The 56,778-nt window shown below is 69.9% G+C and carries 49 protein-coding genes and 3 pseudogenes (1 of these 52 only partly in view); 23 read left to right on the plus strand and 29 right to left on the minus strand.

What is annotated here, in order from left to right:
- The first annotated feature begins 586 nt into the window (after positions 1-586).
- Positions 587-2,974, plus strand: coding sequence for a Helicase associated domain protein (locus tag ACFY10_RS49365; protein WP_390671961.1), 2,388 nt, complete (start codon positions 587-589; stop codon positions 2,972-2,974).
- Between the two features lie 55 nt (positions 2,975-3,029).
- On the opposite strand, the gene ACFY10_RS49370 is transcribed toward ACFY10_RS49365, so the two are convergent.
- Entirely contained in the window at positions 3,030-3,548 is a 519-nt protein-coding gene (locus ACFY10_RS49370) for a hypothetical protein (RefSeq protein ID WP_390671962.1), read from the minus strand.
- Positions 3,549-3,700: 152 nt separating this feature from the next.
- Between ACFY10_RS49370 and ACFY10_RS49375 the strand changes: the two genes are divergently transcribed.
- Together ACFY10_RS49375 and ACFY10_RS49380 are read left to right on the plus strand one after the other, a co-directional pair.
- A complete protein-coding gene (locus tag ACFY10_RS49375) occupies positions 3,701-3,847 on the plus strand; it encodes a GntR family transcriptional regulator (protein ID WP_390671963.1) in 147 nt (48 codons plus the stop codon).
- A 30-nt stretch (positions 3,848-3,877) separates the two neighbouring features.
- Complete coding sequence (locus ACFY10_RS49380) at positions 3,878-4,498, plus strand: hypothetical protein (protein WP_390671964.1); 621 nt, start codon at positions 3,878-3,880, stop codon at positions 4,496-4,498.
- Between the two features lie 489 nt (positions 4,499-4,987).
- Here ACFY10_RS49380 and ACFY10_RS49385 read toward each other — a convergent pair whose 3' ends face one another.
- From ACFY10_RS49385 to ACFY10_RS49395, 3 genes and pseudogenes are all read right to left on the minus strand, one after another.
- Positions 4,988-5,242, minus strand: coding sequence for a hypothetical protein (locus ACFY10_RS49385; RefSeq protein ID WP_390671965.1), 255 nt, complete (start codon positions 5,240-5,242; stop codon positions 4,988-4,990).
- A gap of 29 nt (positions 5,243-5,271) precedes the next feature.
- Positions 5,272-5,592, minus strand: a pseudogene (locus ACFY10_RS49390) (kinase); the annotation flags it as partial.
- Between the two features lie 257 nt (positions 5,593-5,849).
- Positions 5,850-6,968: a hypothetical protein gene (locus ACFY10_RS49395; protein WP_390671966.1), complete on the minus strand. Its 1,119-nt coding sequence runs from the start codon at positions 6,966-6,968 to the stop codon at positions 5,850-5,852.
- A 1,253-nt stretch (positions 6,969-8,221) separates the two neighbouring features.
- Here ACFY10_RS49395 and ACFY10_RS49400 point away from each other — a divergent pair.
- The 4 genes and pseudogenes from ACFY10_RS49400 to ACFY10_RS49415 all read left to right on the plus strand — a co-directional run bounded on the left by ACFY10_RS49400 (position 8,222) and on the right by ACFY10_RS49415 (position 10,849).
- Positions 8,222-8,449 (plus strand): DUF6207 family protein, encoded by a 228-nt coding sequence (locus ACFY10_RS49400; RefSeq protein WP_390671967.1) that lies wholly within the window; start codon positions 8,222-8,224, stop codon positions 8,447-8,449.
- A 218-nt stretch (positions 8,450-8,667) separates the two neighbouring features.
- Positions 8,668-8,859 (plus strand): annotated as a pseudogene (locus ACFY10_RS49405) (pectate lyase); the annotation flags it as partial.
- Between the two features lie 117 nt (positions 8,860-8,976).
- A complete protein-coding gene (locus ACFY10_RS49410; RefSeq protein WP_390671968.1) occupies positions 8,977-9,315 on the plus strand; it encodes a DUF6422 family protein in 339 nt (112 codons plus the stop codon).
- A gap of 490 nt (positions 9,316-9,805) precedes the next feature.
- Positions 9,806-10,849 carry a hypothetical protein gene (locus ACFY10_RS49415; protein ID WP_390671969.1) on the plus strand — a complete coding sequence of 348 codons (1,044 nt, stop codon included), beginning with the start codon at positions 9,806-9,808 and terminating at the stop codon, positions 10,847-10,849.
- Here the strand turns inward: ACFY10_RS49415 and ACFY10_RS49420 are convergent.
- Positions 10,794-11,420: a sce7726 family protein gene (locus ACFY10_RS49420; RefSeq protein WP_390671970.1), complete on the minus strand. Its 627-nt coding sequence runs from the start codon at positions 11,418-11,420 to the stop codon at positions 10,794-10,796. The two genes, ACFY10_RS49415 and ACFY10_RS49420, sit on opposite strands and share 56 nt — an antisense overlap.
- 227 nt (positions 11,421-11,647) lie before the next feature.
- Here ACFY10_RS49420 and ACFY10_RS49425 point away from each other — a divergent pair, with 227 nt between their 5' ends.
- Together ACFY10_RS49425 and ACFY10_RS49430 are read left to right on the plus strand one after the other, a co-directional pair.
- On the plus strand, positions 11,648-12,700 hold the full coding sequence (locus ACFY10_RS49425; RefSeq protein WP_390671971.1) for a hypothetical protein: 1,053 nt from the start codon (positions 11,648-11,650) through the stop codon (positions 12,698-12,700).
- Between the two features lie 223 nt (positions 12,701-12,923).
- Positions 12,924-13,097 carry a hypothetical protein gene (locus tag ACFY10_RS49430; RefSeq protein ID WP_390671972.1) on the plus strand — a complete coding sequence of 58 codons (174 nt, stop codon included), beginning with the start codon at positions 12,924-12,926 and terminating at the stop codon, positions 13,095-13,097.
- A gap of 222 nt (positions 13,098-13,319) precedes the next feature.
- Here the strand turns inward: ACFY10_RS49430 and tpg are convergent, their stop codons facing one another.
- The 8 genes from tpg to ACFY10_RS49470 all read right to left on the minus strand — a co-directional run bounded on the left by tpg (position 13,320) and on the right by ACFY10_RS49470 (position 22,372).
- Positions 13,320-13,874: a telomere-protecting terminal protein Tpg gene (gene tpg, locus ACFY10_RS49435; protein ID WP_390671973.1), complete on the minus strand. Its 555-nt coding sequence runs from the start codon at positions 13,872-13,874 to the stop codon at positions 13,320-13,322.
- A gap of 3 nt (positions 13,875-13,877) precedes the next feature.
- The gene (tap, locus tag ACFY10_RS49440; RefSeq protein ID WP_390671974.1) at positions 13,878-16,025 is read right to left on the minus strand and encodes a telomere-associated protein Tap; all 2,148 of its coding nucleotides are present in this window, start codon (positions 16,023-16,025) and stop codon (positions 13,878-13,880) included.
- A 17-nt stretch (positions 16,026-16,042) separates the two neighbouring features.
- Positions 16,043-16,426, minus strand: coding sequence for a hypothetical protein (locus ACFY10_RS49445; protein WP_390671975.1), 384 nt, complete (start codon positions 16,424-16,426; stop codon positions 16,043-16,045).
- Between the two features lie 150 nt (positions 16,427-16,576).
- Positions 16,577-16,813 carry a hypothetical protein gene (locus ACFY10_RS49450; RefSeq protein WP_390671976.1) on the minus strand — a complete coding sequence of 79 codons (237 nt, stop codon included), beginning with the start codon at positions 16,811-16,813 and terminating at the stop codon, positions 16,577-16,579.
- A 451-nt stretch (positions 16,814-17,264) separates the two neighbouring features.
- Positions 17,265-18,017: an AAA family ATPase gene (locus ACFY10_RS49455; RefSeq protein WP_390671977.1), complete on the minus strand. Its 753-nt coding sequence runs from the start codon at positions 18,015-18,017 to the stop codon at positions 17,265-17,267.
- Complete coding sequence (locus ACFY10_RS49460; RefSeq protein WP_390671978.1) at positions 18,014-18,766, minus strand: Mu transposase C-terminal domain-containing protein; 753 nt, start codon at positions 18,764-18,766, stop codon at positions 18,014-18,016. Before ACFY10_RS49460 ends, ACFY10_RS49455 begins: the two co-directional genes overlap by 4 nt.
- A 610-nt stretch (positions 18,767-19,376) precedes the next feature.
- Positions 19,377-19,760, minus strand: a complete 384-nt coding sequence (locus ACFY10_RS49465; protein WP_390671979.1) for a hypothetical protein — start codon at positions 19,758-19,760, stop codon at positions 19,377-19,379.
- 1,097 nt (positions 19,761-20,857) lie between these two features.
- A complete protein-coding gene (locus ACFY10_RS49470; protein WP_390671980.1) occupies positions 20,858-22,372 on the minus strand; it encodes an FG-GAP and VCBS repeat-containing protein in 1,515 nt (504 codons plus the stop codon).
- 551 nt (positions 22,373-22,923) lie between these two features.
- Between ACFY10_RS49470 and ACFY10_RS49475 the strand changes: the two are divergent.
- From ACFY10_RS49475 to ACFY10_RS49485, 3 genes and pseudogenes are all read left to right on the plus strand, one after another.
- Positions 22,924-23,991: pseudogene (locus ACFY10_RS49475) on the plus strand (NAD-dependent DNA ligase LigA); the annotation flags it as partial.
- Positions 23,992-24,237: 246 nt separating this feature from the next.
- A complete protein-coding gene (locus tag ACFY10_RS49480) occupies positions 24,238-24,876 on the plus strand; it encodes a nucleotidyltransferase domain-containing protein (protein ID WP_390671981.1) in 639 nt (212 codons plus the stop codon).
- A gap of 281 nt (positions 24,877-25,157) precedes the next feature.
- The gene (locus ACFY10_RS49485) at positions 25,158-26,369 is read left to right on the plus strand and encodes a hypothetical protein (protein WP_390671982.1); all 1,212 of its coding nucleotides are present in this window, start codon (positions 25,158-25,160) and stop codon (positions 26,367-26,369) included.
- Here ACFY10_RS49485 and ACFY10_RS49490 read toward each other — a convergent pair.
- Complete coding sequence (locus tag ACFY10_RS49490; RefSeq protein ID WP_390671983.1) at positions 26,366-26,920, minus strand: hypothetical protein; 555 nt, start codon at positions 26,918-26,920, stop codon at positions 26,366-26,368. The two genes, ACFY10_RS49485 and ACFY10_RS49490, sit on opposite strands and share 4 nt — an antisense overlap.
- A 340-nt stretch (positions 26,921-27,260) precedes the next feature.
- Between ACFY10_RS49490 and ACFY10_RS49495 the strand changes: the two genes are divergently transcribed.
- From ACFY10_RS49495 to cydC, 4 genes are all read left to right on the plus strand, one after another.
- Positions 27,261-28,553: a cytochrome ubiquinol oxidase subunit I gene (locus ACFY10_RS49495; RefSeq protein WP_390671984.1), complete on the plus strand. Its 1,293-nt coding sequence runs from the start codon at positions 27,261-27,263 to the stop codon at positions 28,551-28,553.
- A gap of 153 nt (positions 28,554-28,706) precedes the next feature.
- Positions 28,707-29,729, plus strand: coding sequence for a cytochrome d ubiquinol oxidase subunit II (locus tag ACFY10_RS49500; RefSeq protein WP_390671985.1), 1,023 nt, complete (start codon positions 28,707-28,709; stop codon positions 29,727-29,729).
- 16 nt (positions 29,730-29,745) lie between these two features.
- On the plus strand, positions 29,746-31,461 hold the full coding sequence (gene cydD / locus ACFY10_RS49505) for a thiol reductant ABC exporter subunit CydD (RefSeq protein ID WP_390671986.1): 1,716 nt from the start codon (positions 29,746-29,748) through the stop codon (positions 31,459-31,461).
- The gene (gene cydC / locus ACFY10_RS49510; RefSeq protein WP_390671987.1) at positions 31,455-33,206 is read left to right on the plus strand and encodes a thiol reductant ABC exporter subunit CydC; all 1,752 of its coding nucleotides are present in this window, start codon (positions 31,455-31,457) and stop codon (positions 33,204-33,206) included. Before cydD ends, cydC begins: the two co-directional genes overlap by 7 nt.
- A gap of 264 nt (positions 33,207-33,470) precedes the next feature.
- Here cydC and ACFY10_RS49515 read toward each other — a convergent pair whose 3' ends face one another.
- Both ACFY10_RS49515 and ACFY10_RS49520 read right to left on the minus strand, forming a co-directional pair.
- Positions 33,471-33,776 (minus strand): hypothetical protein, encoded by a 306-nt coding sequence (locus ACFY10_RS49515; protein ID WP_390671988.1) that lies wholly within the window; start codon positions 33,774-33,776, stop codon positions 33,471-33,473.
- Positions 33,770-33,931: a hypothetical protein gene (locus tag ACFY10_RS49520; protein WP_390671989.1), complete on the minus strand. Its 162-nt coding sequence runs from the start codon at positions 33,929-33,931 to the stop codon at positions 33,770-33,772. Before ACFY10_RS49520 ends, ACFY10_RS49515 begins: the two co-directional genes overlap by 7 nt.
- Before the next feature lie 600 nt (positions 33,932-34,531).
- Here ACFY10_RS49520 and ACFY10_RS49525 point away from each other — a divergent pair.
- From ACFY10_RS49525 to ACFY10_RS49540, 4 genes are all read left to right on the plus strand, one after another.
- Complete coding sequence (locus ACFY10_RS49525; protein ID WP_390671990.1) at positions 34,532-34,882, plus strand: antibiotic biosynthesis monooxygenase family protein; 351 nt, start codon at positions 34,532-34,534, stop codon at positions 34,880-34,882.
- A gap of 465 nt (positions 34,883-35,347) precedes the next feature.
- Entirely contained in the window at positions 35,348-36,550 is a 1,203-nt protein-coding gene (locus ACFY10_RS49530; protein ID WP_390671991.1) for an FAD-dependent oxidoreductase, read from the plus strand.
- A gap of 39 nt (positions 36,551-36,589) precedes the next feature.
- Positions 36,590-37,303, plus strand: a complete 714-nt coding sequence (epsC, locus tag ACFY10_RS49535) for a serine O-acetyltransferase EpsC (RefSeq protein ID WP_390671992.1) — start codon at positions 36,590-36,592, stop codon at positions 37,301-37,303.
- Positions 37,269-38,663 (plus strand): ATP-grasp domain-containing protein, encoded by a 1,395-nt coding sequence (locus ACFY10_RS49540; protein ID WP_390671993.1) that lies wholly within the window; start codon positions 37,269-37,271, stop codon positions 38,661-38,663. Before epsC ends, ACFY10_RS49540 begins: the two co-directional genes overlap by 35 nt.
- A 105-nt stretch (positions 38,664-38,768) precedes the next feature.
- Here ACFY10_RS49540 and ACFY10_RS49545 read toward each other — a convergent pair whose 3' ends face one another.
- Genes ACFY10_RS49545 through ACFY10_RS49570 form a run of 6 tightly spaced genes read right to left on the minus strand, consistent with a single transcriptional unit; the run spans position 38,769 to position 45,047 of the window.
- Positions 38,769-39,695 (minus strand): PLP-dependent cysteine synthase family protein, encoded by a 927-nt coding sequence (locus ACFY10_RS49545; RefSeq protein ID WP_390671994.1) that lies wholly within the window; start codon positions 39,693-39,695, stop codon positions 38,769-38,771.
- The gene (locus tag ACFY10_RS49550) at positions 39,692-40,471 is read right to left on the minus strand and encodes an HpcH/HpaI aldolase/citrate lyase family protein (protein WP_390671995.1); all 780 of its coding nucleotides are present in this window, start codon (positions 40,469-40,471) and stop codon (positions 39,692-39,694) included. The genes ACFY10_RS49545 and ACFY10_RS49550 overlap by 4 nt, the downstream gene beginning before the upstream one ends.
- On the minus strand, positions 40,468-41,352 hold the full coding sequence (locus ACFY10_RS49555) for a TauD/TfdA dioxygenase family protein (protein WP_390671996.1): 885 nt from the start codon (positions 41,350-41,352) through the stop codon (positions 40,468-40,470). Before ACFY10_RS49555 ends, ACFY10_RS49550 begins: the two co-directional genes overlap by 4 nt.
- Entirely contained in the window at positions 41,349-42,761 is a 1,413-nt protein-coding gene (locus ACFY10_RS49560) for an acetyl-CoA carboxylase biotin carboxylase subunit family protein (protein ID WP_390671997.1), read from the minus strand. The genes ACFY10_RS49555 and ACFY10_RS49560 overlap by 4 nt, the downstream gene beginning before the upstream one ends.
- Positions 42,762-42,765: 4 nt before the next feature.
- The gene (locus ACFY10_RS49565) at positions 42,766-43,860 is read right to left on the minus strand and encodes a methyltransferase (protein WP_390671998.1); all 1,095 of its coding nucleotides are present in this window, start codon (positions 43,858-43,860) and stop codon (positions 42,766-42,768) included.
- Positions 43,857-45,047 (minus strand): pyridoxal-phosphate dependent enzyme, encoded by a 1,191-nt coding sequence (locus ACFY10_RS49570; protein WP_390671999.1) that lies wholly within the window; start codon positions 45,045-45,047, stop codon positions 43,857-43,859. The genes ACFY10_RS49565 and ACFY10_RS49570 overlap by 4 nt, the downstream gene beginning before the upstream one ends.
- Positions 45,048-45,119: 72 nt before the next feature.
- On the opposite strand from ACFY10_RS49570, the gene ACFY10_RS49575 reads away from it, so the two are divergent.
- The 3 genes from ACFY10_RS49575 (at position 45,120) to ACFY10_RS49585 (ending at position 48,578) form a co-directional block, all read left to right on the plus strand.
- Positions 45,120-45,938 (plus strand): helix-turn-helix transcriptional regulator, encoded by an 819-nt coding sequence (locus tag ACFY10_RS49575; RefSeq protein ID WP_390672000.1) that lies wholly within the window; start codon positions 45,120-45,122, stop codon positions 45,936-45,938.
- A 69-nt stretch (positions 45,939-46,007) separates the two neighbouring features.
- Positions 46,008-47,294 (plus strand): MFS transporter, encoded by a 1,287-nt coding sequence (locus ACFY10_RS49580; protein WP_390672001.1) that lies wholly within the window; start codon positions 46,008-46,010, stop codon positions 47,292-47,294.
- Positions 47,295-47,351: 57 nt separating this feature from the next.
- On the plus strand, positions 47,352-48,578 hold the full coding sequence (locus ACFY10_RS49585) for an ATP-grasp domain-containing protein (RefSeq protein ID WP_390672002.1): 1,227 nt from the start codon (positions 47,352-47,354) through the stop codon (positions 48,576-48,578).
- Between the two features lie 75 nt (positions 48,579-48,653).
- Here ACFY10_RS49585 and ACFY10_RS49590 read toward each other — a convergent pair whose 3' ends face one another.
- The 7 genes from ACFY10_RS49590 to ACFY10_RS49620 form a co-directional block, all read right to left on the minus strand.
- Positions 48,654-50,045 carry a dihydroorotase family protein gene (locus ACFY10_RS49590; protein ID WP_390672003.1) on the minus strand — a complete coding sequence of 464 codons (1,392 nt, stop codon included), beginning with the start codon at positions 50,043-50,045 and terminating at the stop codon, positions 48,654-48,656.
- On the minus strand, positions 50,033-51,184 hold the full coding sequence (locus ACFY10_RS49595) for an acyl-CoA dehydrogenase family protein (RefSeq protein WP_390672004.1): 1,152 nt from the start codon (positions 51,182-51,184) through the stop codon (positions 50,033-50,035). Before ACFY10_RS49595 ends, ACFY10_RS49590 begins: the two co-directional genes overlap by 13 nt.
- Complete coding sequence (locus tag ACFY10_RS49600) at positions 51,163-52,209, minus strand: PrpF domain-containing protein (RefSeq protein WP_390672005.1); 1,047 nt, start codon at positions 52,207-52,209, stop codon at positions 51,163-51,165. The genes ACFY10_RS49595 and ACFY10_RS49600 overlap by 22 nt, the downstream gene beginning before the upstream one ends.
- Positions 52,206-54,011, minus strand: a complete 1,806-nt coding sequence (gene asnB / locus ACFY10_RS49605; protein WP_390672006.1) for an asparagine synthase (glutamine-hydrolyzing) — start codon at positions 54,009-54,011, stop codon at positions 52,206-52,208. The genes ACFY10_RS49600 and asnB overlap by 4 nt, the downstream gene beginning before the upstream one ends.
- A gap of 725 nt (positions 54,012-54,736) precedes the next feature.
- A complete protein-coding gene (locus ACFY10_RS49610; RefSeq protein ID WP_390672007.1) occupies positions 54,737-55,705 on the minus strand; it encodes an LLM class flavin-dependent oxidoreductase in 969 nt (322 codons plus the stop codon).
- Between the two features lie 38 nt (positions 55,706-55,743).
- Entirely contained in the window at positions 55,744-56,112 is a 369-nt protein-coding gene (locus tag ACFY10_RS49615; protein WP_390672008.1) for an antibiotic biosynthesis monooxygenase family protein, read from the minus strand.
- A 40-nt stretch (positions 56,113-56,152) separates the two neighbouring features.
- A protein-coding gene (locus ACFY10_RS49620) for an FAD-binding oxidoreductase (protein WP_390672009.1) crosses the window boundary here: on the minus strand, positions 56,153-56,778 show its 3' end. It continues 892 nt past the right edge of the window; only the last 626 of its 1,518 coding nucleotides appear in the window; its start codon lies beyond the right edge, outside the window — the gene reads right to left on this strand; the stop codon is at positions 56,153-56,155.

Here is a 56,778-nt window from a genome sequence, read left to right on the forward strand (position 1 = left end):
CCCGCGGAGCGGGATACCGCGCGGCAAGCCGCGCGGTAGTAAACGGCTCCGCTGACGCTCCGCCAAATTCCCTCGCAAGCGAGGGAAGCGAGGGAATTGAATTCCGCAAGCGGAATTCTGACAGAATGTCAATTCTCGCAAGCGCGAATTGTAGGAGTCCCGCAAGCGGGACTCCTGAAGCTGACTAGGAGGGTCGGTGCATTACGCGCGGGCCTGTGTAGCGTCTGGAAACCCAAGCCACACCCCTGTAGTGGAGTTGACGGACCATCCGGTGAACGGGTGCCGGCCCTGCCGAAGAGACGGGCTCCGCTGCGCTCCACCCGAACACCTCCCCCACTCCCGCAACCTGTGCGCCCCACCCTCGAACCATACTCCAATAGCATGTACTCCAACCGGTCTGTCATGGGGCGTGAACTGCCGGTGCGTCATCTGGCGAACCAACCTGATCTAAGAGTGTGCATCACTGTGATGCACTGTGTAGAATCTGGGATCTGACAGCACCACCGCCCGGCCCCCCGCGCCACTCAGTGATTCCATATTCTGACCGCGCGCCGCATTCCGCGAAAAGGAGACACGGGAATGGCCCGTGAAACTGCGTGACCACCAGATCGAGGCCGTGAGCGCCATTGTGCGCGGTCTCGATGTCCCGGCGGGCGGTATTCCTGCGGATGGCCTGCGCGGGCAGGTGCACGCTGCGTGCGGGACGGGGAAGACCGTCATGGCCGCCGCGGCGGCGAAGCGGATCGTGCCCCGGGGGCGCGTTCTGGTGGTGGTGCCGACGCTGGAGCTGCTGTCCCAGACGGTGCGGGCGTGGCACGAGGCCGGGCATACGGGGCTGGCGGTCGCGGTGTGTTCACTGCAGGACGATCCGGAGCTGTGGAACCTTCGGGTGCGGTGCACCACCAACCCGATCCAGCTGGCGCTGTGGCACGGTGCGGGGCCGGTCACCATCTACGCCACCTACGCCTCACTGGGTGTCCTCGCGGAGGCGTTCGAGGGCGTCTACGGGCAGCAGTTGGCCCCGGTGGACCTCGCGGTGGTCGATGAGGCGCACCGCACGTCCGGCTCGATGGGCAAGGCATGGGCGGACATCCACGACCAGAGGGTCATCCCGGCGCACCGCCGGCTGTACCTGACGGCGACGCCCCGGATCTGGGAAGAGCGACTCAGCCGGGAGGTCGCCGAAGGGGTACGCGACCCGCTGCCGCGTGAGATGGCGGCCTCCATGGACGACGAGGCCGTGTTCGGGCCCGTCCTCTACAAGCTGTCCCTGGCGTCGGCCGTGTCCCGTGGCTTGCTCGCGCGGTACCAGATCATCGTCCTGGAGCTGAAGGACCCAGTCGTCACCCCCCAACGGCTGATGGGCGAGGAGCGACGCAGCGAGGAAGTGCGCGGGCAGCGGCTCGGGGCCCTGCAGGCCGCGCTCCTGCACACGATGACGCAGCACGGCCTGCAGACCTGCATCACCTTCCACCACCGGACGATCGAGGCACAGGCGTACGCGGAGGGCCTCGAGCGCGTTGCGGCCAAGCTGCACGCGGACCAGCCCGAAACGTACCCGAAGCGGATCTGGGCCAACTGGCTCTGCGGCGAGCACGACCCGCAGCACCGGCGGAGCGTGCTGGGCTCGTTCGGGACCACGGCGCAGCGGGCCGTCCTCTCCAACTGCCGCGTCCTCGGCGAAGGCGTCGACATCCGCGCCGTCGACTCCGTCGCCCTCCTGGACCCCAAGGGCGCACCCCACGACATCGTGCAGGCCATCGGGCGCGCGCTCCGGCAGAAGCCCGGACAGGGGAAATTGGCCTCTCTGATCGTGCCGGTTTTCCTGCAACCCGGGGAGCAGCCGGAAGACATGTTCACCTCCGGCTCATACCGGCCTTTGGTGAAGGTACTTGAGGGGCTGCGGGCCCACGACGAAGAAGCCGTCGAACTCCTCGCCATCCCCCAGGAGCCCCAGAAGAACGTTGCGCAGCCCTCCACGGACATCGGCACCGAGCCGGAAGAAGGCGAGGAAGAATCCCGCCTGCTACTCCGTTTCGCCGCCCCACGCGACCCGATCATGGTCGCCGACTGGGTGTCCTTCAACGTGATCGACACCGAACGCCAGGACTGGGCCCGCGGCTGGGCGGCGCTGAAGAAGTTCACCGAGCGTGAGCGTCATGCCCGAGTGCCGTATGGGCACAAAGAGGGCGCGACACCCCTCGGACAGTGGGTCGCAGAACAGCGGCGTGCGTATGGGGCGGGGCAGATGACCGGCCAACGCGCCCGGCGGCTCGAGCAGTTGGGCATGGTGTGGAGCGTCGCCGACGAACGCTTCCAGGAGAACCTCGAAGCCGCGAAGGCCTACTACGAGGACCACTGGACACTGTGCGCGCCGCGGACGGCGACCGCGCTAGACCGGCTCATCGGACAGTGGCTGTCCAACCTCCGCCGACCCGACGCACTCGCCGAACACCCCGAATGGAAGACGGCGCTGGAGGCCCTGGACGAGGACTGGAACCCCGAGTGGCCGGCGGAGTGGCAGCGGCACTACGCCGCGCTACGCGAGCTGCTGCGCGACGAGGACCAGACCGACGTCCTGCCCGGCGTCACAGTGCATGGGATGGACGTCGGGAAATGGCTGACCAAGCAGCGCCAACACGCCACCTGGACGACGCTGAAGACCGGGCAGCGCGAACGCCTCGAGGCCATCGGCATCGCCCCCCTGCCCCTCGATCAGGAGACGTCGGTGAAGCCGTCTAAGACGGCCTCCGGCGCCTTCGAGCGGGGCATTGCGGCCCTGGCGCAGTACAAGGAGCGAGAAGGGCACCTGACCGTGCCCAGGGGCCACGTAGAGACCATCGTGATCGACGGCCAGGAACACGCAATCAAGCTCGGCGTCTTCCTCTCCAACACGAAGTCGAGGCGGGCGAAGCTCACTGCTGAGAAGCTCCAGGCGCTGGCCGACCTTGGACTCAACTGGGCAGCAGCGTGACCGCCGTGAGCGAGGGGCGTCACTTGCTGCCCACTTCGACGGAGGTTGCGACACATCATGGGCTCGGGAGCCGCCACAGCTCGGTCCGCGCACGGGCCTGGTCCGCGGGGAACTTACGGACCAGGTGATAGAGGTTCTCGAAGTACTCCTGCCAGCGGTTCGGATCCGGCATCGCGTTCCCCGCCCGCTTGGCCCGCTCCGCCTCCACCAGCGGCCGCATCCCTTCCCACACCGAGACCACCGACCCGCCCAGATATCCGGAGACAGGCTCGATGTCCACCACACCATGCGCGACCAGAGCACCCAGGTTGTCGTAGAACCAGGCCAGCTCACGCACCAACTCCCGCTGCGCTTCCGGCACCCCGTCCAGCCCCGCCGACAGATCACAGTCCGGCAGCCGCTCATGCACGAACTGCCGCGCACCAGCCAGACGGGCGCTGCGATGCTCACGAAAGAGATCCACCAGCACCGGCAGGGTGTTGGCATGCTGCGCCAACCTCAACTGCCGCAACGACGCCCACCCGGACACCCCAAGCGCCACCACGGACACCATCAACGCCGCAACACCCACCACGCCCCCAAACACCGACCGTCACACGTTCTCGTCTTCGCCCAGCAGAGTCTCAGGCCTGTTGCCAACGGGATGTCTGAAAGCGAGCTCCGCAGTACGGTCGACCCGTGGCTACCTCAGGACGTGCGGAAAGCCGGGGCAGGGAATCCGCACGAGTGGAGACTGCACTCCGGGAGATGCTGGTGAGCGGAAGCCTCCAGGTAAACCAATCGCTGCCCACGCAACGGCAGTTGGCAGACGAATACGGGGTCAGCCGTGACACCGTGCAGCGCATCCTGGCCAAGCTCACCGAGGAGGGGTAGATCGCCTCCCGGCAGGGGAGCCGGATGTGGGTGGTCAGGCTGCCGACCATCGACCGGACCGAGGAACGACCCGCCGTTCAGGGCAAGGTCTCCCTGCGGCCGCTGATCGACCGTGCCTTCGAGCAGGCGGAGGTGTCCCTCGACGTCTTCAGCCTGACCTGCGAGACACTCCTGCGGCATCTCAAGAACCAGGCGGAACGAGTACACGCCGGGGAGATCGCCCCGCAGCCAGTGCGCATCCGCATGCTGCTGCCGTGGGAGAAGGAGCCGCTGCTCTATCCGAGGGCCAAGGATCCCGACGACCTCCGCGTGTGGGAGCGCTGGCGGGACATGGTTCAGATCAATGTCAACGAGCTCAGGGAACTGGGAGACGGGCTGCAGCACGAGGGTGTGGACATCGACATCGAGATCCACCGGATCCCCGCGACACCCCAGTTCAAGCTGTACGTGCTGAATGAGACCGAGATGCTGTTCAGCCCGTACGAAGTGGTCGAACGCCAGATCAGAGTCAAAAGCAGCGAGCGGCCCGTCGACTCGCTCGATGTGCTCGGCCTCGGCTCGATCCTGTCGTACCACCGTCTGGAAGACGACGAGGAAAGTCACGACTCGCTCTTCTTTTCTGCCTGGACGGAGTGGTTCAGGTCGAACTGAGATAGCTGCACGACCGTACGGCTTCGACACGAAATCGATCTGGGGGACTTGGCCGGGCAGGCCTGAGAGCGACCGCGACGACAGACACCTGAGCCACCCCGGGGTCAGGTTTCCGCACACACCTGTCAGGCTTGCGGCACCCCCACGCCCGCTACCCCTTGCAGATGTGCTTCCCAGCAACCAGAACAATCGGCTTCCGTCAGCCGGTGATGACCTGCCCGGGCTGCGCGGACGGCCGGGGGTCGGTGCGCGAACGCGGGGACTGCCGGCGGTGCATGGGCCGCGTCGACTCGGCCTCACGGTGCGTGTACTGCCTGCGCCAGGTGGAGCCTTCACAGCCCGAGGCGTGACGCTGGCGTCGTGCCGTCGTTGAACAGCACGACTCCATACACCGGGCCCCGGGGAGGTCGTCTCCCCCGGGGCCCGTGATGTGTCCGGCAACGTCACCAGAATTCGACGGGCTGTGCCGACGGTGGCACAGCCTCTTGGTCATGGCCTCCAGGAACCCTGGGGGTTGCGTTCGGGCATGTGGCTGGGGTGAGCCAGTTGGCCGTTCGCCGCCTGGGCGAGCCAGGCGGCCCACCGCTCGATGAATTCGTCCAGATCCCCGAGAACGAGGGGGGTGAAGGGCCAGGCCACCTGATGCATACCCATGGTCGGACTGATGGCGGTTCGTGCTTCGTGGTGGGGGTTGAGGGCGTAGGGGTCCGTGGTGCCCGTGACGGGGCGGAATGGAGTGCTCATGAAGGCGGTCTCGAACCACTGGTACTGGCCAGGTAGTAGCCGTGGGTCGGGCCGCGGTGGTCGGCGCGCAGCGCGGCGAGCATGTCGCCGTAGTGGTCGGCGTAGAGGATGCCCTCGACCACGACGTGGAATCCGGCGTCCAGGGCGTAGCGGGCGGTCAGGCCGATCAGGCCAATGTTCGCCGCGCCGGGCCGGTCCCGCTCGCGAAGCACGATGCGGCGGAGATTGTCCTGTCCGACCACGGCCAGGCCGCGGCCGAACCTCTTGCGCAGGCCGGCCGCGACGGACGATTTCCCCCAGGCGCTGTTGCCGCGCAGCACGACCAGCCGGGTTTCTTCGGTGCCCACCATCACGGCGGTCACGCTACCGACGGCCGCTGACATCGCCGGGGGCGTTTCGGGATGGTGCCGACTTCAATGCCCGGACGGGTGACTTTTTTCCTCGCGCATGCGAGCGGGTATCTCAAGCGCACACACCCAATTGGCCTGATTCCCTTGGTACTTGACAGTGGTTTTTGCGTTATGTCTCGTTCCATATGTTTGGTTGTCGCTAGGCCGAAGCTCGGAGGCCAGCCGGTACGTGGGCTGTTTTCCACCGTTGCGATGTCTCACGAGACATCCGGGGTGGCATTGGCCTGGCTGGCGGATCGCGGTTCACGCGCTGTTTCTGGTGCCGATGCCTGCGCCGGGGCTAGGCCAAGTGTGCTGAGCACGTCCTGGGGTGAGGTGGCCAGTTGAGGCTGGTGGTCCAGGGTGGCCTGCTGAGCTGCGGTCAGTTGAAAGACGCTGACGGTCCAGTTCACTTTGACGATTAGCACGGCCCCAATGCGTATAACTGCGTTCTTCGTCGGCTGCAGTGAGGCGAGCACCGGACTAATGTTTTGCATCAGCGTCGCAGAGACGGCCGCGTCCTGGGCCAGAGAGGCGCCGGGGTCGGCGAGTGCCTCCCGCAAGAACGGCAGGATGCCCCGCTCCAAGAGGGCTTCGCGCCAGGCCTCCTTGGCTCGCGCCAGCTCCTTGCTCAGCTCGCCATGCGGTCCGGCCTCCAATGAGGGTCGGTTTCGCAGGGCAAAGGCCAGCAGGGCCGCGAGCGCGCCGGCTAGCACAGCCCCGGAGACCCACCCGGCAGTGATCATGGATTGGGCGGACTCCGACCCGGCATTGAATGACTTGAGGATGAGACTGGCGAGGAAAAAAATGCAAGTGGCGGCTCCGGCCAGGACGGCGACAGGAGCGGCGAAGAACGAGAACCCGCCGGATCCGTCTAGTGCTGCTGGCACCAGGATCCTTGCGTGGGCCTCTGGACGCACGCGCAGACCGAGCACGGCTGCGAGCAGACGACGAGGGTAGGACATTTTGGCCCATCGCTGTGCAGAGACGCCGCCGATCAGGCGGCTGTCCGGCTGTACGGCGTCCACGCCCTCGGCAACAGGGAGCTCCACAGCGACCGTGTCCCTCAGGCCGGGGTGACGAGTGGACCAAGCGGTGGATGGCGCCAGCACACGCAGTTCCTCGCGGACCTTCACGTAGTGCTGGTACTCGGTCGCCGCGGCTGCCGTGATGAGTGCGGTGGCGTTCAGCGCCATGGTGCGCAGCTGTTCGGGGTTGAGCCGCTGACCGACAGCGGCCAGTTCCGGGCGGTTTGGGGCGGAGCGCAGCGCCTCATCGAGGACCCGCTCGTACTCCTGGCGGTCCTCGCTCAGCAGGTGCTGCGGAACGCTCTTCAAAGTCCCTCCTCCCCATTTCCTGACCCTTGGTGCCATCGTGGCGTCCCGTGACCGTCCAGGCCAGGTCCCGTTCTGCCGGGCGGGTCGATGGACAGCGGCGCGCCTTCAGAACACGGGGGTTCTGGCAGTTGTGTTCGGTCCGCAGCGGGCTGCCCGGTGCTGGGCTCCTGCGTGCGAGCCGTCGCAGCAGACAGCCTGGGCGAAGACATCGGCTGGGCAGAAGGCAGCGAGTGCTCGTCCGAAGCGGCAGCCTGGACCAGACCCGCAGAAGGCGCGGGCCGGGGCTCTGCGAGGGGTGGAGGAGTGGACGGATCAACGGAGGTTGTGGCATCAGGGACTGGTGCCCCGCCGACGGGGCCAGCCGGGACATGCCCACCACCCTCCGCAGCCCCCTCTGCCGGATCGGCTGACTGCCGATCACCCGTCAGCACCTCATTCACCGTCTGGACACGGGTGAGTTGAGTGAGCAGCATGGGCGCCGACATTCCGACAACGAGGGCGGCGTACGCGCCGCTGATCTGTCCCGTAGTGCCGAACAGCACTGCGGCACCGGAACCCATCACGGTGTGCACGATGGGTGCGACAAGGTCAGTGGAGGGATCGAAATGCTCCCGAAACCGCGGCGCCTGCCTAGCCGACTGCAGGCAGGAGAGACGGACGGCCTGCCACGACAGGAATCGCGTGTACAGGTCCACGGCTCCACGCAGCAGGCCGCCCGCCGCCCCCAACACGATCAACGTCGGGACGTCCACGGCCTCTCCGGGGTGATGGCGCTGACGCCTGGCTGGGAACTTATGGACACCGAGAGAGCGTAGAGCGCAGCTTGAGCGACAGGGAAGGACTTGAGGGGACTCACCTGGCGGTCAACTCCAAGCCCTGAAGCCGGATTTGAATCTAGGTTGTCGTGCCTGAGGCCGGGACGATAGACGACCTTGGATGCCCTGAGGCAAGGGTGCGACGTGCCATCGCAACAGCCGGGCTACACGAGGGCCGCTGACGTCGCACCGGCTATGAGCCAGGGCTGAGACACACGCACACTGTGAAGAGAACACCTGCCGCAGCGTCGTCTTCAGCGGACACGCCTGCACGATCTGCCTCGCCCGGTCCACCACGGCCGGCCACCGGACCGCTCACGCGCCATACCTGTCCTTGTACCCCTCGTTCACCGGCCAGGGGTCGCCGCTCTAACCATCCCCGTACTTGGACGGGTGAAGCTGCCGAATTGGGAGAACTTCTGCGGGCGTTGACGCGTAGTGCCATGCACGAGACAGATCAACGAAGCGCATGTGGCGCTGCCAGGCCTGGCCGTGGTGGAAGTCGCGGCCGCCGATGCCGAGACCGCGTTCGCCATCCAGGAGCTGCTCGCCGCGCGGTGCGCGATTGCGCCGGCGGATCGTACGACCCGGGAGCCCGGCGAGCCAGGTGTGCGGCTGCGCTGCTTCCTGGACCTGCACCCCACTGCCCCCTTCGCCACCGCGTAGGGACAGATCAGTGGGCTCCCGCCCGCGCTCGGGGATCGCGGGGCCGGACACGGCCGTCAGCCGCCCCACTTTGACGGGCCTCTTCCCGGAGCCTGCGGGCCTGGTTCAACGAGCTCCCGGTTGTCCACATAGGCCCTCCACCTCACCGGTGGAGTACGACCAGCCGCGCCACCTCACCGACCGCCTTCACCCCGGACGAGACGCCCACCGCCCCCGGCAAGGGGGGCTTCGCGAAGTTGAGTTCGCGCACTGTCTCCGCTGCCAACAACTGGGACCGTGGGGTGAGTACGCCCGCTCTCAACTCCCCGGACCCCACGAGGATGTACGGTGCCCGCAGGTCGGACGGCTCACTGCCGACGACGACCTTCCTGACCACTGGCTCCACCACGATCGGCTCGACGATGACCTAGCTGCTGCGGGCGGTGGAAGGCGGGTCGGGCATACGGCTCAGCCCGTGCGAGCCCTACCGGGCCTGCCAGCTGGCCTCTGGTACGACGGGAGCCTCGACCACTCGGAGGAGGGCGTGAGTGTCCGACTACGCGAAGGCGAACCAGCGGACCGAAGAGCAGGCGAAGGCGCTGGCGGAAGCCGCGAAGCGGGTCATCGATGCGCAGCGCGAGGCCGCGGAACTGGTGCGGAGAGCGGGTGCGGATCTGCAGCCAGAGGAGCGTGACTGGTTCGGGGAACCCTGCTTGGGCCGGCTGGATCCTCCCCCGACCCCTCACGAATGCGGTTGCCCGGACTACAAGGGCGACGGCCACGAGCCTTGCCTGAACTCGTTCATCGATTTCACCGGTCCTGATTTCGGCACGGGATCCCCCCGCGTGACGTGTGGGCACCACAAGAGCCAGCACGCCGAGTTCTGAGAGAGCCGCACGTCGCCACACGAACACCCCCGCCCGAGGCCGGGGCTTCGTGCTTCCCGGAGGACTCGTCGCGCCGGCCTATGAGGCCCCCCGAACAGCACCGCTTCTTCCGTCGGGTTCCTCACCCGGGCCTTCGTTCCCGGCTTCCGTTCCGGCACCGGTTTTCGGGCCGCTCTGTTCGACCCCGGCGACCGGGACGACGACATCGCGCTGCTTGCGGCACGTCGTGGCGGGGTCACGTCGGTAGGCGAGAGGAACCGGCGCAATCCTGTGTAGCCGCGCAGGACCGTGGACTTGCCGGGGCCGGTGCCGACGGAGATGAGCATGTGCGGGGATTCGTGAGTCTAGGTCGACCGAGACGGTCTTCTCTTTGCGGGTGAGGGGAAGGTCGGCAGGCGAGCCTGCTACTCCGTTTGAGCGTGAGGCCTTCTTTCGCGTCCTGGTGTCGCGTGTCACTCTGCGATCAGTTGACGGTTGGGAATGGGGGGCCATGTCGTTTCAGTATGTGCCTGCGTTACCCGTCAAGCGGGGCGACGTTCAGGGCTTTGTGGATGTTGCTGCGGATCTCGCGGCGCGGATGGCTCCGTTGTGGACCGTCCCGGTGATCAACCTGCGGACGGGTGAGGCTGTCTCGGTACGGGAGCGGGTGAAGCATCTACAGAAGGCGGCCAAGCAGCTGCGGCAGGCGAGCAGTTCGGGGCACAGCTGGATCGATACCCGGCATGTCGAAGAGGACCCGAAGATGGTCGGTGACGCGCTGTGGGGCGAGTTCGGGCTGTTCACTACCGCGGCGCCGGTCACCGGTCCCGAACGGCCGCCCGCTCAGCAGGCGCTCGCCCAGGAACTGGCGGACGCCTGCGGGAACGGTCTGGGGCTGCGCCTGGACCTGGCCGGCATGCCGGTGGCGGAGGCTGCCGAGCGGGTGAGAGAGCTAGCAAAACGCAGCACTGTGGCGGTCGAAGCCATGGACCTCCTGCTGGACCTTGGGGCGATCGACAACGCGGCCAAGGCGGCTGAATACGGCGCCCATGCGGTGGCGGAACTGGGCCGACTGCGGCCCTGGCGCAGTGTGGTGCTGCTGGCCGGGGCGTTCCCGGCTTCGCTGCAGCAGCTGGTGCGCGATCAGGTCACACGTCTGCCCCGTCATGAGATACCCGTGTGGCGTGCGGTGCGGGAGAACGCGGGGCTGGATGAGCGGCTGGTGTACGGCGATTATTCGGTCGTGCACCCTGGTAAGCCGGCGCAGACGACGACGGGGCCGGTGACGATTTTGGGCCGGGTGCTGCACTCGGCACCGCAGGATTTCCTGGTGGTCAAGGGGCGGAACATGGCGGTGTATGGCACCGCCCAGATGCCGGCGCTGGCCTCCCGCATCACCAGTGCTCCCGCATTCCGCGGCCGGGGTTTTGGCGAGGGCGAGCGTTATCTTGCCGATTGTGTGGCAGGCCAGGAGTCGCCGGGTCTTCCCGAGCGGTGGATTAGGGCTGGGCATACGCAGCATCTGACCCAGACGGTGGAGCAGGTGGCACGGTAGCGGGCGGGCGGGCGGCCAGCGCGTGTTGGACGCGCTGGGCCAGGCGTGCCACGGGCAGGGCGTCGGCCAGCAGCTGCCACAGCCGGTGGCGGGGTAGTCGGCTGGTGCCGGTGTGCTGGCCGAGCGCGGCGAGTTCGGCCAGGACTTCCTCCCGCCACAGCAGACGGGCCAGCGCCAGCGGCTCGCGGGCCGGGTTGGGGCGTGCCGCGCGCACCACCCGCAGAGACGGCTGTCCGTCTGCGGATTCGAGCAGTAGCACGCCCCACCACGGTGAGGCGAGGGCTGATGCCTGGTGCAGGTAGTGGTCGGTGGTGACGAGCCAGGAGTGTTCAAAGACCTGGTCGTAGTAGCCGACCTGGCGCGCGAGGCGGTCCAGGCGGTCACCTGGGCTTTTGATTTCGAAGCCGGTCAGGCGGGGGGTGAGGACCGCCATGTCGGCACGGGACTCGCCGTTGCACAGGCCGAACTCCTCGCGCAGCACAGCGTTTTCCCCCTCCGGCTGCTGTGTGATCCACTCCCGCAGGCGGGGGCGGACGTCGGGGTCTCTCATCCGCTGCACGCGCGCACTCATCCCGGCACTCTAGAACCGATCAACCATCCCGGGCAGCACCAGTCCGGACGTGCGGATCGGCGTGATCTTCGCCCTCGAACGCATCGCCCGTGACCCGCCGGACGGCCGCGGGCCGATCACGGAAGTGCCATCTGCCTTGTGCCCGGACTCGGATGGGTGGCCACGCCGGCGCAGGGGCGAATCGTTTCCATGGCGTTGAGTACCGACTCCTATGGTCCCTGGAACTGGTGCTGTTCGGTGGGGTTTTGGAGAGCTGGCCGACGGTGGCGCCGACACGGGCTACGGTCGGCGCCATCTGTGATGCCGGCACGCTGGAGGTTGTTTTTGTGGTTGCTTCCGACCTGCGCAAGGTGGCCGATGCGCTGCCCGCATTGGCCTCCCGGCACGGGCTGCAGCTGATCTCTGCATCGGTGGGCGGTGACGCCGGGCTGCGGGCCGTCCTCGGCCAGGACCGGTATGACGCCGGTGGTGTTGCCCAGCTGGCCACGGCCTGTGGTGCCCGCATCCTGTACTGGGACCTCGACCACTTCGACGCGGACAACTTCGCTTTCCTGCCCACCGACGGCGAGGACGGCGAGGACGATCCGGCCCCGGCGGCGGGCAACGGTCTGTCGCCGGCGCTGCGGCAGCGGGCAGATACGTTGCTGGCTGCCGCGCAGCGCCATGACGGTGAGGTGGAAGCCGTACGGATCGCCTTCGTCGTGGAGGGCGTGGTCCACGAGTGGGAGATGTCTGCACCCTGGGCCGGTGACCTGCATGCACGGTGGGAAGTACTCGGAGACGACATCGACCAGGCGCAGCCCGCGCGGCCCGAGCTGGATGCGCCCGATCCGGCAGAGGTGGAGCGGATCGCCGCTCTGCTGCAAAAAATGCCGGCCATTATCGCGGCCGGCAGCTACGGCCAGCGGCGCGAGGCTGCCGACGAAGCATTCCCGGCCCCCGGCGGCGAAGACGACTGGCTTCATCACCGCCTGCTCCGACAGGCTCTCTCCCTCGCCCAGCAGGCCATCCAGCAGGATGGCGCCGACGCCTACCGCACCATCGAGAACACCCTGGACGAGACGGCCGCCCGGCTTCTTGAACAGGGCGTCCTGGACGACGTGCACGATGCGCCAGCCCGGCGGATCGTCACCACAGATTTCCTGACCGCGCTCACCGGCGGACACCGGCCCAAGCCACGGACCGTGACCCTGCTGCTGGGCCGGCCCGCCGTCAAGGACTTCCTCACCACGCAGAAGGCCGCCGCCAAACACCAGGTGCAGCCTGTCCTGCCGCTCTAGCCACACACCACCCGCCCGGCCCGGCCACGCTCAGAGCAACGGGTCCGCCCAGGCTGGTGTCCCCTGCTAGCGGGCGTGGTCGCTGCCCTCCAAGGCGGCTGCCGGTGGATTTCACTGGCGCCCCCCGGCGCGGGTCGCCCGCTCTCTCATCCAGCAGATACTCCTCCTGGGCAGCAGGGAACTCCAGCAGGCGGCGCGGGAGGTCGAGCATCACGCGTGGTGGGTGCGCACGGTGCACGAAGGCGGGCGGGACGAACTGGCCGCGTACTACGCGGGCGTGGGACCCAAGGAGCGCCTGCGGGCAGCCATGCTCAGGCTCTTCGTCGCAGCCCGCCGGCAACTCGGTGTCAAAGATGTGGATGACGTCGCCCCCGACGATCCCATCGACTCACGGTGAGCGGGCGAGCGCTCCCGGGGCGGGCGCTCGTCGGCGGCATCAGTCTCCTGTCCCGCCGGAGGGAACATCCGCACGATCGGGACGCCCCCGTCCACGCCGTCCATGAAGCGACCCGGCCACGTCATGAACCGTCATGCCGGCATCCAAGCCGACGCCACTGACACTCCCCCGCGCGATGGGCCGGCACGAGCGCGAGCGCCGCCGGCCGGACGTCGGGAAAGGTCAGAAGGAGACGTCGAAGTAGTCGATGTCGTTGAGGGCGACTTCGAGGCCCGCGGCACGCCGGCCGCCGTCCTTGAAGTACACCTCCTGCAGTCCTTTCGCGACGATGTCGCGCAGCTGCTGGTCGCCGGCGCCTTGTTCGCGGGCGTCGAACAGGCGGCGTGCGTACTCCGCAGGGAGGTGGACGGTCAGGCGCCGGAAGCGGCCGTCGTCGGTCGTGCCGACGGGCGCGCTGTAGCCGAACCGGGCCCTGGTCTCCACGGTGATCCCGTCGGTGGCGGCGGCTTTTTGGCGGCGGCGCTTGCGGATGAGGGGCTGCCAGCGGGAGCGTACGGCGGCATCGATCCGGTCCTGGATGTGCCGGGGCGGGTGCTTGCGGGCGCCGCGGCGGTAGCGGTTGACGGAGTCGGCGGTGATACCGAGCTCGGCTGCGACGGCCCTGGCCGTCTTCAGCTGTTTCATCAGGTAACTGATCTGCCCTTTGAGGGTCTTGGGCGGCTGTCTGGTGAACGCTTCCCGGCCGGCCCGCTCGATGGCGTCCTCGATCTCCCCCACCGGTTACTCTCCTTCGTCCAGGACGGCGTCGCCGCCCTTGATGTGGCGGGCCGGATTGAAGCCCTGCTCCATCAGATCGACCGCCCACAGCATCGTCTGAACGCCCTCCAGCTTGGCCAGGCCCGGGGTCGGCCCCAGACGGAAGGCGCCCGGCTGCGGCTTGCCTGAGACGGCGTAGGGCAGGAAGGCGAGCGGGCTGTCGCCCGGGCTTGGGTAGACGACACAGTCGGACAGCACCGCGAGCGGATACAGGCCCGTCAGCTTCACCATATTGGCCAGCTTGCGGTGCATGTTGACCCGGGCCTTGGAGATGACGGCGGCCCGGATGTCGGGCCGCCAGGTCGGCCGCTCGAGGGCCGGCCACCGCTCGCCCTCTTTGTAGTGGCGGCCCTGCGGGCGCTCCCGTAGCTTGCCCACGCCGCCCTTCACGGTCGCCTTGATCGCGGCGAGCACAGCGGCCAGGGCCGGATCGGCCTGCTTGTGTTGCTCCATCGCCGCGAGGAACTCGGTGTCGGTGAGGTCCTTGGTGACGCCGAGGTCGGCGAGGGTGTCGACGTAGGCGGTCTTGAGCCGGTCGTGCCAGGGATCCAGGTACGCGCCGGTCTCGCGGCGCAGGTACGCCTCGATCGGGGCGACGTTGTAGCCGAGCTCCTGGGCGTAGGCGATGGTGTGGGTCTGGTACCAGGCCGGACTGGTCGGGCGGGTGCCGTCCGGGGTGAACGGCGACGGTAGGCGCGGGTCCAGCTCGATGTGGGAGAGGTCGACCAGCCAGGAGCCGGGGATCTTCGGGTTGAACGTCGGGGCGTGGAAGTGGTCGGGGGCGGACAGGCCCACGGTGAGGCGGGCCGCGGCGGCGAGGAAGGCGGTGTTGAGGTCCAGGCCGACCGCGAAGGGCAGCATGCACTCCTCATCGCTCAGCGAGTCGACGTCGCGCACCCACTGGTACGCCTCCTCATTCAGGAACCCGCCACTCCAGCCGCCGTTCACGACCACGGGGTGCTCGGGGGTGGCCTCCGGCGGCGCCGGGTCCACCGGCTCCGTCCCCAGTGAGCCGGGGTTGTGCCCGGGGACCCAATTCCCGGTTGCCGGGTCCTGCACGGCACGGGTGGGCGGGCGCAGCGCCGTCATCAGCTCCAGGCCCGAGACGGCGGTGGAGCCGCGCGGGGTGATGACCCGCTGTGCGTAGACGCCGAGGACGCGGGCGATGTCGGACGGTTCCATCTCGGCCACGCCGGGCCAGGACCGCTCATCGAGGGCGTCCCACGACAAGACCGCGAGCTGCACGCACTGCCGCTCGCGGCCCTGCGCCTTGCGGTAGATCCGTGCCCACGGGCCGAACCCGCGCTGGGTGAGCTGCCACTTCGCCTTCGCGACCTGCTTGATGACCGGGTGGTCGGCGGGCAGGCGCAGGGAGCGGCGCTGCTCACGGCCTTCCAGGCGCTCCGGCAGGCCGAGTTTCACGGCGGCCGCGGCGGTGAGCACGATCAACGGGTCGGAGTCCTTGCCGTAGCGGTTGAGCTTCGCGGCGCCGAGGCCGGACTCACGCAGCGTCCACTCCACCAACTCAGGAATGGTGATGGCCGGGCACTCGAGCACGATGCCGTCCGTGCCGTACGCGCAGCCGTCACCGTCCAGGACGGCGAGCGGACCGTGCAGGAACCGCGAGTCAACAGCAGGCTGCGCAGCCTTCTTTTCGGTCGGGCGGCGCGACGTCACCGGGCGGCGGGTGGCCGGCCGTTCCGGCGCAACTGGCGCAGCGGGCGCCTGGATTGGAGGCGTCTCCACCTCAGGCACGGCGGGTTCCAGCGTGGCAGCAGCTTGTGCGGTGAGGGCTTTTTCTGCGGGCGCGGGCGGGGCGGGGGGTGTTGGGGGGGCGGGCGGCGGGGTGGTGGTGGGGTAGCGGTGGGCGAGGCCTTCCAGGAGGCGGCGGTAGGCCTCCAGGCGCTCGCCCCGGGGTTCGGCGCGGCCGGCTTCCCAAGCGGTGATGCTCGGCACGCGTACGCCGAGCGCCTGGGCGACGGCGGCCGGGGTGAGGCCGGCTGCCTCGCGCAGTCGTACCCGCTCGGCCGGAACGGGCAGCACGGTGCCGCCGTCGACGGCGGCGAGCAGCGAGTCGACCGCGGTGAACAACTGCGGTGGCTGGTCACTCATCTGCGGTTCCTCCTCGCTCACCGGACGCCCTGTCGGATCTCTTCGAGCCGGGTCATCAGTCGCTGGTAGCGCTGGGAGGCGGCCTGGGAGGAGTTCAGGCCCTGGTGCTGGGCGATCTGCCGCCAGTCCATGCCGCGGCGCCGGGCCTCGATGACCACCTGAGTCTCCAGCCGGTCCAACTGCTCGCGCATGCCTTCGAACAGGCCCAGTGCAGCGCCGACATCGGCGGGCATCACGCCCGGCACCTGCCCGTGATCGTCCTGCTGGCCAGCGGCGGCCAGCAGCCGCCCTATCAGGGATGCGTCCTGCTCCACATGGCGCGCGGCCGTGGCCTCGTCGGCGGGGGCGTGGGCCAGTGCGGACAGTCGCTCACGGGCCTGCTGGCGGGAGTCTCGTGGCATACGACCACCGTACTCCATACAGACAATGAAACAACGATCCGTTGTCCTATTGATGTCATGGGGGGATGACGCGCAGCCCGGGGAGCAGTGAGGGGCGCGCGCAACGGCTCTGCTGCGGCCCGGCACAGGTCAGCGCCCCGGAGCTGCCGGTCACCGGTGCCGTCTGCCCGCCCGGGACTCCCCCGATGTCCCCGCCGGCGGATGCAGCGCCCGCACGGCGGCGTAGGTGGTGAGGATGCGGTGGTCACAGTGGCGCAGCAGATGGGCCAGGTCCACGGGCAGTTCAGCATGGTGTACCACGGTCACGTCCGTGCCGGTGGAGTGGTGCAGGGCCATCAGGTCCGCCCATATGCCCAGTCCGATGCGGTGCGCGCGCAGGACGGTCATCCGGTGCACGGCCGCGGCCTTCAGGGGCGGCGCGCGCCGACCGCTCCTGCGCGGATGTGTTGCCGCGGGCCGCGCAGGACGGGGCTCTCAGGGGCTTGCCGTCGGCCACCGCGTGCAGGACGTCGTGCCACAGCAGCCGGTCGCCCCCGCCGACGGTGGGGTGGATGACGACCCGTCCCGCCGCCGGGTGGTGGGCGGCCAGCACAGTGCGGGTGAAGCGCACGTCGTCTGCACGGTCCACGACCACGGTGAAGGGCGAACGGCCCGCCGTGCGCAGCGTCTTGCGGGGCGGGCAGCGCCGGGAGGCGGCCGGGCCGCACGCCAGCACGTCCACGGCGATCTCACCGAGCGCGTTGATCGGGTCCAGCAACCCCACCGCAGTCCGCCTCCTCGTATTCCACTGGTACTCCCGCACACGGGCGATGAGCCGCGGGCCGCGTGCGGCCGGGCATCAGGCGGAGCCGCCCAGCCGGCCGAACGCCCACCGCAGCACCTCCCGGTCCACCCGTGGCCGGTCTGTACGGGACAGCGCCAGACGCACGTGGGCCGTGAGGCGGGCCCAGTCACGGAAGTTGCCGTGAGCGGCATGCTGGTCGGCGAAAGCGATGTCATCCGGGTCGGCGTCGGCCCACACCGGGTGGAACAGTGGGATCGTCTCGCTGACCTCGCCAGGGGTGAGGCGGGTGAAGTGCTGCCAGATGAAGATCCGCGATGACAGCATCGGCTCGCGGCGCAGCACCGTGTGGCAGCCCTCGCCGCCGACGAAGATGACCGCGAGCTGGGTTGCGGGGTCGTCCCACAGGTAGCGGAAGTACTCGAACGCCTCCCCGTTGAGCCACTGGGCCTCATCCACGAGGAAGGTGCGGGGGCGCTCGGCCAGGGCCGTCTTCAGCAGGCGGTCGAACTCACTGGGGTGGCGCGGCGGTGCCCCGGGCAGGTCGAGCGCAGTGAACAGCTCGTAGCGCACCGCGCGGGCGGTGGGACGGGCACGGAAAGCAAGCCGGCGGACGTCCTCGGCAGGTTCGAGCTCGCCCAGGCACATGTTGACGGCCAGGGTCTTGCCGAAGCCGGCCCCGCCGTGGATACACATCATCGCGCGGGCCGCGACCGTGTCGGCGATGTTCTCCCGCGCGGTGAGCAAGGCGCGGGTGGTGACCACGGACGCGTCTGGCAGATCGACGTACTGGTAGGAGGCCGCGCTCACAAGGCATCTCCGTCTTCATCGGTGGTGGGCTGTGCGGTCCGCCCGTCCGGGCCGGGCTGGGCGGAAGCGGAGTCACGGCCGGATGGCACGGGGGCGGGCAGACCTGGTCTGGCCAGCGCCGCCAGGGAAGCAGGGGTGCGCCACCCGGCCGGAGGCGCGGCGGGCGGGATGAGGTCCCGCAGCGCCAGATCCGACAGGTCGGTACCGGTGGCCCGGGCGAGTTCGGCCTCGGCCTGCGCGGTGGTCAGCGCGCCGAGCCGCTGCGGGGCGGCGGGCTGGTTCACGGCGGCGTAGCGCTCACGCTGGGAAGCCTCCAGGTCCTTCTTCAGGCGGCGGGTGCGGGCGGCCCGCGCTCGCCGTACGGCGCTGACCTGTTCACCGGTGGCCCGGTCGGCCAGGTCCGCAGGACCCAGGTAGCGGCCGGTGGCCGCGTGGTAGACCTCGATGCGGTGGTCGTGGTGGGGCATGAAACGGATACGGACCTGGATCCCGGCCTGGCCGGTCATCCACGGCCCCACGTAGTCGCGTTTCCTGAAACGGATGCCGCGGGTGGTCAGAGTGCGGGTACCGGCGTCCTCCAGGGTGAACGTCCACAAATCCGTGGCCGGCACGTCCCGCAGCGGGGTGGGATCGTCCTGCCAGGCCTCAAGCGGGGTCTTGCCCCGCAAGGGCACGGGCTGATGTTCGGTGTTCCACCAGAGCGTCCAGGCCAGCAGCCGGGCGGTGAACTCCTCGAAGCCGAGCAGCACTTCGTCCTTCGGACGGGAAGCCCGACCCGGCTCTTCGACGGGCGACCATGCTGGCCACGGTGGGAACCACTGCGGGCAGCAGGAAGCAGCATCCTGGCATCGGTGTCAGTGGTGACGATCCGGCATCCCGCGGCGACGCGTTCGGTGGTCCACTCCCTGAACTCTTCCGCCTGCCGGGAGGACAAACTCGCCAGCGGCTCGTAGGAGGAAGAGGGTGTCGGGATGGGCGAGGTACTCCTGTGCCGGGGTTTCGCCGAGCGGTGCGATGCCAAGGTGAGAGACGAACAGCCCTCCCCGAAAACGTTGTTGACCGTGCTGCTCGATTTGCAGGCACTGGGCCACTACCCGGCTGCTGGGCCTTACCTCGGCGGCGTAGCCACCGTTGATGCCCGACGAACAGTCAGAACACCTTGAGAGAGGCGGTGTTGTGCAGCAGGGGGCGCCATGTGGGCCCCGGCGCCGGGCAATCGGGCGCGTGGGGCCCTGGCCGAGGCCAGGGCCCCACGTTCAGACCCGTGCATCCAAGGACGCGACGTCGCTCCAGCCGGACAATCAGGCTCGGCCTTCGCCATCTTCATCGCCCGGAAGTCGACGCCCGTCGGCTACGGGATCATGCGAGTTCTCGCGGCTCATCCGGAACGACCGCCCGATGCTCCTGCCCGGATACGTGCTGCTTCGTCGGACGAGCCTCAAGTTCCCGCTGCCTGGCGGCCAGCGCCCTCGCCAGCATCTTCGCCCGGTAGGGGTTCGCCGTGCTGAGGGCCTGCGCCACTTCCACGGCCTCGTCCAACAGGGCCAGCCGCCGCTCGGGCAACTCCCGCACCAAGGGTGAGCCGCTCTCCTCCACCAGGACGTACGCCAGCTTCGATCCGTACACCTCCGGCTCGACCTGTGCCAGAAGACGGTAGATCCACAGCCCCTCGACACCCCGCACCACCCGCCGGTTGGCACTGAGCAGCCTGACCCTCGCCAGCACAACCATGTCCTGATCCATCGATCCCCTTCGTCCCGTCCCCCCGACCAGCGCATGTCACACGGCGAGACAGCACAGCGAACGCACCGGCAGCCGATGACGGATGCCGACACGTTGGCCGGAGTGGATGACGACGAGTCTGCGGGCACGGCACCACCCGCAACAAGACCGAACAGGCGTGCGCTACGTCCTACCGAAAGCGCCTTTGAACAGGCATGATGGACCTGACACTCACTCAAGCCCCGTCCGCAGCCCACCCGCCAGGACCCAACGACACCATCCGAGCGTCAATCGGGCGCCCCCCGAGACGGAATGCCCTGGCGCATCTGGCCTGCCATGACCGCGCGGACGCGCTGCCGGTGTATCTGCGCAGCTTCCAGTGCCGGATGCAGGGCTGTGTGTGGCATCCGCGTCATCGCAGCTGTGCCGGGCGGGTGCTGCTGGCCCTGACCCGTGACCGTAGCGGCCACACCTGGAGGCCGGCCGACGCATGTGCGGCCTGCGCGGCGGCGACCTGCCATACCGCCGTTGTGCCGGAAACTCCGCCCCCGAGGCCAGCTGGCCGGTGGAAGCTAATCTCCGCTGCCTCGGGCCCGGCGGTCCAGGAACTCAATCAGCCGTGTTTCCGAACGTGCAAGACTCTCCCGTTGTTCACCAGCAAGCGAAGCGAGGGCGTCGACCAGGACCCGCTTTCGCGGGACGTGCACCATGTTGCCGGAGTAGATCCGGCAACTGGAACACCAGGCGAGTCCGATGCACCGCTCGAACATGGAGGACTCGGGCGGATAGAAGCGGTACTGGTACGAGCGGACGGGCGTTCCGCAGGCGACACAGATCCGACGGTCCCCGTCAAAGACCGTGTCCCAGGTCCCGACCTTGCGCCAGTGCTGCCGCCCGGCCGGTGCTCTTCAAGTCGTCATGCCCAGCATTCTCTCCCGCATCGAGTCGCTCGGCACAGACGTCCCGGCGAAGCTGGGGCCGGAGCAGACGTCTCGGCACGCATCGCCGCAACGGACGCACCAGGGCCGCGCGCTCACCACCGGCCTCGCCGACCACCAACGCGCAGACGGCTGGACCCCACCGGCCTCCATCAGCTGGTGTCTGAACGGTCGGACTGCTTACTCGTCGATCACCGAGCCGAAGTGGGCGCCGTGGGCGTTGCCGCCGAGGGTGGCGGCGCCGTACGAGCGAGAGCCGTCGGCGAGCAGCCCGTCCCTGCTCGCGGGCAGCAGCCACACCGCGCCGTCGCCGGCGTTCTCGTCGGGCGCGGCGGCCACGAGCTCGGCCCGGCCGTCGCCGTCGGTGTCCACGAGCCGCACCTGGGCGCCCCATGCATCGCCGGCCTCGGCGGTGCCGGGGATGCCCGGCGTGTTCTGGTCGAAGTACTGGGCACCGGTGCCGGTCAGGCCCGTACCGGAACCGCGCAGGAGCCACACCGCGCCCGCAGCGGCTTCGCCGTCCGCGTCCTCGCCGGGCGCGCCGACGGCCACGTCGGCGTAGCCGTCACCGTCGACGTCGGCGACGGACAGGTCATTGCCCCAGGCGTCGTCCTGCTCCGCCGCACCGGGCACGCCCGGGGAGTTCTGCGACCACCACTGCGGGGCGGTGCCGCTTCCCTGGGTGCCGGCGGGGCCGTCCTGGCCGCCGTAGTAGACGCCGACCAGGCCGCCGGGCGCGTCCGCGTCACCCGTGGTCTCGTCCACGGCGCTGAGCTGGCCGACGACGAGGTCGTCGTAGCCGTCGCCGTTGATGTCACCGGAGGCCGTGCCCAGGCCGCCGTGCAGGTCGCGCCGGTAGCTCAGGCCTTCGGTCCCGCCCGCGTAGTAGGCGGACCAGCCCTTGGCGTAGTCGTCGTCGGGGCTGTAGCCGGAGACGACGAGGTCGGCGAAGCCGTCGCGGTCGTAGTCGCCGGTGGTCAGGTAGGCGGCCTGGAGGGTGTGACCGGTGGAGTGCGGGGTGCCGACCTGTCGCAGGACGCCGGCGTGGTAGGTGAAGACGTGCAGGCCCACCTTCTGGTCGAGGACGACGAGTTGGTCGGCGTCGATGTCCCCGGAGAACCGGGCGGCGGCCACCGCGAGGCCGAACCGGGCGCCCGCGGTGGGCTCGGCGGCGGCGACGCTCGCGGTGCGCTCGGCGCCGAGGCCCTCCTTGGACCCGTACAGGACGGTCACCCGGCCCGCGTCCTCGACGGTGCCCTCGTCCTCGCCTGGCGCGCCGATGACCGCGTCGTCAAAACCGTCGCCGTCCAGGTCGCCGGTGGCAAGGGCCTGCCCGAAGCGGTCCCCCCTCTCCGAGGTTCCGGGCACGTTCTTGGTCGACTGGCTGACGACCTGGACGCGGCCCTTGGGCACGGTGGTGTTGGTGCCGATGCCGTTGGGGGCGCCGTACTGGACGGTGACGAATCCGGCGCCCTCCTTGCCGTCGACGGCGCCCTCCGGGGCGCCGGTGAGGAGGTCGTTGTAGCCGTCACCGTTGAAGTCGCTGTTGCGGTCGGCGGCGGAGGTGCCGCCAGGAACGCCCGCGAACGCGGTCGGCGCGGCGAGGATGCCGGCTCCCGCCAACAGCAGGAAGGAAGCCGCCGCGACGGCCGCGGAGCCTGCGGTACGACGGGTGGTGCGCGCGGCGATGCTCATGTGTGTTTCCCCCGTGGAAAGTTGATGGCCAGTCAGTCACTAATTCAGTCGGTCAGTTGGCTGGTCCTGGTGCCAACGCAGGGTTCGACACGAGGGGCATGGCACAAGTTGTGGGGCCCACGCGGGCTGTGACACGCCGGTGACATCCGTTGCGGCAGCCGGACACACGAGGGTGATCGGACGCCCACGAACGTGAGCAGCCCGCACCCACCCTGCGGAGCACCGCTTGACGGCACGGCAGGCTCCCGCCAGGACGACAATGCGCAGGTGCCGTCAGCCGACGGAACTCCAGATCGTGGGCGGATCTCGCCAGGCGTCCGGCCGAAGCGCGGTCGCGGAAGAACCACCGTCGGCAACTCGCGTCGGAAATCAATGTCGGTGAACGGCGGCTTCATGGCACCGGCTGCATGAGGTCGCGTCGAATAGTCAGCCACGAGCCCCATGTGTACGAGGGGTTACGGCCTGAACGGCGTCGCGCGGCGTCCGGCTGGTGGCATCGACCCGTTGCGGGCGCCCGCTTGCCAGGGACGTTGTCAGTGGTGGCAGGCAGGATGGCACGTATGACCACACCAGCTGCAGTGATCGTGGATGCCGCCGCCTACTACGCGGGCGGCACGTCCGTGCTGGACGACGACTCCTACGACCGGCTGGTGCGAGGCATCGCCGCGTGGGAGGCCGACCATCCCGAGCAGGTGCTGCCCGACTCGCCGACGGGGAAGGTCGCCGGCGGCGCCGTTCAGGGCGATGTCCCGCACACGGTGGCGATGCTGAGCCTGGACAACGTGTTCTCACCGGAGGAGTTCACCGCCTGGACCGCCTCCCTGGCCCGGAGGATCGGCCACGACGTCGAGCGGTTCAGTGTCGAGCCGAAGCTGGACGGCCTGGCGATCGCGGCCCGCTACACGGGCGGTCGACTGAGACAGCTGATCACGCGCGGGGACGGGACGGCCGGGGAGGACGTCTCGCACGCGATCGGCACCATCGAAGGCCTGCCCGACGAACTCGCCGAACCGGTCACCGTCGAGGTCCGGGGCGAAGTCCTGATGACGACCGCCCAGTTCGAACATGGCAACGAGGTGCGTACCGGGCACGGCGGGCAGCCGTTCGCAAACCCGCGGGGTGCCGCGGCGGGCACCCTGCGTGCCAAGGAGCGCGACTACACGGTCCCGATGACGTTCTTCGGCTACGGCCTGCTGCCCCTGCCCGACACCGAGACGGAGCTCGCCGCGCAGCTGGGCGAGCTCGCGCACAGCGAGCTGATGGCGCAGGCCGCCGCGTTCGGGATCAACACCACCGCGACCACCGCGATGCCCGGCATCACCGCGGACACCGTGGATCAGGTGCTGGTGCGGGTGCAGGAGATCGCCGCGCTGCGGGCGGAGTTGCCGTTCGGGATCGACGGGATCGTCATCAAGGCCGACCTGGCCGCCGACCAGCACACGGCAGGATCCGGGACACGGGCCCCGCGCTGGGCGATCGCCTACAAGCTGCCCGCCGTCGAGAAGATCACCCGGCTGCTCGAGGTGGAGTGGAACGTCGGCCGCACCGGCATCATCGCCCCCAGGGCCGTCCTGGAACCGGTCGAGATCGACGGCGCCACCATCACCTACGCCACCCTGCTTCTGTAGGGGAGACTCGGCTCTGTGTGGCTCGTCAACTCTCAAAAGATGCAGCTCAGATGCTTATGTGGCTGAGGTTGTCGAGTGCCACAGCTGTCGTGCAAGTGAGCTGTGCTCACAGAGCGATGAGCGCGCCTCTTCCGGAGCGACCAACGCGCTCAAGTCGTATCGGTCTTGGTCGCGACCTGGCTCCGGTGCCTACAAATAGCCGTACCCGGCTCGGGTTGCGGCAGTAAGTTGTGACCGATGACCGAATCCCTGCCGTCCGGCGGCGCTGTTCTCGACGCGGACGAACTGGACGCCCGCTGGGCTGACACCTGGCGTCCGGAACAAGTTGTCGAGCGCTTGGATGGGGTCGGTGTGCCATGGTGCATCGCGGCGGGTTGGGCGCTGGATCTGTTCCGCGGGGAACAGTCGCGGCCGCACGGCGATCTGGAGATCGCGGTGCCTGCGGCGGGGTTCCCCGAGATTCGGCACCGCTTCCCCGAGTACGTGTTTGACGCGGTGGGTTCAGGGCGCGTCTGGCCAGGGGCGGGGGCTGCGGAGCTGGCGGCCACGCACCAGACCTGGCTGCGGGATCCTGCGAGCGGCCAGTTCCTGTTTGACGTCTTCCGCGAGCCGCACGAGGGCGGGACGTGGATCTGCCGGCGGGACGAGAGGCTGCGGCTGCCGTACGACGCGATCATTGAGCGAACGACGGACGGGGTCCCGTACCTGGTTCCGGAGTTGGTGCTGCTGTTCAAGGCGAAGGCACCGCGGCCCAAGGATCAGGCGGACTTCGACGGAGTGCTGCCGCTGCTTGACCCGGCACGGCGGGAGGTCCTTAGCGGGTGGCTGGGGCTCGTGCACCCCGGGCATCCGTGGCTGGCGAAGCTAGCGGGGTAGCAAGAGCCGCGCCCAGGAGCAATGGCGCCTCCCCAAGTCTGGGGAGGCGCCATCTGTTTTGTTTACTACTCCACGAGGTGCCCAGCGCACTGTTGCGGCGGACAAGGAGCAAGCAATGGCCGTCCCTTTCTCCCCAAATCGCCAGAATCTCCAGCACCCACGCCCTCCCCGTTCACCCGTTTGGAGTAACCAGCCAGCAGGTGTCCCTTTTCCGTGCCGTACTGGAACCGGGCCAGCACCGTTTTGCTAATGATCTAAATGGGCGAAATGAGGTGACTCCAATGCCTCAGAGTGGAGAGCCCACAGGAAAAACTGCAAAGAATATGGAGGGTACAGCTGGAAAAGCGGTAGAGCAAGATAAGCCCGAAGCTCCGTGGCTCGAACTCCCCCTCGCCTGGATATCCTATCTCCGGACGGAGATTAGCCGCCAAGAATGCACGGGCAAGGAAACAGACTGCGATCGAAAAAAACTCATCGCTGGCGCCAAAAACCATCTGAGAATTGCCGAATCAGCATGCACCGAAGGGCGACCGTGGTTCAGATGGGTCAAAAAGTCTAATAGACTTGAGCGAATATGGGCCAACGTGCGAGCCGCCGACGTCAATCTCCTAGCCCTGAGTTCTGACCAAGAGTTGATAGCCCGCTCCGGCCACATTAGGGCGATGGTGAGAAATTACATCCACAAGGACAGTCCGCAGCGGATCCAAGCAGAGGATGCACTCAAAAGGATTGCGGAGAAGGCAACCCCTCCCAAGGAAGACGAAACCAGGCGGGCCTCTCGCGAAGAAGAGAGGAGGGGGTCCTCCCGCGAAGGCGAGGCCCTGGTGTCCCTACAAGACAGGCTCACCGCGATCCAGGCACTCGGCATCACCTACTCGGCGCTCGACACGAGAACAAGACGAGTCCGAATATTCGCCAATGTTTTGTGGGTAGCGACCGGCCTCACCTTTTTGGGTGCCGCCGGAATCGCTATTTGGGGGGCATTCGACCCGCACACTCTGAACCTTTGCTTCAATCACCTGCAAAACGGTGACCAGATTCCCGGGAATAGGACACAAGAAATTATCGCCTGCCCTACAGGTGACAGAAAAGTCGTAACAGGTCACCTCCCCAACGAGTATGTCGACCCCCTGGACGTTCTCTCGGTCGAGCTCGCCGGACTTGTGGGGGCCGCATTGACGACAATTGCTGCTCTCAGGAGGATCCACGATGACCACACGTCCCCTTACGCCCTGCCACTTGCGGCCGCCACCCTCAAATTCCCACTCGGAGCAATAGCAGCTTTTGCTGGGATTGTGTTCATGAGGGGATCGTTTCTGCCCGGCTTGAGCGCACTGGACTCACCAATGCAGATTCTCGCTTGGGCTATCCTCTTTGGGGCAGCTCAGCAACTGGTGACCCACGTGATTGACGAGAAGGCCCAAACCACCCTCTCTGGGATAGGAAAATCACCCAACCCTCCCGGGAGGGCACCAGCCGATGAGGCGTTCTAAGGTGCATTTGGATCCGCCGGGAACGCAGGGCCTATATCCACGAGGCGTTTCTCCAATTGGCCACGCTTGTGAGCCGCGTCCTGCGGCACCGGTCGCACAGCGAGCGGATCGGCCGACCCGCCGCGTTTGATGAACGCGCACAGTACCTCCGCAATGGTGATGCGGTCGTATGGCGAGTCGTCGGCGATGCGTTCCAGGGCGAAGATCGCGCCGAATCGTACGTCCGGGCTGGGGCTGCCGAGTTGCTCCACGGCTGTCGTGAAGCGCTGGGTGATCTGACCTTGGCTGGTGACCTGCAATTGCCGCCAGGTGAAGAACGCGCCAATCAGCAAGGCGATTCCAGCCAGGCCCTGCAGCAGCGTGGTGCGGATGTCGTTGATCGCTTGCGCCCCGCCGGATGCAGGCATGGCCGGGGCGTCCCAACTCAGCAGGTACCGGGGGGCCACGACGGTGACGAAGGCAACGAGGAGCAGACTGCTGCAGACCACAACCACAGTGACCGCCCGCGACCGGCCGGTGAAGCGCCTGCCTTGACGTTCTTGCTCGCGCACGGGATGCCCTGACCTGGTGGATGACGAGGCCGGGCTTGAAGCCCTCGAAGACCGGTACCGGGCCAGCCGCGACGGAGCGCGGCAGCACGGAGCCGGAGGGCTTGACGCCCAGCGCGGCGCGCACCTCGGGCGGCGGTTCGCTCGCGCGTGCGGCGCCGGCCTGCGGCTCAAGGGAGGCTCGAGGGCCGGCTGCTTCGATGGACGCTCAGGAACGGAGCAGCCGGGCGTCACCGGCTCGATGCCCACACCGTGCAGGACCGGATGGAACTGCCCGCCCGTGGCGAACCGGATCTGCACGCGGCCCTGGCGGCCGAACCGATCTCTTTGGGGTGACTAGGACATGGGAACCGTCGGACTGGCACGCACCCAGTTCGCCTTGACGGTGGGGGTGCACTACCTGCTCGTCGCACTGACCCTCGGGCTCGTGGTCATGGTGGCGATCTGCCACACCCGCTGGGTCCGCACGGGCGATCCGGCGCTGCGGCAGGCCACGAAGTACTGGGGCACGCTCTACGTCATCAACTACGCGGTCGGTATCGGCGCGGGCATCGCCATGGAGTACCAGCTCAGCGCCAACTGGTCGGGCCTGGAGAACATGGGCGCCGGGGTGTTCGGCGCGCCGCTCGCCGTGGAGACCGTGGTCGCGTTCTTCGTGGAGTCGACCTTTCTCGCGCTGTGGATCTTCGGCTGGCAGCGGCTGCCCGCGAAGGCGCATCTGGCCTGCATCTGGATCGTCGCCGCGGCCGCCTACCTCTCCGTCGTCTGGGCGCTGCTGGCCAACGGCTTCATGAACAACCCCGTCGCGTACGAGATGCGCGGCGGCACCCTCCAGCTGACCGATCCGCTGGCCCTGTTCTCCAACCCCAATGCGTGGATCGCCATCCTGCACATCACCGGCGGGGCCGCCGCGGTCGGCGGATTCTTCATGCTCGGTGTCTCGGTGCTGCTGCGCCAGCGCGGGCGGGCCGACGACACGTTCGTACGGCACTCGATGCGCATGGGCGCCCATGCGGGCTTCTGGGGCGCCCTGCTGGTCGGTGTCAGCGGTGCGGTGCAGATCGATCGGATCGCCGTGCAGCAGCCGGTCAAGCAGGCGCTGCTGGACGGCGACAGTGACCGGATCGCCGCGTTCCAGCGAGAGTTGACGGAGCGTTTCGGGGATGCCGGGCTGCCGCCGGGGCCGCTGGTGCAGCTCAGCGCCTACGCGATGTTCGTCGTCGGGTTCGTTCTGCTGCTGGTCTCGCTGTGGGTCCTGGTCGCGCTGCGCGGCGACCGGATGCTCACGTCGAAGCCGCTGCACCGGGTGCTGCGGGTCGCCATGGTGATGCCCTTCGTGGCGAACATCGCCGGCTGGCTGGTACGCGAGATCGGCCGGCAGCCGTTCGTCATCGACGACATCCTCACCACCCGGCAGGCCCTGACTCCCTCGCTCACCACCACCCAGCTGACCGTCTCCCTGGTGGTGCTGGGGGCGGTCGTCACGACCCTGCTGGTCCTGGACTGGTGGCTGCTGGGCAAGGCGGCAATGCGCGGTCCCGCGCAGGCCGATCTGTGGGCACAGGAGTCCGGCGGCGGCGAACGCCCCGATGCCGGCGGCGCGCTCGACGACGAGCGCGACAGCGTCCTGCTGTAGGGCCCGTCCGGCGGATCGGGCCGCACCGTCGCGGCCCGCGCCCTTTCTGTACCGGTGAGCGGGGCCTGGCGCCGTGCAGCTGCGCGGCGCCCGCCGGCTCGTTCCGGCTCGTCCCGTCCCCCGCATCTCATGCTGCAAAGGAGCACACCGGCCATGAGTTACCCGACCGTGTGGACCATCGGGTTCATCGCCTTGTTCACCGGCTATCTGACGCTCGCCGGAACCAACTACGGAGTGGGCTCGACCCTGTTGTTCACGGCCCGCGGCGATGGGGAACGCCGTCAGGTGCTCGGCGGCCTCGGCCCGTTCCTGCTCGCCAACGAGTCCTGGCTGCTGGTCTCCCTCGGCATCCTGGTGGGCACCCTGCCGGGCCTGGAGAGCCAACTCCTGGTCGGTGCCGCGCCGTTCGCGCTGCTGGCCATGACCGGCGCACTGGTCCTGACCAGCGCCGTGATGCTGCGCAGCCGGCACCCCGAGGCCGCCGTGCGCAGGCGGTGGGACGGCGTGATCTGCGCGGCCGGCGCGGCGGCGGCGTTCGGCTGGGGGGCGTTCCTGGTCGCCGTCGCGGGCTCGCTCGACCTCGACGGCAGCGGCCATGTCCTGGGCAGCGGCGCGGCGTTCACCCCGTACGCCCTGCTCGGCGGGGTGAGTGCGCTCGCGCTGCTCGGTGCGCACGGCTGCGCCTTCACCGCCGCCCGCACCACCGGGGCGGTCGCCGCCCGCGCCACCGTGCTCGGCCGGCGGCTGTGCGGCGCCGGCTGCCTGCTCGTCGCCCTGACCGGCCTCGCCTCCTGGGCCGGCGGGCACACCGGCGGTGCGGCGCTGCACCGGCCGGCCCTCGCGCTGGGGCTGCTCGCGCTCGCCGTGCTCGCCCTGCCGCCGGCCGGCCGCGCGCTGTCCGCCGGCCGGCCCTGGCGGGCGTACGCGGCCACGGCCGTCGCGGTGGGGCTCGCGCCCATCGCCGTGTTCGCGGCCAAGTACCCGTATCTGACGACCCCCGCGCACTCCGGAGTGCGGGCCGTCGCCGTCCAGGACCTCGCCGCGGACAGCACCGCACTGGCACTGGTCACCTGGACCGCGGGCCCGGTCCTGGTGCTGGTGATCGCCGTACAGCTGCGGATGTGGTGGTGGCTGCGCGCACCCGCGGAGCGGTCCACGGCACCCGCCTTCCACTGACGCCCCCGGGGGACGCATGAAGCACGGACCGCTCGATGCCGAACTGGTGCGGATCCACCCGCGCGTGAAGGTGTTCCTCCTGGTGTGCACGGCCGGTGCGGCGCTCGGCGGCGCGCTGGTCGTCGCCCAGGCGCTGCTGCTGGCCCGGGTGCTGGCCGCCCTCTTCCACGGCGGCTCCCGCGAGGCCTTCGCCGCGGTGCCGGTGCCCCTGGTCGCCGGGGTCGTCGCGGCCCGGTGCGGGCTCGTGTGGTGGGAGCGCTGGTATCCGGCGCGGGAGGCGACGCGGGTGCAGCAGGCGTTGCGCGCAGAGCTGGTCGAGGCCGCGGGCCGGGGCCGGATCCGGGGCGCGGGGCCGGCGCCCGCCGCCGTGGTGGCCGTGCTGACGCGCGGCGCGGACGCGCTGGACGGCTACGTCTCGGGCGCCGTGGCCGTGCTGCCGCAGGCCGTCGTGGTGCCGCCCACCGTGGTGTGCACGCTGCTGCTGCTCGATGTGCCCTCCGGGCTGACCGTGCTGGTCACCCTCCCCTTCGTCCCGCTGGTGCTCGCCGTCGTCGGACTGCACACCAAGGCGCGTACCGAGCGGCACTGGAGGGTGCTGCTGCGCCTGGGCGAACGCTTCCGTCAGGCGGTGGGCGGCCTGACCACCCTGCGGGTGTTCGGGCGGCAGGACGATGCGGCCCGGCGGATCCGCGCGGCCGCTGCCGAGCACCGGGTGGTCACGATGGCCGCCCTGCGGCAGGCGTTCTTGTCGTCGTTCGTCCTGGAGACCATGACCACCCTGGCCGTCGCCCTGATCGCGGTGCCGGTCGGCTTCCGGCTGCTGGCCGGGGACATGCCGCTCACCGCGGGCCTGGCCGTCCTGCTGCTCACACCGGAGGCGTACCGCCCGCTGCGCTCGCTGGCGCTGCGCTTCCATGCGAGCCAGGAGGGCCGGGCCGTACTCGAGCAGGCCCGCCGGATCAGGGCGGCCGCCCCCGTGCCGGTGCGGCCCGCCGCGCCGGGGCCGCATCCGGTGGTGGAGGTGCCCAGCCCGGCCCTGACCCCCCTCGTCCTGGACCGGCTGACGGTCGGGTTCCCGGGCGGCCCTCCCGTGCTGAGGGAGGTGTCGCTGACGCTCGAACCGGGCCGCTGCCATGCGCTGACCGGGCCCAGCGGCGCGGGCAAGAGCACGCTGCTGCGCACCCTCGCCGGCCAGCTCGCACCGCTCGGCGGCGAGATCCGCATCGGGTCCCACCCGCTGCCGTACGTTCCCGGCGCGGCCTGGGGCGACGTGCTCGGGGTGGTGCCGCAGCGGCCGCACCTGTTCGCCATGTCGCTGGCGGACAACGTCCGCCTCGGCCGCCCCGGCGCCGGCCCCGACGAGGTGTGGCAGGCGCTGGCCGCGGCGGGGGCCGCCGATTTCGTGGCGGCACTGCCCGATGGCCCGGCGACCCTGCTCGGCGACGGCGGCGCCCAGCTCAGCGCCGGTGAACGGCAACGGATCGCGCTGGCCCGCGCCCTGCTGCGCAGGCCGGCGCTGCTGCTGCTCGACGAGCCGACCGCGCGGCTGGACGGCCAGACGGAGCAGCGGGTGCTGGACGCCCTGCGTGCCCTCGCCGGGACCGAGCGCACCACCGTGCTGGTGGTCACCCACCGCCCCCGGGTCATGGAACACGCGGACACGGTGTTCCACGCCGCGCACGGCTCGGTCGACATCCGGCCGCGCCTGCGGGAAGGACAGCCCGCATGGTGAGGCGTCCAGCCCCCGCAGTTGCCTGGGTCCGGCTGGTTCTCGCGGCCCTGGCGACGGCGCTGTGCGAGGCGTCGGCGCTGGCCCTGACCGCCACCGCCGCCTGGCTCGTCTGCCGGGCCTTCGAGCAACCCCCGCTGGCCGCCCTGTCGTTGGCGGTGGTCGCGGTCCGCGCCCTGGCGCTCGTGCGCGGCACCCTGCGCTACGGCGAGCGGCTGGCCGGGCATGACGCGGCGCTGCGGATCATGGAGCGGGTGCGCGGCCGGTTCTTCGACGCCCTGGAGCCCCTGGCCCCGTCCGGGCAGGGCGCGTTTCGCCGCGGCGACCTGCTCACCCGGCTGCTCGCGGACGTGGAGGCGGTGCAGGACCTGGTGATCCGGGTGGTCTTGCCCGCGCTCGCGGCGCTCACGGTCGGCGCCGGTGTCACCGCCTGGGTCTGGCTGCAGCTGCCCGCGGCCGGTGCCGCGCTGGGCTGCGGCCTGCTGGCCGGTTCGGTGCTGCTGCCGGCGGCGGCGGCTCTTGCCCTGGACCGGGCGCGGGTACGCCTGGCGCGGGCCCGCTCCATGCTGGCGGTGCGCAGCGTGGACCTCATCGAGGGGGCCGAGGACCTCGCGGTCTGCGGGGCGTCGGCCGCCGCCACCGGGCGCGAGCAGGCCGCCGCGCGGGCCGTCGCCCGGCTGGAGGGCTCCGTGGCGCTGCGCGGGGCCAGTGCCGGCGCCGCGGGGCTCCTGGTCCGGCTGGTGACGACCGGCGCGGTGGCGGTGCTCGCCGCGCGGGCCCAGGACGCCGGGCGGCTCGGCCCGGTCACCGTCGCCGTCCTGACCCTGACCGCGCTCGCCGCCGTGGAGACGAGCGCTCCCGTGCAGGGGGCGGCGGAGCGGTTGGGTGAACTCGGCCACGGGCTGCGGCGGGTGCGGGAAGTGCTGCACGCCCGCCCGCCCGTGCCCGAACCCGAACACCCGCACCCGGTGCCCGCGGGCCCGCTCACCCTGAAGTTCGACGATGTCACCGTGGTGCCCAAGGGAGCGTCCCGGCCGGCTTTGAGCGGATTCGGCCTGTCGCTGCCCCCGGGGCGCAAGGTCGCCCTGGTCGGGCCGAGCGGCGCGGGCAAGTCCACCGTGCTCGCCGCCGCGCTGGGGTTCGTCCGCCCCGCGGCGGGACAGGTGACGCTCAACGGTGTGCCGGTCGAGCGGACAGCGGGCCGGCAGCTGCGGCCCCGTCTGGTGTGCGGGCTCACCCAGGAGCACTACGTCTTCGCCGGCACGGTCCGCTCCGTGCTCAGGATCGGCCGGCCGGACGCCGGCGACGCCGAGCTGTGGTCCGCCCTCGAGCAGGCGGGTGCCGCCGCGTGGATTGGTGCCCTGCCGGGCGGCCTGGATGCCGAAGTGGGGGACGATGCGGCCGAGTTGGCGGGCGGCCAGCGCCAGCGGCTGGCGCTGGCCGCGGCCCTGCTCGTCGATCCCCGCGTCCTCGTTCTGGACGAACCCACCGAGTCCCTCGATCCCCGCACGGCCGGCGCCCTGCTCGGCGACACCCTGGCCGCGGCGGGCGAGCGGGCCCTCCTGCTGGTCAGCCACCGCCTGCGCGGCCTCGAGTTGGCCGACGAGATCGTGGTGCTGCGCGCCGGGCACGTCGTCCAGCGCGGCAGCCACACCGAACTCCTCGCCCAGGAGGGCTACTACCGCGACCAGTACACCGCCGAACACGAGGCCGAGCAGCGCACGGAGCCCGGGCTCACCGTGCCCTGAGGGCGGGCACGGTGGGCCCGGCGGGCGTGCGGGCAGCGGGGTTGCCCGCCGGGCCGGCCACCGGCGCCGCGGGGACCAGCGCCGCCAGGCCCACGCACAGCGCGGGCGCCAGAGGCGCCGGTCAACGCCCGGGCCTCGCGTCCTCTCGAGGCGACGAGGCGAGGCAAGCGCGCCCCGTTGTGCGGGCAGGAGTTGCTTGCCCGGCCGGGCCGGGGCCTGGTGGGTCTGGCGGGCATGGCCGCGTGGGCCGCGCACGGCGTCGCCTCACCCGCCCGGCTGTCCCACTCCCCCGGTATGCATGACGTGCTGCCCGGCGGCCTGGGTCTGCCGTTGAATTGACACACCCGCCAGCCGCTCGCCGTAGCGCAGGGTGCCGCGCACGAGCGCCAGGGCGCGGACCGCGACCACCGCCAACGACAGGGCGGCCAGCGGGGGTTGCTCGAAGGCCCGGCAGACGAGCCAGGCGGCGGTGGCGGTCAGGGCCAGCGCCGACGCCTCGCACAGCGCCGTCGCCAGGGCCGCGAGAACCAGCCGGACCCAGGCAACTGCGGGGGCTGGACGCCTCACCATGCGGGCTGTCCTTCCCGCAGGCGCGGCCGGATGTCGACCGAGCCGTGCGCGGCGTGGAACACCGTGTCCGCGTGTTCCATGACCCGGGGGCGGTGGGTGACCACCAGCACGGTGGTGCGCTCGGTCCCGGCGAGGGCACGCAGGGCGTCCAGCACCCGCTGCTTTGGGCCGGTCGGGGCCGGGCCCGGCGTCCGAAGCCACCCGGCACATCGGCGCGGCGAGTGTGTACTGCGTCAACAGCAGCCCGGAGACCTCCTGTTCGACCAGCCGGGTTCGGCCGGTCGGGGCTCTTGGAGCGCGGCCTCCGGCCGGCCGGGCCGAGCAGCTCCTTTCAAGATCTTGTGGGCCTTCACTCCGGGCAGTTCGGGGCCGGCTGCGACCCGCCACAGCGGCTCGATCACGCGGGCGACAACCTCGTCGTCGTCCTCACCGCGGACCAGCGCCAAGCCCAGGGCCAGGTAGACCGCCACGTGCGGGGCGGGCTGCCGGCGGCACAGCGGCGCGTCTGCCTGCCGCGCTCAGCCGCCCTTGTGGTCATCCCCGGGTATGACGCGGCTTCACGCTGTCCGACCGCAGTCGCCCTTTGGGACAGGAATTGCGGCTGACTTCACGGCCCGTTTTTGCCGGGATGATGGAACAGTCCCCACAAAGCAGCAGTACCCGCAGGGACAAGCGAGCGCCGTAAACATCGTCGAATCCACTGCGGCGATGTCCGGCCCCGGAGCCGAAACCGATAGCGAGAGGGAGTACCGAAAATGGCAAAGCTGCAGAGCCTGGACCCGATCACGCCGATGTTCGCCCAGTTCCAGGAGAAGACCGGCCCCATCGTCCTGGCCAACACCTTCCTCGTCCCGAAGGAAAAGACCGAAGAATTCCTGCCCCTTTTCCGCAGGCAGGCAGAATTCATGAAGGCACAGCCGGGGTTCGTCTCCCTGCAGATGCACAAGGGAACGGCAGACAGTCAGCTGCTGATGAACATCGCGATCTGGGAATCGACCGAGGCACTTGCGGCAGCGTTCAGCAGCCCGGAGTTCCAGCGCATGGCCGCCGACTTCCCCGACGACGTCGTCTCCTACCCGCACATCTTCGAGCAGATCAACGTCTGACACGGCAACAGCAGACACGGACGGCCGCGCCACACTCAGGCTTCCTCGCAAAGCCGGCCGGGCCGGGGGCAGAGGTCGAGGACGGCACGGAGCGCCTGATCCACGCGGGCCATCACCGCCGGGGCGACATCGCCCCGGAGGAAAGCCGTGCCGTACGCCTCGTCGAGGCCGGTCAGGGAGACGACCGGGACATCGCGGCCGTCGGGCAGGGTCCAGGCCTCCTTGCGCTTGATCTGCGAGGTCGCAGAGTGTCGCCCTCGCCTGCCAGGTCCCGGCCGGGACCGAGGGCTGCGAGCTGGTGGCCGGCGTCGAGGGTGGTGGCGCGGCGCGCACGGCGTGGGCCCGCACCCTGGCGTCGGTGCGGGCTGAGCAATATCGGAGATGGGCCGAGCGGCCCGGACGCCACATCCTTGTCGTCATGGATTACGGGAGCACCGACAATCCGGCAGGCATGGTGGCGCGGCCATGACGGCCGAGCGGTTCACCGCGACCGTCGTGGGTGGTGGCATCGGCGGGCTGGCCGCAGCGGCGGCACTGGCACGGTGCGGCCTCGAGGTGACGGTCGTCGAACGCGCACCGAGCTTCGGGCCCGCGGGCTCGGGCCTGATGCTCTACCCGAACGGCGTGGCCGCCGCGGATGCCGTCAGCAGCCGGCTCGGCCGGCGCCTGCGCGAATTAGGGCATGTGATCGGGCCGGATGAGGAGCGGGTGCTGCTGGGCGCCTCCGGCCGGGTTCTCGCGCGGGAGAAGATCGGCCGGCTGGGCTGGCCCGACGGGACTCCGTCGATCTCGATCCTGCGCACGGCCGTGCAGAACGCGCTGATCGACGAGGTCTCCTTTGCCGGTGCCGAGGTCCGGATGGGCACGGTGGTGTGCGACTACGAGGCGGATCACGGCCCGGTCTCCTTGCGGTTGTCCGACGGCAGCACCCACTTGGCGGACCTGCTGGTGGCCGCGGACGGGATCTGGTCGTCGGTGCGCGAGCGGATGGTCGCCGACGGACCGCCCCGGTACTGCGGTTACACCTCGGTGCGCAGCCACACCCCGGGCGACTGGCCATGGCCCCAGGGCTTCGTGGCCAACGGGAACGGCGTGCAGATATTTGCCGCTCCGGTTGCCGACGGCACGCTGTACTGGACGGCCAAGATCACCGCTGCGTCGGGGACCTGGCCGCAGCTCGGACCGGAAGCGGCGCAACGGGCGTTGGCGGAGCTGATCGCCGGATGGCCCGCCGAGATCGTGCGGCTCATCACCGAGAGCGACCCCGCCGATGTCGCGGTCACCGACGTCCACGATCGCGACCCCGTCTCGCGGTGGGTGGACGGCCGCGTGGTCCTGCTCGGCGACGCGGCGCATCCCATGGCCCCGGCCCTGGGACAAGCGGCGAACATGGCGCTCGAAGACGCCGTCGTCCTCGCCTCGCAGCTGCGCACGCACGTCGTGGACGGCGGTCGCGGCGACTTCGACACCGCGCTGCGCGCCTACCAGCAGCAGCGCGTGGAGCGCACCGCCCGGGTGGCACTTCTTTCCCGCCGCCAGGGCCTGCTGGACCAGGGAGCGGGCACCGTCCGGTCGCTTGTGCGCAATACCGCCATGAGCCTGCGCGGGCGTAAGGACGCAGCGCTCCACGAGGTCACCCGGTGGGCGGTCACCGCTTGGGCGGCGTGAGCCCGTCGACGTTTTAAGACACACGGCCGAAAGGGCACGATGAACAGGCGACGACGCTCCAGCCGGGATCGGTCCCGGCACGATGCCGGCTCGCAGGCGGGCCGTGTCCTGCCGGCCAGGCTCGTGGCCGACCGCGGGCGGCCCGATCCGGCCGGGAAGCCCGACCTGCCGAGGCCGTACGCACCGGCGGATCTGATCCCTCTTTTCGCCGAGGACATCCGCACCGTCGTCGAGCGTGACCCGTCCATACGGACGTCCGCGGAAGCCCTGCTGCATCCGGCGCTTCCCGCCCTGTGCGTCCACCGCGTGGCGCACCTCCTGCATAAACGAGGCGCTCGGCTGACCGCGCGCGCCCTGATGATCTGTGCCCGGGCGCTCACCGGTACGGAGATCCATCCGGGTGCCACGGTGGGCCGCAGAGTACTTATTGACCACGGTGCGGCCGTGGTGATCGGCGAAACGGCAGTGGTGGGCGATGACGTCACCATTTATCACCAGGTCACCCTCGGGGCGGTCGGCTGGTGGCGGGACAACCGCAGGCCGCCCGGGGAACGGCGGCACCCGGTGATCGGCAGTGGTTGCGTGCTGGGCGCCGGCTCCACCGTCCTGGGGCCAGTGGTCGTCGGCGACAGAGCAGTGATCGGGGCACAGGCCCTCGTCCTGACGGATGTGCCCGCCGACACTCATGTGGCAGCTGCGAAAGCGCCGCCGAAATCGTATGCCGCACTGCCCCGGACGGCGTGGATGCCCTGAGAGGCCGGCCCGTCCCTCGCCATCTCGCCCTCACCCGGAAAGAAGCGGAGGAAGCGTGCAAGCGGATTCGACGGTGCTTCTGGTCGGCGCCACCGACCGTACGGTCACCAAGGCAAAGGACCTGGGGCTGCACGTCATCGTGCTGCAGCATCCCCACAAGCTTGCGGAAGCACCGTGCGAAAAGGCGGATGTGGTCCTGGCCGTGGACTACACGGATGTGACCGCGCTGGAAACGGCAGCCCGTGACGTGTGGGACACCACGGGATTCACCGCCGTCGTCTCCCTCACCGAGCCCGGCCTGGAAGGCGCGGGCCTGCTCAATGATCTCTTCTCTCTGGGCGGCACCGGGCTCGAGGCGGCCAGGCGCTTCAGGGACAAACTGGCCATGCGCCGCCGCCTGGCCACGGCCGGCAACAAAGCGGCCACCGCCGCCGCGGCGCCGCTGGCGAAGCGGCATGACATCGATGAATTCGCCGAGCAGTACGGTTACCGGTTCGTGGTCAAGCCGAGGAACGGGACGGGAAGTTACGGCGTATTCCAGGTCACCGGCCCCGAAACAGCGGAGGCCGCATGGGACATGGTGAGCGCACTGAACGGGCATCCCATGGCCCGCACCACCATGCCGTTCTCCGTCGACGGCTTCATGATGGAAGAGTACGTCGACGGTCCTCAATTCAGTGCGGAATCCTTCAGCTTCCATGGCCGCCATGTGCTGATCGGGATCACCGAGACGCATCTCGCCGCCGACAGTTTCGCGGCCTTCTCCCACGTCATGCCCGCCCGGCTGGACAACGCCGCCCAGGCCGGCGTGCGTGACGCCATGAGCGGCTTCCTCGATGCCATGGGGCTGCGGGACGGGCCCGCGCACACGGAGTTCAGGCTCAGCGAGCGAGGACCCGTGGTGATCGAGTCGCACAACCGTTACGGCGGCGGCGCCATCAATCAACTCGTACAAGGTGCCTACGGAATCGATCTCGAAACCTATGCGCTCGGCTGGCCGTTCGGGCTGGTGCCCGAGATTTCCCTGCCACCGCAGGCGCAGGGCGCCGCGGCCGTGCGATTCCTTGTCAGCGGCCCGGGACAGGTGGAATCAATAACAGGGGTCCAGGAGGCACGATCGGAGCCGGGCGTCCTGACGGCCCAGATGTGGGTGAAGCCGGGAGACACCGTCCGCTCGGTCGAGAATTCCTGGGACCGTCTGGGGCTGGTGGCCACCGCAGCGGCCACCGGCGACATGGCCCTGCGCCGTGCCGAGGAGGTCCTCCAGGACACCATCCGGATCCAGGTACGGGGTGAGGACGGCGTTTCGCGGCCCGCACGGATTGCCCTGCCGGGCCCTCGGGTCACAGCAGCGTCGTGATGCCCTGACGTCCCATGCCCCTGCGCCGAAGCTCCGGTTGTCCGGGTGACCTCGGCAAGTCGCCCGGAACGACCGGAGCTTCGGCGCAGGGGATGCGCACCCGTCCTAGTCCGCGCCGACCGAAAGATAGCGTTCGCCGGAATCGGGAAACACCGCGACGATCGTCGCCTGGGACCACTGTGGTTGCCGGGACAGGAGACGGGCGGCATGTGCCGCCGCCCCCGACGAGATCCCGGCGAGCAGTCCGGTGGCCCGGGTGATCTCCCGGCTCGTGGTGGCCGCGTCGTCGTCGGACACCGCGATCACCTCGTCGATGAGGGCAAGGTCCGTGATCTGCGAGACGTAGCCCGCACCGATCCCGGGGATGCAGTGGGGTCCCGCCTCGCCTCCCGAGAGGACGGCCGACCCGGTGGGCTCGACCGCGACCACATGCACCTCGCGTCGCTCCTTGAGGAACCGTGCGATCCCGGTCAGCGTCCCGCCCGTGCCGACCCCGCAGACGAGCACGTCCATGTCGCCCGCGGTGTCGCGCCACAGCTCGGGGCCGGTCGTCTCGTAGTGCGCCAGTACGTTGGCGGGGTTGGTGTCCTGGTGCGGAAGCCAGGAGCCGGGGGTGGATTTCTGCAGCCGCTCCGCGTACGCCCATGCGGCCGGCAGTCCGTCGCCATGGGGGACGAACTCGATCTCGGCCCCCAGCTTGCGCAGTATCAACTGCCGTTCCACGGTGGCGTTGTCCGGCATGACGATGATGCAGCGGTGACCGTGCAGTTGGCACAGCGCCGCAAGGGAGATGCCGGTGCTGCCGGACGAGCACTCGATCACCGTTCCGCCCGGCGGCAGTTGCCCCGATTGCCGGGCGGCGCGGAACATGTAGAGCGCCGCGCGGTCCTTGACGTTGGCGAGCGGGTTGAGCATTTCGAGCTTCGCCAGCGTCCGCGCGCCCGCCGCCGCGCCCGGCAGCCGGTACTGCAGCAGGGGGGTGCCGCCGACCAGTTCCTCCATGGACTGGTAGATCCGGCCGTGCGCGGTCATGAGACTGCCGCCCCGCGCGCTGCTGCCAGGTGCGCGGCGGCGGCCTGTTCGAGGTGGGTGATGTCGCTGGAGACGGTGGCGAAGGTGTAGCCGTCCGACAGCCACCGGGCCGCGCTCGTGCCGTCCATGCAGTGGATGCCTGCGGCGATTCCCGCCTGCCGTGCGGCGTCGGCGATGGCGGCCGTCGCTTCGAGCAGGGCCGGCTGCACCTCGGGATCGCCGAAGTACCGTCCGCCCAGTGCCACGGACAGGTCGGCCGGCCCCAGGTAGACGGCGTCCAGACCCGGTGTCGCGCAGATCTTCTCGAGGTCGGTCAGGGCGGCCAGCGTCTCGATCATGACGATGCAGACCACGCCCTCGTCGATCTCGGCCGGCACGTCACCGAGCCGGAACTGCGCCCGTACGGGGCCGGCCAGGCTGCGGGTCCCGGCGGGCCAGTGCCTGGTGGCCCGTACGGCGGTCTCCGCCTGCTCCGGCGATTCGACCATGGGCACGATCACGCCCCGCGCTCCGGTGTCCAGCGCGGCCCCGATGGCGATCGGGTCCACGGAGGGAACCCGGATCAGGCCCGCGGCGCGTTGCCCCGCGTCCACCGCCATCATCGCGGCGCTCCAGCCCGGCTGCGACAGCACCCCGTGCTGCCCGTCGACCCCGATGTAGTCATAGCCGAGCCGGGCGATGCGTTCGGTCGCGACCGGGTTGTCCCCCGAGATCCAGTACCCGGCAAGCGGCTCGCGGGCACGCAGCCGCCGCGCAAACGAATCCGGCAACGTCATGTCTCTTGCCCTCCCTCATCCCCGTCGTCGGCGTGGATCGTGTAGCTGCGTTTGCCGTCCAGGCCGACCGGCACATCGCCGGTGACCGAGACCCGGTGCAGCAGGCGCCGGTGGCCGTCGTAGTCGTCGACGCCGTAATGCTGTGTGCAGCGGTTGTCGAAGATGAGCACGTCTTTCGGCCGCCACTTCCAGCGGACCTGGTTCTCCGGGCGCAGTGCGTACGACTGCAGCACATCGATGATCGGCCGCGATTCGCGCAGGGTCATGCCGACCAGGCGCTGGGCGAAGCCGCCGAGGAACAGGGAGGGTTCGCCCGTCTCCGGGTGGACCCGGACGACCGGGTGCGCGGTCTCGAACCGCCTGGCCAAAAAGGCCCGGCGCACTGCGTCACCGCGCTGGGTGCCCAGGCGCGGCTGTTCCGCCCGGTTGGTGTGCACCGCCCAGAGCCGGTCGGCGATCTCCCGCAGTTCGGCGGGCAGATCCCGGTAGCCGGCCTCGCCGCTGGTCACCAGCGTGTCTCCGCCGTACGGCGGCAGCACCACGCTGCGCAGCGAGGTTGCCAGGGACGGGGTCTGGGTGAAGCTGATGTCGCAGTGCCAGTGGTTGGCCCGTTGGTCCTCGCCGTCCACGACGAGGACCTGGGGGCTGTGCTCGGCGGTGCGCATGAGCGGATGCCGGTGGGTGAGCGGGCCGAATCGGCCGGCGAAGGCCACCTGCTGCTCGTCACTGATCTCCTGATCGCGGAAGAACAGCACCTTGTGGTCGAGGAACGCCTGCTTGATCTCGCAGAACAGCTGATCCGGGATCGTGGCACCCAGGTCGATACCGGTGATCTCGGCGCCGATGCGGCCGCCGATGCGCCGGATGCCGATGCCGCTCATCCGCTCACCCCCTTTGTCTTTTTTGTGCTTTCCGGGCCGCCGCGGGCCTGCTCGTCCCATCCCCGCGCCAGCGCGTCCTCCAGGCCGTTGAGCACCGCGTACGCGTCGTGCACGAGCGTTGCGGGATCCGCCGACGTCAGGTAGAGAACTCCGCCGAGCCCCAGCTTCCCGCCGCTCTGCCGGTATTTCGGCATGGGCGTCCCGTCCGGGATCGTCAGTCCCGGCGCGGTCTCGATGCTCGTGCCGGGGCTCACCAGGGACGGCCAGTCGACCACGCGGCTGTCCCAGACCAGGTCCTTCGACCACGGCTCTCCCACGGCGTTCGTGGCGAGAAGGGACAGCGTGCACGCGGCCCCCTTGGCGTCCTGCGGGGTCAGCAGGGAACTGGGCGCCTCGACCGGGAGTCCGAGCAGCGCATCCGCCAGCATTCCGACCAGGTCGAGGCCGTAGACATGCTCCAGCTGCGCAAGGATCATGGCGCCGCCGAACCGGCCGGCGGACTCGATCAGCGCGAGCCCCCCGTCCGCCATCAGCTTGACCTCCGTGTGCGTGCCGCACGTCCGCAGACCGAGAGCGTCGACCGAGGCGCGGGCCACCGATTCGATCGCGCGCTGCAGCGGTACCGGGAGTTCGCACGGCGCGATGTTGCACAGCTCCATGAACGGCGGGATCGTCGGCAGCCTCGAGGTGATGCAGATCGGGTGATACACACCCTCGATGACCATTCCCTCCACGCTCAGATAGTCGCCGTAGCCGCTTTCGTCTTCCCACCACGACTGCGTCGTCCCCGGGATGATCTCCTCGACGAGGAAGTCGTTCTCCGCGCCCGGCACCTCCAGCATCAATATGTTCGCCGCGTCCGCCGCCCTCATCACCGCCGTCGCCTCCTGCCACGCCGCCGCGATCTGCTCCTGGCAGGAGATGACCAGCTGCGCGGTCGAGCCGGCGCCCCAGGCCGACTTGAGCAACAGCGGCGGCTGCAACTCGCCGAACGCCCGGCGCAGGTCCGCCGCCGAAGCCACCGTCCGGTACGCCGGCTGCGGCACTGCGGCCTTCTCCCACGCGGCCCGCATCAATCGCTTGTCGCGCGATGCCGCCGCCCCCGCGCCCGGGCCGGGAAGGCCCAGCCGGTCGGCCGCCCGTGCCACCGGGACCACCGTGTACTCCGACGGGCCGAACAGCGCGTGCGCACCGACCCGTTCGGCAGCGGCCACGATCGCGTCGACGAGTTCGTCGCCCTTGGGCCGCTGCTCATGGGCGGGATGGACCGAGGCGCACAACGCCTCCGCCTCGGCCGGCAGCGGCCGCAGTGCGAGCACGTGGACCTCTGCCCGGGCGGCCAGCCGGGGCAGCACGAAATCGATGGGCGGACCGCCCCGGCCGTGCACCAGCAGGATGCGCTTCGTCACCGGACTATTCCTTTACTCCGCAGAGAATGCTGTGCACATGGATCATCTCGGGAGGCCGCTTGTCCGCCTCATGGGTGATCGTCTCTATGGCGGTGAAACCGCATTCCTCCATCCACTGTCTGTAGGTGGAGACTTTCTGCGGCCCCCCCTCGGCCGTGCTGCAGCCAAGGAAATACGCCGGGAAGAAATCTGCCTGGCTCGACTCCTTCACGTCCTCCGGGTAGGTCGGGACCAGGGCATAGATCCGGCCACCAGGCTCCAGGCAGTCGTACACGGCGCGAAGCACCCGGAATACGTTTTCCTTGCCGAGCTGATCGAGGAAATGCTTTACGAGGACGACGTCGAAGCCTTCGGGAAGGCCGTCGTACACGTCGCCGCCGATGAAGGAGCAGGATTCCTCGACACCGTGCGCGCGGAAGTTCTCCAGCGCGTCCTCCCGCTTCTGAGGAAAATCGAAGCAGGCTACCTGCAGATTCTTTTCCGGGTTGTACTTGCGCGTCAGGATCGCGCCCAGTCCGGTATGTCCCGCCAGGTCGAGCACCTTGCTGCCGTACCCGATGTCGACGTTGTCGAAGAACCAGGGGTCGATGAGGGACGTCGTCTGATCCATCATCGCCGACCATGCTCCGCGCAGCTCGTCGTGTTCGGCGCACGCCTCGTAGAGGTCGCCGTGGAACCCGAAGATCTTTTCCAGGGCCACCACCTTTCCCGTCCGCACGCTGTCGGTCAGGTAGTAGAGCTGCCGCAGGCAGACTTCCTTGATCATGGTCATCAGGCGGACGGCCCGCGCGAACTCCTCGTCGGACAGGCGGGCGAGGCCGCTGGCCCGGTAGCCGCCGCTGCTCTGGTCGTAGGCGACGAGGTCTTCCTTGACGAGAAGGTGCAGCAGTTGCTCCACGGCATCCGGACGGACACCGGCCGCCTCGGCCATGCGTGCGGCCGCAAGCCCGGTGCCGTCATGCTTGCGGAGCTGGTCCAGGACGCCGAGCTCGTAGCAGGCGTACACGGTCATGAACCTGGTCGGGCCGACCGCAAGATCCCGGAACTGCTCCAGGACATGCTCGGGCCCCGCCGGCGGCCCCTCGGGCGGCGTGGTCATTTCGCTATCGCTTCCCACTGCTCGGGATTCCCGGCGTCGGCGAACATGGTGACCACCAGCTCGTCGGACGGCAGCTGTGCGGCAATCCTGCGCGCGACCAGCCAGTTCGCCGAGGCGGACGTGCCGATCCGGGTGCCGGTCAGGCTGAAGAATTCCGCGGCGCCCTCGAGTGCTTCCGGATAGGAGACCTGCTGGTGCGCGGCGACGTCGCTCTCGTACGCCTTCACGAACGGCTGCTTGAGGCCGTACCCGAGTCCGCCGGTGCCGCACAGCCCCTGGGGGGTCGCCGGGGCCCCGCCGTGCCCGTAGGGGGATTCGGCCGGCGTGACGCCCACCGCCCGGACGCCGGGACTGACGGTGCGCAGCATGTTCAGCACTCCGATGAGGGTCCCGCCCGTACCGATGGCGGCGACCCAGGTGTGCGGCTTGCGGCCGTCCAGCTGCCTGACGATCTCTGTGCCCGTGGTCGCCTGATGCATGGTCAGGTTGACGGGGTTGACGTGCTGGAACAGCATCTGCCAGGAGCCGTCCGAGTCCGCGATCCGCAGCGCCTGCCGGATCGTGCCGAGGAAGCCCTCCTCCTGCGGAGCGATGTCCACCGAGGTCCCGCGGGAGCGCAGCGTGTCCAGCACGCTCTGCGACGTGAACGACGCCACGACCAGACGCAGGGGGATTTCCGCTTCCGCGCACAGATAGGAAAGCGCCAGGCCCAGGTTCCCGCCCGAGTACTCCACCAGCCGGAGTTCCTCCGCCGGCCGGTTCCCGTGGCGTCTGATGGCCTCGCACACGAGCGCGTAGGCTACGCGGTCCTTTACCGAGCCCGCCGGGTTTCCCCATTCGCACTTCGCGAGAATTTTCGCACCACCGGGCTTCGACGGGACCTCGACGAGCGGCGTGTCCCCGAGCCGCTCACGAAATCTGGCCAGCCCTGGATACCGTTCATGGATGGCGGCCACGCTCTGCAGCTCGGTATCGGCGACGTGGCTGAACGGCTTCAGTAGTTCGTCCACTACCGGCGCCAAAATCTTCCGGACCTCGTCCATGAGAATTTCCTCTCCGCCGTCTCGTTCACGCCGGCGGCTTCCGCCGGCGGGGATGACGGGCGCCTCGCATGCATCACAGGATGTGCCGGGCAAAAAGGTCCGAGCCATATCCCATATTGCTGACACCCGGCGTGCCGCATGCATTCCACTCGGATTCGGGCGTTTCTCAAGCCGTGCTCGACCGGAGCGATATCACACAAGCGCACACTGCTGGTCGTGACAGCAGCCAGACGCCGGGCAGCGCCCGAGGCTCACGACGGCGCCACCCGTGCCTGCATCGAGCGGGCAATCGATCACATCTGGGAGAGGTACAGCGAGCCGGTCTCGCTGGACGAGCTCTCCAGGAGCGCCCTGCTCAGCCGCTTCCACTTCGCCCGAACATTCCGGGACATCACCGGCGTCACCCCGGGGCGGTTCCTCTCCGCGGTCCGCATCCACCAGGCAAAACGCATGCTGCTCAGCACCTCGAGGACGATCACGGACATCTCGTCCGCCGTCGGGTACCAGAGCCTGGGCTCGTTCACGAACTACTTCACACACAGCGTCGGCATGCCGCCGAGCCAGTTCCGTCACCCCGCGGAGGGCGCCGCGCTCCCTCTCCCCCCGACGGGGCGCCACCTGCATGCGGCACGCGGCACGGCGGCGGCCGTGACGATTTCCCTTCCCCGCGGATGCCCGGGGCTGCGCGTGTACGTGGGGATCTTCCCCTCCCCCATCCTCCAGAGCCCGCCGGTCGCCGCGAAGATCATCGATGCGGCCGGCGACCACACCGTGCGCTGTGTCCTGCCGAACGTGCCGCCCGGCACCTGGTTCGTCCATGCCGTCGCGGCCGCGCGCGCCACCGGCCTGGACCGACGCACCCGCCACCTGCTGTTCGTGGACCGGCGCGATGCGGTAGCAGCCGGCACGCGCGCGGCCCTTCGCGTAGCGATGCGCCTGCGGCCCCGCGAGCGGACCGATCCCCCGATCCTGCTCGCGCTGCCGGATCTGCGTGCGCCTGCCCTGTCCCGTCCAATCGCGGACCAGGCCGGCTGAACGGCCGCTCCGGCCGGCCCGGGCCGGACACCGGCTCCCCCCACCGCCCCTCAAGATGCCGAGGCATACATGATCACCGCCGACGTACACCGGAACCTGAAGCTGCGCATCGCCGTCGGGTTCGTCCGCAAGTTCCTGGACATCATGCTCGCCCCGCTGATGGTGATCCACTTCGCGCGCCTGTACGGCGCGGCGACGGCGGGGCTCATGACGCTCGCGATCGCCGTCGCCGTCGTCGGGTGCACGTTCGCCGGCGGCCACCTGTCCGACACCCTCGGCCGGCGCCCCACCCTCCTGCTCGGCGAGACGGGCAGCGCCGCGGCCCTCGTGCTGCTCGCGCTGGCGAACTCTGCGTGGTGGCACTCGGGAGGCGCGACCTTCTGCTGCTATCTGCTCAGCACCAGCCTCTTCGGCATCGCGGTACCCGCCAACGACGCGATGATGGTGGACGTCTCCACCCCCAAGACACGTGCGCAGATCTACACGATCAACTACTGGTCGATCAACGTCGCGTTCCTGCTGGGTTCCCTCCTGGGCGGCTTCGCCTTCGGCCAGTACTTCTTCGCCCTGCTGGCCGGCGCCGCCGTGCTGGCGGGCATCATCGCCCTGATCACCCTGGCCGCGATCAGCGAGACCGCGCCGCGCGGCCACGCCGGCCAGGTGCAGGACCGCCGATGGCTGAAGACACTGCTGGGCGGCTACATGACGGCGCTGCGCGACAGCGTCCTGGCCCGCCTGGTCCTGGCCGCCCTGCTGATCCGCAGCGTGGAGATCCAGATCTCGTACTACATCGCCGTGCGCCTCAGCGATGAGTTCGGGCGGCAACAACTCCTCGACATCGGCGGATGGCGGCCGACCGTCAACGGCGTCGAGATGCTCGGCATCCTCCGGGCGGCGAACACCCTCATCGTGGTCTGCCTGGCGCTGTTCGCCGCATGGCTGTTCCGCCGCCTGTCCGACCGGCAGCGCATCTTCGGCGGCATCGTCCTGTTCACGGCCGGATACATGGTGTGGGGGGCGAGCAACGCCCCCTGGCTGCTGCTCGCGGCCGCGGTGGTGCTCACCATCGGCGAGATCATGTCGGTGCCGATCCGGCAGGTCCTGCTGGCCGACCTGGTGCCCGCCGAGGACCGCAGCAGGTACATGGCCGTGTACCAGATCAACGTACAGCTGGGGATGATCGTCGCCTCGCTGTGCGTGACCATCGGCACGCTCGTCCCGGCGGCCGGGATGAGCGTGCTGTTCGGGCTCTTCGGAGTCGGCGCGATGCTCCTGTACCGGTCGCTCTTCCGCGAGCGGGACGCGCGCGCAGCCCTCCCGCAGCCCGTCCTCGCCCAGGAAAGCGCCCAGCCGTGACGAGGACGGGCCGCACAGCGACGGCCCGCTCACCCCGCGAGTGAAGGAAGCGCAGCGATGACAGACAAGATCCTCATGGTGATGCCGTGGCGGGCGTACGTGCGCAAGGCCACCGAGGAGGGCCTTCGGGTCTTCTCCATCTGGGACCCGGACCGCATCCCGCCGGACCACCGCGAGGAGGTCGCGCGGTACTCCGAGGAACTCCTGTTCACCGACTTCCGGGACGTGGCCGGGCTGCGCCGGCTGGTGGCCGAGACGGCCACGCGGCTGGGCGTCTCGCACGTGCTGCACCTGGGCAACGAGGACACCCAGCTGCCGGTCTGCGAGGAGGCGCAGGCGCTGGGGCTCGCCCCGAACCCGCCGGCGGCGCTGCGCGTCATCAACGACAAGACGGCGATGCGCCGGCTGCTGCGCGAGCGCGGTCTGTCGCCGGTGCGGTCCACCGTGGCCGCCTCGGCGCGCGAGGCCCGGGCGCTGTTGGCGCAGTCGTCGCCGTGCGAGCTGCCCGTCGTGGCCAAGCCGGCCCTGCTGTCCGGCAGCCGCGGCGTACAACTCATCCACGAGATGCGGGACTTGGACGACTGGCAGGAGCAGCTCGCCGACCAGCGCTATACGGGTCCCGTGCTGCTCGAGGAGTACCTGCGCGGGCCCGAGTTCAGCGTCGAGACGCTGACCGCGCAGGGAACCCACCACGTCGTGGGCGTCACGGCCAAGCGCAAGACACCGCCGCCCGGCTTCACCGAGATCGCGCACATGCACCCCGCGTCCCTGGCCGAACCCGATCGGGCGGCAGTCACCGACCTGGTCATCCGGTTCCTGGACGAGACCGGCTACCGGTTCGGCCCGGCGCACACGGAGGTCATCCTGACCCCGGGCGGCCCACGGATCGTCGAGTCGCAAAGCCGCGCCCCGGGCGACCGGATCCACCGGGCCATCGCGCTCGCCTCCGGGTTCGACATCGAGAAGGCCATCTTCCGCGCGCTCATCGGCAAACCGGTCCAGGTCGACGCCGCCCACCGGGTGGGGTGCGTCTCCTTCTTCCAGCTTCCTCCCGGACGGCTCGTCTCCGTCGAAGGGCTGGACGACATCCGCGCGCTCCCCTTCGTGCACGAGCTGAAGTTCCCCTTCACACCGGGCGACCGGGTCCCGGAGATCAGGAACTCCGCAAGCCGGCACGGCCATGTCGTCATCGACGCCGCGACCGAGCAGGAAGCGGACCGCCGGATCGCCCTCGTGCGCGGCCTGCTGCGCGCCACGACGGCCCCCGGCCCGTCGGACCGCTGATTCCGGGGCGGCCGGGGGCGCGCTCGGCGCCCCCGACCCCCCTCACCTCCCGATCCCGGCAGCCCGGCGTACGGGTCAGGGGCGGGCGCCGTGCGTCGTGCGCGGCTGAAGCCAGCGTCCGGTGGGGCTGCCGAACCTGCGCTCACCCGCGTCCCAGACCACCTCTCCGGCCCTGATCGTGGTCCGCACCCTGCCGGCCATCGTCCATCCCTCATAGGCCGACCAGCCGCATTTGGAATGGACGTCGTGCGCGGAGAGCATCCACGGATCGTCCGGGCCGAAGAGCGTCAGGTCCGCGTCGGCGCCCGGCTCCAGGCGGCCCTTGCCCGGCAGCTGGAACAGCGCCGCCGGCCTGGCCGCCAGGTGATCGACGAGCCGCGCGACGGCCACGTCGCCCGATTCGCCGGGCCAGCGGCGGCGCATCCCGGTCCAGACGGCGACGGCGAGTTCCTGCACGCCGGGGATCCCGGGCGGAGCGTCCGCTACCGGCAGAAGCTTCTCCGCCACCGTGTGCGGGGCGTGGTCACTGCCCAGGGTGGCGACCTCGCCGCTGCGCACGGCCGCCCAGAGCCGGTCCTGGTCGGCCGAGGAGCGGATGGCCGGCGACAGGCGGGTACGTGCTGCGGTCCGCAGTGTGTCGTGGTCGGTGAACGACAGATGGTGCGCGGTCACCTCGAAGGTCAGCGGCAGCCCTGCGTCGCGCGCGGCCGAGAGCAGGTCGGCCTCCTCCGCGCTGGACACGTGCAGGATGTGCGCCTGCGTTCCGTAGCGGCGCACCAGCTCGATGACCTCGGCCACGGCCGCGATGGCACCGCTGCGCGGCCGTGATCGTTCGTAGGCGGTGTAGTCCCGAAGCCGCCCCCGCCAGCCGTCGAGCAGCGTGAACAGGGTGTCCCGCTCGGCGTGCAGCACCAGTCGCACACCGCCGCCGGCGGCGGCGGCGAAGATCTTCTCCAGCCGGGCCTGGTCCCGCACGACCGTCGGCGCGGTCTGGTGCCCGGCCATGAAGACCTTGGCGCTGGTGGCGATCGCCGGGTCGAGATCGGCGAGCAGTTCGGGGCGGTCCGGGTCGGCGCCCAGATGGAACCGGTAGTCGACCAGCGACGACCCCGCCACCAGCGCGGCCTTCGCCGCGATCGCCTCCGGCGACAATCCCGCAGGCCTCGTGTTCGGCATGTCGATGACCGTGGTGACGCCGCCCGCCACGGCGGCCCGGCTGCCGTGCTCCCAGTCCTCCTTGTACTCCAGGCCCGGCGTGCGGAAATGCACATGCGAGTCGATCAGCCCGGGCAGGACGTACGCGTCGCCGGCATCGAGGCGCGGCACGCCCGGGGCGGCCTCGTCGATGTCGGTGACGGCGCGGATGCGGCCCGCGGAGACCACGACCGCGCCCGGCCGCACTCCCGTCGGCGTGACCAGGCGCCCGGTCACCACGAGGTCGGCGTCGTGCCGGTTCACTTCTCCCATGACTGGGCCACCAGCTCTCTGCACAGTTCATTGGTCGGGCCCATCAGGGCGACCGCGCGGGCATCGGCGATCAATCGGTTCAGCCGGTGGTCGACGACGTAACCGGCGGACCCGAGCATGCGGGAGACCTCGAGACACATGTGCTCGGCGGCGGCGGAGGCGTGCAGCTTGGCCTGCAGCGTGGTCCGGCCCGGATCGTCCGACGCTCGGTGGCCCGCGCGCGCGACGAAGGCGTGCGCCGACTCCAGCAGTGTGCTGAGCCCGACCATCTGGTGCCGGACGGCCTGGGCCCGTGCCGCGTCGAGGCGGGCGCGGTGCTCGGCGGCCAGGTCGTACGCCGCCTGGGCGATGCCGGCCGACACCGCGCCGAGTGTCGCGCCGCTTTCCCGCACGCCGGCGATGAGGGCCGTTGCCTGTCCGAGCGGTCCCAGGCGATCGCCGTCGGTGACCTCGCAGTTGCCGAGCCGGACGAAGCCGGTGGCGGATCCGCGCATGCCGACCAGGTCCAGGCTCGGATCGGGGATCAGTCCCGGGTTGTCGCCGCGCACGAGGAAGAAGCTCTGGCCGGCCGAGCCGTAGCTGCTGTGCGGGTCGTCCTGTGCCGTGGAGGTCTGTACGAGCACGAGGTAGAGGTCCGCGACACCGGCGCCGGTGGTGAACGACTTCGCGCCGTTCAGCAGCCATCGGCCGCCCGGGAGCCGCTCGGCGAGGGAAGCCAGCCGCTTCTTGGCGGCACCCGCCCCCGTCTCGCTCCACGCCGAAGCGGCGAGGAACTCGCCCGCGGCCAGGGCCGGCAGGAACCTCGCCTTCTGCTCGTCGGTGCCCCACTCGTCGATACGCGCGCACACCGCGAAATGCTGGAACAGGATGATCGCCACGGACGGGTTCACCGTCGCCGCCTGCGCCACCACCCGGTTGACAGCCGCGGCATCCCCCCCGGCGCCTCCGTACGCCTCGGGGACTGCGGTGGCGAGCAGTCCCGAGGCCCGCAGCTTCGACAGCACCGCCGTGTCGGGCCTGCCGGTGACGGCGGCTCGGGCATCGGACTCGCGCAGCATGTCCAGAGTCGGCGGCGAGAGGGTGGGTCCGACCGTGCGGACGACGTCCTGGGTGCGAATCAGGCCGGTAGCGACAGACATTCTCCGAACTCCCTGGGTTGGAAATAGGTGAGCGATTCAGGGAAGAACGAGCCGTGGAAGCGGACGGTCTTGTTGCCCACGGCGACCCAGGCGAGTTCGGTTCGTCCGTCGCCGACCCGGGTGGTGGCGGTCACCGCCGTGCTTCCGCCCGTGGTCAGGATGTTCACCTGCCCGCCGAGACTGCCCGCCTCCCGTGCCGCGAGCCAGGGAACCGTCTGCGGGATGCAGCTCGCCGCCCCCAGGCAGACCGCTCCGGTCAGCGCCAGCGTGGGGTGCCAGCCGGGTACGGTCACGGCCCGGGCCGCTATCCGGCCGGGTCCGTCGGGAACCACGACCGCGATCTTGGGGAACGCGCCGTCGGCCGGCCAGTCGAACAGCCGGGCCGCCGCTTCACGAATCCGTTGCAGCCGGTCGAACAGGCCGGCCCCCGCGGCGAACAGTTCCGCGGAGTCGGACACCCCGGCGTCCTGCGCCCCGACGAAGACGTACGGGTTGCCGGAGGAGACCAGGGAGACGGTCACCTTCTCGTCCTCCACGTCGAGGATCGTCTGCGGCTCGTCCCGCAGCAGCAGACCCGACACCGGGATGGGGGGCGTGTGCAGGAAGTACATCGTGCATCGGGCGGTGTCCCGGTCACTCTCCTCGGTCTCGCACACGAGGTGGTCGCCGTTGTTGAGGACGCGCACCCGGGCACGGTCCCCGGGGCCCTGACGGGGGATCATCCCGGACCGTCCGGCGGCCATCACGGAGCACAGCACGGAGTGCCCGCACGAGCCGCGCAGGTCGAACCGTCCCACACCGTCGGGCAGCGCCTGGATGAAGCGGTAGTCGAGATCGAACAGCGGATGCGACGAGGGCTCGATCAGCGCGATCTTGAGGATGTGCGCCCCGCCGGCCAGCACCAGCCGCCGGCGGACCTCGGTGAGGGCCTCAAGGAGCGGCCCGCTCTCTCTGGGGAACTGCTGCGCGTCGAGGACGAGCGTGGGGCAGGGCGCCCCGGACGCGTAGGCGATGTGACCGATCACGCGACCATCGCCCCCGTCGCGCCCCCTGCCCGTGCGCCCGGCCGCCCGAACAGCTCCCGCCAGACCTCGTGCACCAGCAGGGCCCATATCGTCAGTGCCGCGGTGTCGTCCGGACGGCCGGCCTGCACGCGGAAAAGGTTGCGTACGGCGCCGGGGTCGATCTGGCCCGCGCAGCGCAGCCGGCTCGCGCCCAGCGTGTCCTGGGCGTAGTCCCACAGCGGCCGCCCCGGGGCGAGCATCGCGGTCAGGGGCAGGGTGAAGGGCTGCTTGGGGCGGTTCAGTACGTCCTGCGGCAGCAGTCCGGACGCGGCGCCGTACAGCGCCCGCTTCACCCGCCCGCCGCTGATGCGCATGCGGTCGGGCAGCGCCCGGCCGAAGGCGACGATGTCGCGCTGGCAGTACGGCAGCCGCACCTCCACCGAGTGCGCCATGCTCAGGTGGTCCACGCGGCGCAGGTGGTAGGCGGGCAGGCGGTACTCCATCTCGAATGCGGTGATCCGTCCCAGCGGGTCGTCGCCGTCGTCGCGCAGAAGTTCACCCGCCCTCTGGGGAAGCGGTGCCGTGCGGTCCACCTCGGCGGCGTAGTCCTTGGTGTAGAGCCGGCCGCGCAGCCGCGCGGGGGCGACGGCGAGGGCATCCAGGTACGCCGCACGCCACGCTGCGGGGGCCTGCGCCGCCGCGCGCATCCGGTCGTAGCCGCCGAAGACCTCGTCCGCGCCGTCGCCGGTCAGCGCGACCTTGAAGCCGGCCTCCCGCACGGCGCTGAACAGGGCGTAGGTGCTGAGCGTGATCGGGTCGGCGTTCGGCTGGCCCAGGTGCCACACGACGTCCGCCATCAGGTCGGGGAAGGTGGCCGGATCGATTTCCACCTGGTGGTAGACCGCTCCGGTCCGCTTTGCGATCTGGCGCGCGTAGGACCGCTCGTCCCCGGGCCAGGAGCCCTTGTAGGAGAGGTTGAAGGTGTGCAGGTCGCCGCCGCCCTCGGCGGCGAAGGCCGTGACCAGGCCGGAGTCGAGCCCGCCGGACGTGATCGAGGCGAGCGGGACGTCGGCCACCCGGAGCCGGCGCACCTCGCTGTGCAGCATCGCGCGCAGCCGGCCGGTGGTGTCCTCGCCGGGCAACGGGCCGGGCGGGGGCGGGTCGCGACGCAGGACGCGCAGCCCCGAGGCCTGGTCACAGACCGCCGTGGCCGCCGGCGGCAACACCTTGATGTCGGCGAACATCGTCTGCTCGCCGAAGGGTGTCCTGGTCGCGAGGTAGGCCTCCAGGCCCGGCGTCCAGACGGTGCTCGACACCGCGTCGAACGCGAGCAGGGCGGGGATCTCCGAGGAGAAGTGGAGCGCCCCCGATGCCGGGTCCCACCGGTAGTACAGCGGCTTCATGCCCACGTGATCGGTGGCGAGCACGAGCCGTGGCTCGACGCGCCGGTCGAGGACGGCGATCGCGTACATGCCGTCCAGGTGCTCGGTGAAGCCGTCGCCGTACACGTCGTACAGCGCCGGGAGGATCGACCCGTCGCAGCGGTCGGGAAAGGTGTAACCCCGCGCGCGCAGCCGCTGCCGAAGCTCGTCGTGGTTGTAGATCTCTCCGTTGAAGACGACTTTTATACGGCCGTCCGCAAGCTCGTACGGCTGCTGTCCGCCGTCCGGATCGACGATGGCCAGCCGGTTGTTCCCGACGGACCACATCGCGTCGTGCGCGCTGCCCCCACCGTCGGGGCCGCCGTGCCGCTGAAGTGCGCCGACCGTCTGAAGTTCGTGTGCAGTCACCACGCCGTTGAAGTGGCCAAATATCCGACACATCGCCCGACTCTCGCCTGTGTGAGTTGATGGGGGAACTGGACTTTCGGTACCGATGCGACGGCAGGTCGACCTCAATTGCGCCCAGTTGACCAGCACGGCCTAGAAGCGGGCTGGAGCGGCGGCCCGGGCGCGGTCTCGCCGTGGTGTGCCGAGGCGCCGACACCATGGCCGATGCCACGGCGGGTGAGGGGACAACGGGTACGGAAGGCGGGCAAGTACCGGAGAGGAACAAGGAGTTCGGCAGGTTCGGCGCCCGGGGCATCACGGGGCACGAGGCGCTCGCCGTCGAAGCAGAACCTGGAGCGGATCGACGCCGCCTGCCGCACGGTGCGGCGCACGAATGCCGCCCACCATCTCCCGGGCCGCCTCAACCGCGCCGGCCGTGCAACCCGCGTCGAGTTCCCTCCGCTCAATCAGGCGCAGGTCCGCGCCCCCTGCAGCGCGTCGTCGGCTACCGCACGCTCCATGTCCGCCACTGGGACCGCATCGAGTGGGCGAGTACGAGTACGTGACGAACATCGGGTTCGCGGCCGGAGCCGGGACCGGCGAACCGCGCGTCACGCCGGGCATGTTCTGTGCCCAAGGGGGGCGGCGGGCGGACCTGACATAGTCCGCAAGGATCCCCCGAGTTCAGAGCCCGGCAGCCTCGTCGGCTGCCGGGCACGTCGTCACCTCTGCCGTGGCCCGGCCGCCACCCTGCGGCCGGGGCTGACGCCGGGCGGCCGTCAGGGGCCCAGCAGCAGCGGCAGCTCCTCGCTGACCAGCTCGATATTGCGGGCCGTCAGGTCGTCCGGCATACCGGCGATGCTCGCCCAGAAGATCAGGTGTTCCACCGGCAGCCCCTCGGTCGTCTCCTTGATCTGGGCGGCGGCGTCCGCGGGGGTGAGGATCTTCAGGGCTCCCCAGGGGGCGTTGGAGGTCCGGTTGCGGAACTCGTCGGGGTGGATGATCGGCGGCCGGGGCCTGTCGGTGCCCTCCACCGACGACTGCCGGTAGCTGTTCATCTGGTGGGCGAGGAAGGGCGCGACGCGTGCCCAGGCCTCGTCGGGGTCGTCGGCGAGGATGATCGGCAGCAGGCCGCAGACCCGCGCGGTCGCCGGGTCGTGGCCGCCCTCGACCAGCCCCTCACGGTAGTGCGGGAACAGCTCGTGGGAGAGGTGCAGCAGCCCGATGCCGAGCCGGCCGGCCATCCGGGCGCCGCGGGGTCCGTAGAAGCCGCCCCACAGCGGAACGGGGTCCTGGATTGGGCCCGGGGTGACGCCGCCCTCCTCCCAGAGCCGGCGGACCTCGCGGATGTGCTCCTCGGTCAGCCTGAAACGCCGCGTGAAGTCCGCGTCCATCAGGCCGTATTCGGGAACCCGGTAGCCGGCGCCCATGCCCAGTTCGAGGCGTCCGCCGCTCACGAGGTCGACGATCGCCGCCTCCTCCGCGAGCTGGGCGGGCTTGCGCAGCGCGGGCAGCACCACCGAGGTGCCGATCCGGGCGCGGCGGGTGCGGGCCGCGGCGGCCGCGGCGAAGGTCAGCGGCTGCGGCAGATAGCCGTCCTCGAAGAGGTGGTGCTCGGTGAACCACAGTCCGCCCACGCCCCGCCGGTCGGCCTCTTCGCAGAATTCCAGGTTCTGCGCGTAGTGGTCGGCCCAGGGGCGCTTCCAGCCCTGCGGGTTTCGCAGGTCGAAGAGAAGTCCTACATCCATTCTGAAATCCCCATTCACGGGAGCAGGCCGACCGCGGGTCAGGCCTCGCAGAGCCCCTCGACGGCGATCTTCCCGAAGATGTGCGCGTACGACACGATGTCGTCGGGGACCTGGGCGGACATGGCCTGGAACTCCGGGTTGCCGAGCGCTGTGGCGAGGGCCTCGGTCGACTCCCAGTTCGCTATGTTCATGAACAACTGGCTGCCCGCCGTGCCCTGGTGCATCTGCAGGGAGACGAACCCCGGCTGCGCCTTCATCAGCTCGGCCTGCTTCGTCCAATGGGCCAGGAACGACTCGGACTTGTCCTTCGGGACGACGAAGACGTTGGCCAGGACGATCGGACCGGTCTTCGCCTGGAACTGCGCGAACATCGGCGTGGTCGGGTCCAGGTTCTCCAGCTTGGCCATGTGTGACTCTTCCTCTCGGTCGTGATGCGTCAAAGCCTCGTCAGGCCGCGCGGATGCCCTGCGCGAAACTGAAGAGACCGTCGGGGTCGTAGCGGTTTTTGACCTTCACCAACCGCGGATGGTTCTCGGCGTAGTAGGAGGTCTTCCAGTCGGCCAGTTCCGGATCGATGAAGTTCTGGTAGGCCTCGCCCGAGGAGAGCGGGTCGATGGCCGCGAAGCCCGCGTCGACCCAGGCCCTCGCGGCGGCCCGGAGCTCGTCGGTGACCGGCCCCTGCGCCATGAAGCCCTGGAAGTTCACGGAGAAACGGCTGTCGCGGTGCACGAACGCCGTCTCGGTGCGGTCCAGGTCCCCAACGGCGCCGTCGATGGGCAGCACCTGGAGCCCGTGGGTCTGGCCACCGGACACCCGCTGCTCGTCGAAGAGCGCCAGGATGCGCGCCCAGCCGTCCCTGGGCACGGCGTCACGCACGAGGCGGCTGCGCTCCAGCGCGAACGCGGTCCGGGGCAGCTGCCCCTGCGGGAAGGCGCCCGCCCGGTGGCACTGTTCGGTGGTCTTGTCCCCGCAGCCGAAGATCCCCGTCATCAGGTCGCGGTAGGGCAGTACGGAGGTCTGCCGCGAGGCCGGTGTGCCGGTCAGCAAGTCCAACCGGGCCAGTTCCGCGTCGA

The organism is Streptomyces sp. NPDC001401 (assembly GCF_042895385.1).
In the GTDB taxonomy this organism is placed as follows: domain Bacteria; phylum Actinomycetota; class Actinomycetes; order Streptomycetales; family Streptomycetaceae; genus Streptomyces.

Excerpts from the sequence above, each read along its gene's own strand:
- ACFY10_RS49385 (WP_390671965.1), bottom strand. The coding sequence starts at position 5,242 with ATGAGCACTCCATTCCGCCCCGTCACGGGCACCACGGACCCCTACGCC.
- ACFY10_RS49415 (WP_390671969.1), top strand. The coding sequence starts at position 9,806 with ATGTCGTTTCAGTATGTGCCTGCGTTACCCGTCAAGCGGGGCGACGTT.
- ACFY10_RS49420 (WP_390671970.1), bottom strand. The coding sequence starts at position 11,420 with ATGAGTGCGCGCGTGCAGCGGATGAGAGACCCCGACGTCCGCCCCCGC.
- tap (WP_390671974.1), bottom strand. The coding sequence starts at position 16,025 with ATGAGTGACCAGCCACCGCAGTTGTTCACCGCGGTCGACTCGCTGCTC.
- ACFY10_RS49445 (WP_390671975.1), bottom strand. The coding sequence starts at position 16,426 with ATGCCACGAGACTCCCGCCAGCAGGCCCGTGAGCGACTGTCCGCACTG.
- ACFY10_RS49450 (WP_390671976.1), bottom strand. The coding sequence starts at position 16,813 with ATGACCGTCCTGCGCGCGCACCGCATCGGACTGGGCATATGGGCGGAC.
- ACFY10_RS49465 (WP_390671979.1), bottom strand. The coding sequence starts at position 19,760 with ATGGATCAGGACATGGTTGTGCTGGCGAGGGTCAGGCTGCTCAGTGCC.
- ACFY10_RS49470 (WP_390671980.1), bottom strand. The coding sequence starts at position 22,372 with ATGAGCATCGCCGCGCGCACCACCCGTCGTACCGCAGGCTCCGCGGCC.
- ACFY10_RS49480 (WP_390671981.1), top strand. The coding sequence starts at position 24,238 with ATGACCGAATCCCTGCCGTCCGGCGGCGCTGTTCTCGACGCGGACGAA.
- ACFY10_RS49485 (WP_390671982.1), top strand. The coding sequence starts at position 25,158 with ATGCCTCAGAGTGGAGAGCCCACAGGAAAAACTGCAAAGAATATGGAG.
- ACFY10_RS49495 (WP_390671984.1), top strand. The coding sequence starts at position 27,261 with ATGGGAACCGTCGGACTGGCACGCACCCAGTTCGCCTTGACGGTGGGG.
- ACFY10_RS49500 (WP_390671985.1), top strand. The coding sequence starts at position 28,707 with ATGAGTTACCCGACCGTGTGGACCATCGGGTTCATCGCCTTGTTCACC.
- cydD (WP_390671986.1), top strand. The coding sequence starts at position 29,746 with ATGAAGCACGGACCGCTCGATGCCGAACTGGTGCGGATCCACCCGCGC.
- cydC (WP_390671987.1), top strand. The coding sequence starts at position 31,455 with ATGGTGAGGCGTCCAGCCCCCGCAGTTGCCTGGGTCCGGCTGGTTCTC.
- ACFY10_RS49515 (WP_390671988.1), bottom strand. The coding sequence starts at position 33,776 with ATGGTGAGGCGTCCAGCCCCCGCAGTTGCCTGGGTCCGGCTGGTTCTC.
- ACFY10_RS49525 (WP_390671990.1), top strand. The coding sequence starts at position 34,532 with ATGGCAAAGCTGCAGAGCCTGGACCCGATCACGCCGATGTTCGCCCAG.
- ACFY10_RS49530 (WP_390671991.1), top strand. The coding sequence starts at position 35,348 with ATGACGGCCGAGCGGTTCACCGCGACCGTCGTGGGTGGTGGCATCGGC.
- epsC (WP_390671992.1), top strand. The coding sequence starts at position 36,590 with ATGAACAGGCGACGACGCTCCAGCCGGGATCGGTCCCGGCACGATGCC.
- ACFY10_RS49540 (WP_390671993.1), top strand. The coding sequence starts at position 37,269 with ATGCCGCACTGCCCCGGACGGCGTGGATGCCCTGAGAGGCCGGCCCGT.
- ACFY10_RS49545 (WP_390671994.1), bottom strand. The coding sequence starts at position 39,695 with ATGACCGCGCACGGCCGGATCTACCAGTCCATGGAGGAACTGGTCGGC.
- ACFY10_RS49550 (WP_390671995.1), bottom strand. The coding sequence starts at position 40,471 with ATGACGTTGCCGGATTCGTTTGCGCGGCGGCTGCGTGCCCGCGAGCCG.
- ACFY10_RS49555 (WP_390671996.1), bottom strand. The coding sequence starts at position 41,352 with ATGAGCGGCATCGGCATCCGGCGCATCGGCGGCCGCATCGGCGCCGAG.
- ACFY10_RS49565 (WP_390671998.1), bottom strand. The coding sequence starts at position 43,860 with ATGACCACGCCGCCCGAGGGGCCGCCGGCGGGGCCCGAGCATGTCCTG.
- ACFY10_RS49570 (WP_390671999.1), bottom strand. The coding sequence starts at position 45,047 with ATGCATGCGGCACGCCGGGTGTCAGCAATATGGGATATGGCTCGGACC.
- ACFY10_RS49580 (WP_390672001.1), top strand. The coding sequence starts at position 46,008 with ATGATCACCGCCGACGTACACCGGAACCTGAAGCTGCGCATCGCCGTC.
- ACFY10_RS49585 (WP_390672002.1), top strand. The coding sequence starts at position 47,352 with ATGACAGACAAGATCCTCATGGTGATGCCGTGGCGGGCGTACGTGCGC.
- ACFY10_RS49590 (WP_390672003.1), bottom strand. The coding sequence starts at position 50,045 with ATGGGAGAAGTGAACCGGCACGACGCCGACCTCGTGGTGACCGGGCGC.
- ACFY10_RS49595 (WP_390672004.1), bottom strand. The coding sequence starts at position 51,184 with ATGTCTGTCGCTACCGGCCTGATTCGCACCCAGGACGTCGTCCGCACG.
- asnB (WP_390672006.1), bottom strand. The coding sequence starts at position 54,011 with ATGTGTCGGATATTTGGCCACTTCAACGGCGTGGTGACTGCACACGAA.
- ACFY10_RS49610 (WP_390672007.1), bottom strand. The coding sequence starts at position 55,705 with ATGGATGTAGGACTTCTCTTCGACCTGCGAAACCCGCAGGGCTGGAAG.
- ACFY10_RS49615 (WP_390672008.1), bottom strand. The coding sequence starts at position 56,112 with ATGGCCAAGCTGGAGAACCTGGACCCGACCACGCCGATGTTCGCGCAG.